This is a genomic window from Vibrio sp. VB16 (assembly GCF_015594925.2).
Lineage (GTDB): Bacteria > Pseudomonadota > Gammaproteobacteria > Enterobacterales > Vibrionaceae > Vibrio.
In genome coordinates this window covers 57,672-115,342 of record NZ_CP087590.1, presented here as the reverse complement: position 1 = coordinate 115,342, position 57,671 = coordinate 57,672, and the positions used below count along the sequence as shown (strand labels likewise).

Below are 57,671 nucleotides of genomic sequence, written 5' to 3'. Positions count from 1 at the left end.
AAGCCATTTGATATCGATGAAGCTCTCACCTTAGTTGAAAGAGCGATTATCCATAGCCACGAACAGAAAAAAGAGACCGCGACCGTGGATACGTTTGCTAGCGAAACACCAGAAATTATTGGTGAAGCACCAGCAATGCAAGAAGTATTCAGAGCAATTGGTCGATTGTCCCGCTCTTCTATTTCAGTACTTATTAATGGCGAGTCTGGCACAGGTAAAGAGCTTGTTGCCCACGCGCTCCATCGACACAGCCCAAGAGCAACAAAACCTTTTATTGCGCTCAACATGGCAGCGATACCTAAAGACCTAATTGAGTCAGAACTTTTTGGTCATGAAAAAGGGGCCTTCACCGGTGCAAATAGTGTCCGTCAAGGCAGGTTTGAGCAAGCAAATGGTGGCACATTATTTCTGGATGAAATAGGCGATATGCCGCTTGATATTCAAACACGTTTACTGCGTGTTTTGGCGGATGGACAGTTCTATAGAGTCGGTGGTCACCAAGCTATTAAGGTGGATGTTAGAATTGTTGCTGCAACACACCAAAACCTTGAACAGTTAGTTCATGAAGGTGGCTTTAGGGAAGATCTATTTCACAGACTCAATGTTATTCGCGTGCATATCCCGGCACTAAGAGATAGAAAACAAGATATAGAAAAACTCACTCTGCATTTCTTAGCAAGCGCTGCAGACGAACTTGGCGTGGAAATGAAGTCTCTACATTCAGGCACCGTCGATGCTCTTAAGCGCCTAGCTTGGCCGGGAAATGTTCGTCAATTAGAGAACATCTGCCGCTGGTTAACCGTTATGGCAAGTGGTAGTGAAGTATTACCTTCAGATTTACCGACAGAGCTACTTGAAGAAAAAACCGTGACAAATACCGGGGGAACAGGAAGTTGGCAAACCCAACTAGAACACTGGGCTCAAACCGCGTTAAACTCTGGTGAAACAGAATTACTTGCCTACGCACTACCTGAGTTTGAGCGTATCTTGTTAAAAACGGCACTGAGTCATACCAATGGACATAAGCAGGAAGCCGCAAAAGTACTTGGTTGGGGCCGAAATACGCTCACTCGTAAACTGAAAGAGCTGGATATCAACTAAGAAATAACATGAGCTGGAAATTTAACTGGTATTAGAAAAACCTTTACGAAAATCGACCTATTCTCACAAAAAACAGCAAGATCCCCACGAAAGTGGGGATCTTGCTGAATGATTTGAGTACTAACCGAACAGTATTCCAGCGAAAGCGGGAATTTGACGGATAGCCATTGCTATATAACTCGTGAGAATTGCTGCTGTCTTGCTCTATCTCGCAAGTACTTATCAAAACACATACAAATATTGCGAATAAGCAAACGACCTCGCGCGGTAACACGAATATCCGTTTCAGTCACTTCAACCAACTCATCATCAACAAACGTTTGTAGAAGCTTTAGATCTTCAGAAAAATAATCGTTAAATGTCAGGTCAAACATTGATTCGATTTGTGTCTTATCTAATTTGAAATTACAAATAAGCGCTTTAATCACCTCACGACGAATCAAGTCATCAGAATCTAAAGAAACACCTTTCCATAGTGCGTGGCGCATCTCATCAACTTGAGCGTAGTACTTCTTAAGTTCTTTCTGGTTTTGCGCGTAGGTATCGCCAATCATTGAAATAGCGGAAACACCAAAGCCAAGTAAATCGCACTCACCTTGCGTAGTGTAACCTTGGAAATTACGGTGCAATATTTCTTCACGCTGAGCAACGGCTAGCTCATCGTCAGGCAATGCAAAGTGATCCATACCGATAAACTGATAACCCGCACCAGTCAGCGTAGAGATAGTATCCTGAAGGATATCCATCTTAACCTCTGCTAATGGCAACAGATCTTCATTTATCTTACGCTGAGCAGCAAATAAATTTGGCATATGCGCGTAGTTAAATACCGACAAACGACCAGGTTTCATCTCTAACACTTGTTTTAAAGTGACAGCAAACGACTCTTTTGTTTGCAATGGTAACCCGTATATCAGATCCAAGTTGGTTGAACGAAATCCAAGCTTTTTAGCGCGTGCGACCATGGCGAAAATGAACGCTTCATCTTGTTCACGATTCACCACTTTTTGAACTTCTTTATTGAAATCTTGCACACCGATACTTAAACGATTAAAACCTTCGCCACGCAGGTGATCAAGCATATCCAGTTCAATTTCGCGAGGATCAACCTCAATGCTAATCTCAGCATCAGGGTCAAAATTAAACTCACCTCGAACAATAGCCATCAAACGGCTCATCTGCTCTTTACTTAAGAACGTCGGCGTTCCACCACCAAAGTGCAGTTGAGTCACTCTACGCTCGTTTAACAGGAACGCCCTTTGACGAATTTCATGTTCTATCGCGTCTAGATACTCGTCTGCCTTGTGAGAATGCCGAGTAATCACTTTATTACAGCCACAGTAGTAACAAAGCTTGTGACAGAACGGTATATGAATATAAAGTGATAAGGGCCGTTCAGGATACTGACGGCATGCCATATCAAATTCCGCAATGGTAAAAGCTTCATGAAATTCTAAGGCTGTTGGATAGGAGGTATATCTTGGTCCCGAATAGTTATACTTATCTAATATCGCTTGATCCCAAACTATTTGTTCACTAGACATAATATTGCGTTCCATTAAATTTTGTTTTCATACTTTGACCACGTATTCTGCCATATCACTACAACAGACAGAGATAAACGGGAGTAATTTGCCGAAGAAATGTTCAGAACTGATAACAGGATCACTCACTCTTTCTAGTTAGAGAAGAAAGAGTGAGCAAAAATCTATCTATTCGCGGTCACGGTGTCTGTAGGAGAGGCACTTAGAGGTTGTATTTGAATCTGCAGTTTTTGAAGATCTTTTATTATGTCATCCGCTAATCGAACTTCCGCTTTTTGTCGTTCTAGCGTCTGTTTCATCCGATCTTGTTTGACTAACTCTTGTCTCTTATCACCCCTAGCCATATCTTTGACAATCTCATATAACTCAAAAAGTGCTGGGTATTCTTTTTCAATATCAATTCGGGCTTCACCTTGAATGTAATCAAGAATACAAACCACACGAATACTAACTTCAGACAGATCACATTGACCTTGAATACCAGCCATACAAAGGGTATTTACACTATCAAAAATATTTGTATTCCGCTTAGCGATGGCGATATTCATTACTTCTTTTTCTAGCTGTTTTTGCTTCTTAACCTGTAACCACAGGTAAATGGCATAGGACGCTAAACCGAGAATAATTAGCCCACCAATAATAAGTACTATGGTTACGCTCACCATCTCTTATCCTTTAAAGTCATTTAAGTTTAGACCTTCAAACTGAGATAAAAGTTCTTCGTCCGAACTTGCACTCTTTTTCTTCTTTGTTAAAACCGGCTCGATAACAATTTCTTCATCTTCGTCTTCCAGCTCCTCTTCAGGCTCCATAAGACCAAGTTGATTCATCAATATTTCAATCCGATCTAACTTTTCATCTACATAACTTTGCAAACCAGTGCCGAGATTCTCACCATTCTCAATTCTGTCTAACAGAACATTAAGTTGGGCGTCATTTTCTAGCGTTTCAAGTTCTTTCGCCGCAGATAAACGACGTTCTTGCTTGTTCAGTTTTTTCTTTGAATCCACAATCAATGGGATTTTCTTTTTACTACCTAAACGTGGATCTCGCTGTTGCGCAGCCGTTCTCTGTTTTTTTTCTGCAGCATCGGTGTTACGAGTTCCAGTTTTTAGTCCTTTACGTTTTTTAATACGCTTACGCAAACGCCCTTCCACATCCGCTTCGCTACGATTTCGCGTTACGATTACTTCTACTTCACCTGAAGAACCAGGTTGTCTTGATCTTTTATTTCTACTCATTACTGGAGTTTCCTCAGTAAAATTACATCATTACCAACAAATTCAAGTTGGAGCTTATCCCGCTCGGCCAAGTACTGAAAAGTTTTTCGGCTATAAAAACAAACGTGAGTAAGATCATTTTTATAATGCCATTTCGAAAACGCTTCTACGTCTATTACTAGTTTGGTCATAACACCAATCCAGCCACTTGGTTTAACTAAATTCAACCATTTATACCACACATCTTTAGGGCAATAGAGGTGCTCTATTACCTCTGTGGCAGTGATGAAGTCATACGTTTTATCTAATACCTTATTATCAGGATAGTAGTAGATATCGTATAGCGTCATATTGTGTCCCGATTCTTGCAACATCATCGATAAAGCCGGTCCCGGACCACAACCAAAATCTAGCCCTGTAGAGTTCGGACTAATTTTTTCCATTAGAGGATCTGACAATCGCGACAAAAAACGTCTATAACCTTCATCAGAAGGGTCATTTTCATGCAGATCATACATCGCTTTTTCGGATTCAGTATCTAGTCGTTGCACCGTCGGAACAAACACAAGATGACATCGGATACATTGAAAGTAATCCCTTTTCTTGTCTTTGTAATAGTGCTGAGAGTGTTCATCTTCACACAAAGGACACGGCTGCATAGGTACATCCTCATATTGGGATGCGAAACATACCAGAATTGGAAGGAATAGTGGAGCTTATTTCACCAGAAAAATAGCGCTTATACCATTCACATTTATGTTTGTTCAATAGAACCCATATCATCTGACCGCTATTTGGTGAGATTGATATAACTTGTACGCAAAATAGGTATAAAAAATCCCTCAGCAATACAAAGTTTGCTAAGGGATTAAATTCAATATGTTTACTTGCTAGTGGCTAAATGTGAATTTAATGCAAACCACCAACATATTTTGAAAGCGTATCTATCTCTTTATCAGTCAGCTTCATTGCAATATCGCGCATCATCTCATTGAGATCATTTTTACGCTCACCTGCTCTAAACTTGGTTAACTGAATTTTGATGTAATCGGCATGTTGACCTGAAATTTTCGGGAATCCAGACAACGCGGTACCATTACCTCTTGGACCATGACACGCGACACAAGCGGTTAAACCACGCTCAGCATTACCCGCAAGATAAAGCGCCTTGCCTTGCTCAACGACATCTTCGGGCGTTGAGTTATCAGAGATAGGTAGAGATGAGTAATATGCGGCTAAATCTTGTCTATCTTGATCAGATAATGACATAGCCATTGGACTCATTACTGGGTCATACCTACCTTTCTCTCCAGAAGTTTCTATACCGAGTTTGAGCTCAGCAAGCTGCTTCTCTATATAGCCTGCATGCTGACCCGCTATTTTGGGGTATTGCGTGATTAGACTATTTCCATCAGCAGAGTGACAAGCAACACAGGTTGCAGATTTAGCTTTACCAGCTTCGACATTACCTTGGGCCCAAACAGTGAAGCTGGCAAACAGCCCCAAGATTAGTGCTAATTTATTCATGACATTCCATTATTATTATGAGGCTCTGCTTTTTTTTCATACTTACACAACTGAATAAAAAGACAGACCTAGGCTTCCAGTACCACGTTTTTTTGGGTACGACGTGGTACAATATTCGACTTTATTACCCTTTAGCGGTTATTTTACACAATTTAACAAAAAAGCAATCAACTGACTACATAAAGTCAGATGGAGTTAACATTGAGCGCAAAAATTCACTATCAAAACACGCATTTTATCACTAGTGCACCCGATATTCGCCACTTACCAGAAGACGAAGGTATCGAAATTGCGTTTGCTGGACGATCAAATGCAGGTAAATCTAGCGCACTTAACCGCTTGACGAACCAGCGTAGTTTAGCAAAGACCAGTAAAACACCGGGTCGTACGCAGCTAATTAACCTATTTAAGGTTCAAGAACACTGTCATATCGTCGATCTACCTGGATACGGGTTTGCACAAGTTCCTATCGAACTAAAGAAGAAGTGGCAAAAATCTTTAGGTGAATATCTACAAAAACGAGAATGCTTAAAAGGTCTTGTCGTATTAATGGATATTCGTCATCCGATGAAAGATCTCGATCAACAGCTTATATATTGGGCTGTAGAGTGCAATATTCCTGTACAAGTTTTGCTAACTAAAGCGGATAAATTGAAAAGTGGTGCACGTAAAGCACAACTAAATAAGATCAAAAAGGACGCATTAGAATTTGATGGCAATGTCGCCGTTGATCTATTTTCATCATTGAAGGGAATTGGTGTTGACCAGCTACGTGCTAAACTCGACACATGGTTTGCCCCTGCGATTTTAGCGCTGGAGGAACTAGCAGCAGATACTTCCGTTTCAGAAGAGGCTTCTAGCGAGGAAGATACTGCAAGTTCGGAAGACAACACAGAATAGAAGATCATAAAAAACCCCACCGAAAATAGGTGGGGATAACAGTAGAGAATTCGTATCTCATTCCCTTCATTACGATGGCCTACCTGTCTTCAACTTACCTAACGTCAAAAACCACATTTTCATCAGACACCAAACATCGCACTCAGTTACTTATTAACATTTCTGTAACTTAATTTCATCCAAACACATCACGTTTAAAATTTGCCTTCAAAGCGTCCCTAGAGATTTGAACTATTTTTTGGGCATACGAACTCAGATTTTGGCCGCTCAACAGACACTTATTATTTTGCTCTCAATAAAAATTCACAACGAAATATAAGTAAAAGTGCAGTCATACATTCAAACTAATGATGGAAATAAAAAATCTATTAAAACAATGAATTAATAGGGATTTTACTGTGACGATAATATTTTCTTTGCCACAATAAAAAACGCCCCAGTCAAATACTGACTGGGGCGGCTGAATTAGCCTAATCCAATAACGTGAAACAAAAGGTCTGAAAGATAGAACATCTTACCTCTGTACCCTACGAGAGTTACTGTACAACAAACGATCATATTTGAAAATAGTTTTTGTAATTTATTTTCATCATTTTTCATCAAAAATACATAAGTGATTGAGATCACACTACTTTATTTTGAATAAAAAAAAGCCAGCTAATGTGCGCTGGCTCATGTATTTTGGTCTTATTTAGTTAAAAAGTGTCTAGTGAGCCTGATCCCAGTTATCACCATGACCCGCATCAGCTACTAAGGGGACATCTATTTCTGCCGCCGACTCCATCAAATTCTGTATTTTTATTTCAATTTCGGCTAATACGCTCTCTTTCACTTCAAATACCAGTTCATCGTGTACCTGCATAAGCAAACGCACTCTTCCATCACCCTCTGACTGAACCCAATTATCGACCAACAACATCGCTTTTTTAATAATATCAGCAGCGGTACCTTGCATCGGGGCATTGATAGCCGCTCGTTCCGCCGCTTTTCTACGTATACCATTACGAGATTTAATTTCTGGAAGGTACAGTTTTCGACCGAAGATTGTCTCTACGTAGCCTTGAACCGATGCTTGTGAACGTGTGTCTTCCATATATTGCAAAACACCTGGGTAGCGTTCGAAATACGTATTCATATAGTCTTGAGCTTCGTGTCTAGGTATACCAAGTTGCTTAGCCAGACCAAAAGCGCTCATGCCGTATATTAATCCAAAATTAATGGCTTTAGCACGTCGGCGTTGTTCGCTACTCACATCTTCAATGTTAACTCCCATCACTTCCGCTGCCGTTGCTGCATGAATATCTTTCCCATTTTTGAAGGCATCTAATAAGGCTTTATCACCAGAAAGATGAGCCATAATACGGAGTTCTATTTGGGAGTAATCGACTGCCAATATTTTCCACCCATGTGGCGCAACAAATGCCTGGCGTATACGACGACCTTCTTCATTTCGAATTGGGATATTTTGCAAATTTGGATCGGTTGATGAAAGACGCCCAGTTGCTGTCACAGCCTGATGATAAGAGGTATGCACTCGGCCTGTTTCAGCATTAATCATTTTAGGCAACTTATCAGTATAAGTTGATTTCAGCTTAGCGAGTCCACGATACTCTAAGATTCGTTTGGGTAATGGGTAATCAAGAGCCAGCTCTTGAAGAACCTCTTCATTTGTTGAAGGCGCACCCGACGGCGTTTTCTTTACGACTGGAAGCCCCATCTTCTCAAATAAGATCGCTTGCAACTGCTTAGGTGAGCTTAAGTTAAACTCCTGACCTGCGATTTCATACGTCTCTTTTTCTAATTCATCTAAACGAACAGCAATTTCCTGAGACTGTGCGGATAACAACATATCATCAATAAAAACTCCGGTTCTTTCTATGCGGGATAGCACAGGCACAAGCGGTATCTCTATTTCTTCATACACCGATTTAAGCTTTTCATCTTTCTCAATTTCAGCGTATATACGATTATGCAGACGCAATGTCACGTCTGCATCTTCTGCTGCATATGGTGAAGCCTGATCTATATCTATTTGGTTGAACGTAAGTTGTTTTTTCCCTTTACCGGCTATCGCCTCAAACGAGATACAACTGTGCTGCAGAAATCGAAGTGCCAAACTGTCCATATCATGCCTGCCACCAACGCTGTTATAAACGTAAGAAGCTAGCATTGTGTCATGTTTAATACCCTTCATTTTAATATCATACCGAGCCAAAACACTGGCATCATATTTTAGGTTTTGACCGACCTTTTTACGGCTACCATCTTCTAATATTGGTTTGAGTTGTGACAGCACCCATTCCCTATCTAACTGCTCTGGCGCGTCCATGTAGTCATGAGTAAGAGGTACATACGCAGCAATGCCTTCTTCAACGGCAAATGAAAGCCCAACAAGATTAGCAACCATATAGTCTAAGCTGTCGGTTTCCGTATCGAATGCAAAAAGATCACACTCTTTCAGTTTCTCTAGCCATTGGTTAAAACTCTCTGCGCTTAAAATCGTTTCATACTGGCTTCTGTCTATCTTTACCGCACTGTTATCTAGAGTTGAAGTGGTATTACTGCCTGTCGATGCCCCTGCAGCACGACCAGACTTATCGTCAGCCTCAACTACGCCAGTTCCACCATCTAATAACTCATTCAACCATGCCTTGAATACAAGTTTGCCATAAAGTTCTATCAACTCATCACGATTTGGTTCTTGTTTTAGTAAAGAGTCATGTGTCTCTTCTAACTCAACATCTAACTTAATAGTGGCGAGTTCATAAGACATATATGCATTTTCTTTGTTATCGATAAGCTTTTTAGCCATGTTTTTAGAACCACGGAAGCCCAGTGCCGCAATACCATCTAAATTATTGTATATCTCATCGACACTACCGATTCCTTGTAAAAGTGCCGTTGCCGTTTTATCACCTACACCGGGAACGCCTGGAATGTTATCAACCTTATCCCCCATTAGCGCAAGATAATCGATAATTAATTCAGGAGGGATACCAAATTTCTCGATGACACCTTCCCTGTCCATCACAACATTAGTCATGGTGTTAATCAGGGTTACATTTTCGTCAACAAGCTGTGCCATATCTTTATCGCCAGTACTAATAAGTACTGGCATACCCGCTGCAGATGCCTGAGAAGACAACGTACCTATTACATCATCAGCTTCCACTCCGGGAATAGATATTAACGGTAATCCCATTGCTCTTATTACGTTATAAAGAGGCTCTATCTGACAGCGTAATTCGTCCGGCATAGAAGGTCGATTAGCTTTGTATTCTGGATACAGATCATCTCGAAACGTTTTTCCTTTGGCATCGAATATGACGACTATTTTTTCAGTAGAAAATTGACGCATCATACTTCGCAGCATGTTAACTACACCATAAACGGCATTAGTTGGAATATCTCCATTACTCATAGAATCGGGGTATGCGTGAAATGCACGGTAAAGATAAGAAGAGCCATCGATAAGTATCAGTGGGTTTTCAGGAATGCTTGCCATGAGATTGTAATCCAGAACAGGGAAAAGTTATTCACTTAGAATGCCATGAAAGGCCATTATTATCCATTCAGATAACGAGACCTATGCGGCTGTTATTTGTAAGAACATATCAAGTTTTCTGTGGATAAGTCTGTTTGTACTTTCTGATCGCCTAAAAAAAACCCACGAAGATTTATTATTTTATTTATATAAAAACCTTAAATATCAATAAATTAAAGAGCAACCACTTGAGAAGTTAAAGATCACAAAATGATCCTTAATTGTGGAAAAGTTCTCGATAGGACAAAAGATAATTATTTTCAACTAGCGGTATTGTACAAAGATGGGATTCGGTATGACTTAAAAAAAAGAAAGCGACATCAAGAGATGTCGCTTAGCATAACTAGTACAAGCAGAATCGGATCCTGCTTTTCCTAATAGCCTAATACACTGGAAGCAATGTGAGCAATGTCGTGTCAATAAGAGATAAAATTCAACTACTTTGGTAAACAGTGAATCATCTCCTGAAGACATGGTAATAATAACCATTCTCATTCGCATTGCAAGGGTTATTTGAAAAAACTTTCTATAGATAGGCGCTAAATCCAGTTAGTCAGGCATTAAAACAAAAAAAACGGCGTCATTTGACTCCGTTTTTAGTTTTTAAGCGATTAAGTAGAGGTTACTCGCTGATGCTTTCTTTCGCTTTGGCATTATCTTCCGCAAGCCAAAGTGCTACGTCTTTGGCAAAATAGGTCAAAATACCATCCGCTCCTGCGCGCTTAAAGCACAGCAATGACTCCATTACGGTCTCTTTCTCTTTTAGCCAGCCATTTTGAATAGCCGCTTTATGCATTGCATATTCGCCAGATACTTGATAGGCGAATGTAGGGACTTGCAGTTCAGACTTCACTCGTCGAACAATATCTAAATAAGGCATACCGGGTTTAACCATCACCATATCCGCACCTTCATTGATATCCATTGCAACTTCATGCAATGCTTCATCACTGTTCGCAGGATCCATCTGATAATTTTTCTTATTACCACCTTTCAGATTTGACGCTGATCCGACGGCATCTCTAAATGGGCCGTAATAGTTCGACGCGTACTTAGCAGAATAAGCCATTATTTGAGTGTGAATATATCCAGCCTCTTCCAAAGCTTCTCGGATACGACCAATTCGCCCATCCATCATATCTGAAGGTGCAACAACGTCAGCACCGGCTTCTGCATGAGAAAGCGCCTGCTTGATTAAAACTTCTGTTGTTTCTTCATTCATGACATAACCGGTTTCATCGATGATGCCATCTTGTCCGTGTGTCGTGAATGGATCCAAAGCAACATCGGTAATTACACCTATTTCCGGCACGTGTTCTTTTATCGCTCTCACTGCTCGTTGTGCTAATCCTTCCGAGTTATACGCTTCTTGTGCGCATAAACTTTTGACGTCTTGATTAACCACTGGAAATAATGCGATAGCAGGCACGCCCAATTTAGCAAGTAACTGAGCTTCCTCTAACATCAAGTCAATTGATAAACGCTCTACGCCTGGCATCGAATCAACGGCTTCGCGTCGATTTTTACCCATTAAAATAAACATAGGGTAGATAAGATCACTCGCACTTATCTGATTTTCGGCCATTAAACGGCGACTAAAATCATGCTTACGCATACGACGCATACGTCGTACTGGAAATTCACCTTTAATAGAAACAGACACTTAGCTCTCCTAGACAATAATTCGTTTTTATCAATCAATGTACAGTTTGTATTATATCATTGTCGATATTGGATAGGAGCTTAATCCGGTAGAAATTCTCTCTAGAGCACAAATTCAATATATACTGAGAAGAATTTACTCAATCACTTAAACTCGGAATAATAGAGATACGATCATGATAGACACCCATGCCCACATATACGCTTCCGAATTTGACAACGACCGTGAAGAAGTCATTCATAGGGCGTTAAGCCAGGGGGTAGATACTATTTTATTGCCTAATATTGACCTAGACTCAATCAAGCCCATGCTGGCCACTGAGGCGCAATATGCTGATATTTGTCGCTCAATGATGGGGTTACATCCATGTTATGTAAATGGAGAGGTAAAACAAACCCTAGCAACGATTCACTCTTGGTTTGAAAAGCACACTTTTATTGCGGTTGGTGAGATAGGAATTGACCTCTATTGGGATAAAACCTACAAAGCCGAACAAGAATACGCTTTTATTACCCAACTAAACTGGGCAAAAGAGATGTCGTTACCTGTTGTCATCCATACTAGAGATTCAATTGATGAAACACTTCATTTATTGCGAAGCGAGCAGGATGGCTCGTTATCCGGTGTATTTCATTGCTTTGGTGGCAGCATTGATGAAGCAAAGGCAATTAACGAACTCGGATTTCATCTTGGATTAGGCGGGGTATCAACATTCAAGAATGGTGGTATGGACAAAGTAATTCCAAGCTTAGACCTAGACTACGTCATTTTAGAAACCGACTGTCCGTATCTTGCACCAGTGCCACATCGGGGTAAACGCAACGAACCTTCATATACCGCGTTAGTCGCGAAACGAGTTGCTGAACTAAGGGCATTGGATATTGCAGAAGTAGACCGTTTAACCACGGAGAATGCTAAGCGACTATTTAACTTGAATCTTGAATCTTGAAAAGACAATAGTAAAAAAGCGAGTAGAACATCACTCGCTTTCAGTATATTAAGCCTCTGTTTCCTCTTCACTACTCTCATCGTCGTCTTTTTTTATGTAGAAACGAGCGAAAAACAACCCCACTTCAAACAATATACACATTGGAATCGCGAGCAGTGTCTGTGAAATCATATCGGGTGGCGTTAACATCATCCCGAATACAAAAGCGGCAACAACAATATACGGACGTTTCTCCGCAAGGCTCTTTGGATTTGTGGCCCCAGTCCAACATAGCAATATAATTGCAACAGGTACTTCAAATGCGATACCAAATGCAAAAAACAGAGCAAGAACAAAATCTAAATAACTCGAGATATCAGTAGCGAACTCTACACTGCCTAACGAAATAGCAGTAAAAAAACTGAAAACAAGTGGAAAAACAACATAATAGGCGAATGCAACACCACAATAAAAAAGCAGCGAACTTGAAAACATAAGCGGCATAACTAACTTACGTTCATGTTTGTACAGGCCCGGAGCAACAAATCCCCATACCTGATGCAAAATATATGGTACAGCAACAAATATAGACGCTATCAGCGTTAATTTAAGTGGCGTAAAAAAGGGAGAAGCGACGTCTGTTGCTATCATCGTAGCCCCTTCAGGCAGACGATCAACTAATGGAGACGAAACAAACACATAAATGTCACTGGCAAAATAAATTAAACCAACAAATATAAAGAGTACAGCCAATAGTGCTCTTAAAAGGCGATTTCTCAGCTCTAGTAGATGGCTAATCAAAGGTTGGGTTTGCTCGGCTGATGCCATATTTAACCTCTAAATGGAAAAACAGAAAGAGCTGCACTTGCGGCAGCTCTATCAAAATGAAGCCAAATCAACCTGGCTTTTTTTCTTCAGGTACATCAACTTTCACGGCCTTCACCTTATCAGGTTGAGCGGGATCCGTTGATTTAGACTCTGTAGCATAAGGTCTTTGAACATCTGCCGCCGCTTTTTTCAGTTCTTCAACTGATGCTTTTAGATCAGGGGCGAGATCTTCCATCCCCATTTTCTCGGCTTTTTTAAGGTTATCTTGTAATTCTTGAATTTTCAGCTCGTGGGTAAGTTCATCTTTTACCCCATTTGCCATTGCCTTTGCGCTGTTGATGAATTTTGAAACACTGCGTATCGCAACTGGTAAACGCTCTGGACCAAGGACTACTAAACCTACGACAGATATTAATACCAGTTCCCAAAAACCGATATCAAACACTAATTAGACCTTCTCTTTGTCTTTTTTAACTTCTTCAGTAGAAGCCTGTTCTGACTTCTGCTCTAAATTTTGCTGTTCGAAGTCTGCGTCTTTGGCTTCTTTTTTCGCCGCGTCTTCGTCACTCATGGCATTTTTAAATCCTTTTACTGCAGAGCCCAAATCACCACCCATGTTGCGTAGCTTTTTAGTTCCAAATAGTAAAACAACGATAACTGCTATGATAAGCAACTGCCAAATACTAATACCGCCCATTTTCCAATACCTCGGGTTATACAATAAGACTATAAATAAGTGTGCTAGTTTACTTGTTATTTACCGCGTACACGTAAATTAAGCAAGCAAAATGTGACCTCAACAACACCACTACCTACACATGGGTAGATTAAGAATTGATATATTCCTTAATGTTAACGATTAAAAAGGAATGTAAACGTTTATTAACAATATACATCTCCTTTTCAGCGACGATTTTTATTCTACTTGCTGTGTATACGCCAGCTTACTAACCAACACAAAACACCAGTGACAGCGGAAGCAATAGCAATATCTTGATACGGACTTAGCAATAGAATCGCTGAACAAACAACCAATGTCGCGCCAACACCAAAGGTTAATATCCCTTTTGCATGTTGTTGCTTCGTCGCTCGATAGCCAGTATAAAGCTGCTCCATTTTGTGATTCATTGCCTTACCCTGCTTAAGGCTGTCGTAAAGCAATTCAGGAAGTTCAGGTAATCGCTCCGCCCAAAACGGCGCTTTTTCTTTGATCGCATTAACGACCGCTTGGGGTCCAACCTGATTGGCCATCCACTTTTCTAAAAATGGTTTAGCGGTATCCCACAAATCTAACTGTGGATAGAGCTGCCGACCCAAACCTTCAACATAGAGTAACGTTTTTTGTAACAGGATCAACTGCGGTTGTACTTCCATATTAAAACGGCGAGCGGTGTTGAATAGATTTAATAACACATGACCAAAAGATATTTCACACAGCGGCTTAGCAAAAATAGGTTCGCACACAATGCGAATAGCAAATTCAAACTCTTGTAAATTGGTATCTGGTGGTACCCAACCGGAATCGACATGCAGCTCCGCGACTTTACGGTAATCGCGATTAAAAAAGGCAAGAAAATTTTCGGCAAGATAACGTTTATCTTCTGTGTTTAACGTACCTACGATCCCGCAATCAAGGCCAATCCATTGTGGATTCTCAGCATGCTCAGGATTCACAAACACATTACCGGGGTGCATATCTGCATGAAAAAAGCTGTCACGAAAAACTTGAGTAAAGAAAACGCTAACACCGCGTTCCGCGAGCAACTTCATATTAGTGCCGTTCGCTTCTAACCCTTCAATATCAGAAACTTGAATACCGTAAATACGTTCAGATACCATTAAAGCTTCACTACTGAAATCCGTCATAACCTCAGGAACATAGAGCTCTTCGCTCCCTTCAAAATTCCGTCTCAGCTGTATTGCGTTAGCGGCTTCTCGACGAAGGTCTAATTCATCAATTAGCGTTTTTTCATACTCTCGCACCACTTCTACCGGCTTTAAACGCTTAGCTTCAGCTGTCGCTTTAGCGACGATTTTCGCCATTCGATACATCAATTTAATATCCGCATCAATCGCTGGACGAATATCTGGGCGGATGATTTTGAGTACGATTTCTCTACCGCTATCTTTTAACTTTGCAGTATGGACTTGAGCAATTGATGCGGAGGCTAGCGGCTCAATATCAAAGTCAGTAAACCAATTTTCTAGTTTTCCTCCTAGCGCTTTTTCCATTTGGTCTTTTGCTTCCTGGCCATCAAATGGCGCTACGCGATCCTGCAAAAGTGCAAGTTGATCAGCTAAATGAGGAGGAAAAAGATCTCGACGAGTCGACATCATCTGACCAAACTTAATCCAAACTGGCCCCAATTCTTGGAGCGCTAAACGTAGCCTAACGCCAAGCGCTTTGTCTTGATGCTTATTCTTGATCCAAAAAAGCGCTTTACGGGCAAGCAAGGGGGTTTTAGTCAGTTCATGTTCAGGAATTAACTCATCCAAGCCATACTCTAACTGAACTTTAGTGATGCGGTACAGGCGTTGTAACTCTGCTGGTCTCATGCTTTCTCCAACAATTGAGTAAAGCGTTTATCTAGTTTGGCAGCACTGCTCTCAACGTCTGAAACTTGATTACAAAAGTTGGCAATTTCCAGTGGACTCGGTGCGACTTTCCACTCTTCTGTCAGTATTTGTGCCACATGATTATGATGCTTATTTACTTGCTTCTTAACCCAAACATTCGTGTCTTTGACACCTTGTACAACGGTATGAGCGACGATATCTCCCGTCACTCTGGACATCCATTCTTCAAGATCTGGTTTGCAATCATTCATTAATTGAGAGAATTGTTGAGCTAATTTCAAGTCACCTTCAAGCTCGATTTTTTCTTGCTTGATCAAGCGAGTGATATTGTTTTGGTCTTTAAGCTGTGTAAGCACGGCTAAGTGAAGAGAAAGAGAGCAATCTGGCGAACCTTCATAATGTGTTAACACATCAACTTGCTGACTAAAAACGAAAGTAAGTGTTTTCTTTAATTCAATAAGATGAACTTGCAACACCTTTCCTTTAAGACGATTTAAACGTCGCCCATGTTCAGGGTTATCTTTAATCAGAGTATTAATCGTGGTCTCTATTGCTGCCGTAGCAATTTGATCCGTCAAACCTAGCTCAAGCATTAGTTACCTCAATCTCAGAATTTGTAGCCGCGATGCAAAGCAACAATACCGCCCGTTAGATTGTAATAGCGGGTTTGCTCGAAACCAGCATCATCCATCATACCTTTGAGTGTTTCTTGATCAGGATGCATACGAATAGACTCAGCCAGATATCGATAGCTTTCTGAATCATTCGCTATCAACTGTCCCATTTTAGGTAACAAGTGGAATGAGTAAGCATCATAAATCTTAGATAATGGTTTTAATACTGGCTTAGAAAACTCAAGCACGAGTAATCGTCCACCCGGCTTAAGTACACGGAACATCGAACGTAATGCTTTATCTTTGTCTGTTACGTTTCTCAAGCAAAAGCTAATTGTAATGCAATCAAAATAGTCATCAGGAAAAGGCAGATCTTCAGCGTTTGCTTGTACATAATGTACGTTACCGACGACACCAACATCACGGAGTTTGTCACGACCTACATTCAGCATTGAGTTATTTATGTCCGCAAGAATGACATGACCTTGTTCACCAACAATGCGAGAAAATTTTGCTGTCAGATCACCGGTACCACCACCAAGGTCTAGAATTTTTTGACCTGGTCTTGCTCCACTACAATCAATAGTAAAACGTTTCCAGATACGGTGAACACCGCCTGACATTAAATCGTTCATAATGTCGTATTTCGTTGCTACAGAGTGGAATACTTCCGCTACTTTGGCGACTTTCTCATCTTTGGCTATCGTTTTAAAACCAAAGTGTGTCGTCTCATCTGATGGTATCGCTGAGTTTTCATTTAGGCTTATATCGGTCATTGTGTTCCTCTTCTGCAATACCTTAACAACAGCTTTGTTGCTTTAAAATATTCAATACATTCAGTCTTAATTAGAAATATATACGTACATTAAATCGATTCTAACTCCGCAAGTAAGCAATATGAATATGGTGTGTGTCTTTCACATACCAGCAGGAATTGCGGACCGTCAGTTTACTTTATCCTCTGCCTGATGTCTTTCTTTTGCCGATGCTTCCGTTAGGCAATTTTGTTCTAGCTCAATTATACTTGTCGGTATTGAGCGTTTAACTTCCACACCTAACTCTTTAAAGCTTTCTGCCTGCCGGATTACATTTCCTCGACCCGTAGCCAGTTTATTCATTGCACCTTGGTAATTCTGATTCGCTTTGTCTAATGACTGCCCTACCGATTCCATATCGGTGACGAAAAGTCTTAACTTGTCATAAAGTTTACTTGCTCTATCCGCGATCACTTTTGCATTTTGATTCTGCCTTTCATTACGCCAAAGGTTGTCAATCGTTCTTAACGCCACCAACAAGGTTGTGGGACTGACTAAAATGATATTATTTTCCATCGCATCTTTTACTAGGCTTGGGTCAGCCTCAATCGCGACCTGAAAAGCAGGTTCCACCGGAATAAACATTAAGACATAATCAAGGCTCTGTATGCCTTTTAGGTGTTGGTAATCTTTAAGGCTTAAACCTTTGATATGTGCGCGTAACGCGGACAAATGATCGCTTATCGCCTGTTGTTTATCTGCATCTGATTCAGAGTTGAAATACCTTTCATAAGCAACCAAAGCCATTTTTGAGTCAACAATTACCTGCTTTTCATGAGGAAGGTACACAATTACATCCGGTTGATAGCGCCTACCCGCGTCATCTTGAAGACTGACTTGTGTTTGGTATTCATGTCCTTCCCGCAAGCCAGACTCGGCTAACACTCGAGCCAAAACCACCTCGCCCCAATTACCTTGCTGTTTATTGTCGCCTTTCAAGGCCTGGGTTAAATTGACGGCTTCTTTCGTCATTTGCTCATTGAGTTTTTGTAAGCTTTTAATTTCATGAACAAGCGTGTGCCGCTCTTTGGCTTCCATACCATAGCTGTCTGTTACCTGCTTTTTAAAACCTTCTAACTGTTCTTTCAACGGTGTGAGCAGCCCTTCAAGACTTTGCTTATTTTGCTGATCAACTTTCGCCGTCTTGGCATCAAAAAGGTTATTAGCGAGCTGTTCAAACTCTTGCTTTAGACGCAGCTCTGCCTTCTCCAATAATTCGACCTTTTCATGAACGGCCTTACTTTCTTCTTGGTGCCTTGCTTGCTGCTCTCTTAATTCCGCTTTTCTTTGTGATATCTCTTCTCTGGCAAGCTCAAGTAGTTGAGAAAACCTCAAACGTTCTTTTTTTACAGAGTCAAAGTGACGTAAATTCTCCATGGCCGCCATTAGCTGACCATGAGTTTGTGTTAATTCATGCGCCGCTTTATCCCTATCGATATCCAGCTGTTCTAATTCTGTTTGAGTTCGTTGAATGCTCTGTTCAAGTTGCTCGTTTTTAGAACGAAGCAAGTTTTGGTCGGCTTCCGCTTGTTGTTTTAGCAACTGAATCTGAAATTGATACTTCTGTTTTATCCACCAACCGACAATAAATGCCGAAAAAACACCACTAACGAGAATAGTAATGACGAGTTCTTGATTTTCTATAATCCACTGCATAATGTCAGTCTTGATCCTTTGAATGCTGGACAAATGGTAAGTGTGTACTGGATAAATGTCCAGTCATTCGGTACCGGTTGAATGTAATGCTTCTTGAACGTAAAGGCCATTGGAAACTCGGGCAATTCATTTGTTGAATCTAGGAAAGGTTTGTTGACGTTGACTTCCGTCGTTTGGCAATTAATTACGCAAAGATTCAACCTCCAAGAAATGCTACTATTCCAGTCCATTTGAACAAAACAAAAATTTACATGATAAATGAACGTCGCGCTTTAGGGTTTGGTATTGCTGCTGTCATGCTTTGGTCAACAGTTGCTACCGCTTTTAAAATAACCCTGCAAGAATTTACACCTATTCAAATGTTGACTGTGGCGAGCTTTGTTTCTGCGGTAACCTTATTCTCACTCTGTTATTTCCAAGGAAAAGTGAATCAGATATTCACTACCTTCTTCTCCAACCCACTCTATTTCGTCATCCTTGGGCTCATCAATCCATTGGCGTATTACTTAATACTCTTTAAGGCCTATGAGTTACTACCGGCCTCACAAGCGCAACCACTAAACTACAGTTGGGCGATTACATTAACGTTGATGGCTGCTGTTTTTCTCGGTCAAAAAATAAAAAAACAAGATTGGATTGCGTGCGCGTTTGGTTATTTCGGTGTTGTAATTATTGCTACAAAGGGAGATTTACTGGCTCTTGATTTTGATAGCCCACTCGGTGTTGGCTTGGCATTATTATCAACGCTACTTTGGTCCGGCTACTGGATTCTCAATGCTAAAAACAAAGCCGATCCAGTCATTGGTGTCTTCTTAGGTTTTGTTGTTGCCTTGCCTTTTGCTGTTGCTCTTTGTTTTTATGAACAATCCTCATGGGATATGAGTATAAAAGGATGGCTAGCCGTTACTTATGTCGGACTATTTGAAATGGGAATTACCTTTGTTCTCTGGATCTCTGCACTAAAATCGACCGAGAATACGGCGAGGATCAGTAACCTAATTTTTATCTCTCCGTTTGTTTCATTGCTCTTACTTGCCTATATCATCGGCGAAGAAATACATTTATCAACCTTGGTGGGGCTAGTTATGATCGTCATCGGATTACTTGTGCAGCAATTAAAGAGTAGGCATTAATTTACACTCTGACATTTAGCCATCATGTATAACATCCCGTTGCCAATAACAAAGGATAGTGATGAGAACGGGATGTAGAGAGGAGAGTATATGAACCGACTCGTCCCTCTCCATTTAAATGACCTTTCATTCTTCGGCTATAGATCTAAGCAAACATCTTATAAGCTAGCTCAAAGCCTTTACCACGAACACCATCGATCGTCGCAATAACGTCTTTGTCCAACTTCAATGCAATAGCACTCGGGTGAGATGAGATAAAGGTCAGCTTATCATCTTCTTTAATCAGTGAGTCCCAAACATTGTGAAGATCACTGGCTAAACGAATCGTATAAGCGAGTGTTGGTGAAAGCTTTGCTTTTTCTGGATTAGGCAAAAAGAAAATAGCCTCAACCATTTGAGGAGGAAAGTTCCAAGCGTGAGCAAGTCTAGCCCCTAAGTAAGGCACGGTTGTATTCAACAACTCCTCTTGAACTCGATATGGGTCTTCTCCTTTCGCGATCCTATCGACCATTATTTGAGCTTCATCAGGCAGATTTGCATGAATCATCAACTCACCGATATTATGCAGAGTACCCGTCGTAAAAACCTCGTTTTTATCCAATCCCGCAATAACGCCAATCTTGCTGGCTATCATGGATATCTCAAAATTTTTCGACCAATAATCTTTCAAACTGATGGTTTTAATCACTGGGAAAGCCATTGATAAAACAGAAGAACGAACAAGGGTGCGAACGTTGTCTTCACCAAGCCTCACAATGGCTTCGTTAAGCGATGAGATCTCTCTTCGCCCGCCAAACTGTGCAGAATTGGCCATCCTCAACATGCTTGTACTGAGTAGTTGGTCCATAGACAATTTTATTGCAAGTTCATCAAAATCGAATTCGTCCTGATTGACGATATTAAGCGCATCTTGCAAAACTTGCTTAATTCTAGGTAGCGCTTCGACCTTTGATAATCGCTCTTCTATTCCCATGAATTTATATCCTATGTTCAATTCCTACACTAAATATAAGATAGATCGAATTTTTGAGCTAGAGTTTCGATACCGTATAGAGAGCTGTATACAAAGAAAATACATAACCTTACAAAATTTTCACTCATACGAATAAATTTGATTTGTTACTTGATTACCTTTGTACCCGTAATTGCGCCATTAACTTGACCGCAATCACGCTTTCGACCATAATGTGACTCAAATCACATTTATTTGGCAGATATACATGAATACGACAATCTTAACAAACCATACAATGACAGCAACAAACTCACTTAACCGCCTAATATCATCGGCAGCAAATGAAGTCTTGTTCTTTACTAAAATGTCCGTTGTATTAGCGGTAACTACTTTGTTATTAGCGTCAGCTTGGGTCTGATCATTTTGCGGTTTAAAGCAATCGCAAACGGATTATTGTAAATAATCACCCCCTATCACATCACTATGTCTGATTCTTTAGGTTTTCTCTAAACAACCCAATCATAATCACATAGCTTATTGCGGGTATCCAATAACTGGCACTCAAACCATACTTATCTATACCGATGGCCTGTATCAAAGGCAAAATAGCACCGCCCATTGTGCACATAATAAGTATCGCTGCACCTTGAGAGTTATAGCTTCCTGACGCGCGAAGTGCTTGTGCATATATAATGGGATAAAGAACGGAATTAAACAGCCCCACCGTTATCATCAAATACCCCACAAATACACTTGTTACCTGTGTCGCTATCAAACAAACAACAATCGCCAGAAGACACATAATAGTGAATAAACGAAAGCTATGAGCTCGATGTCCGTATTTTGCAAAAAGAAATCGTCCAAAAAACATCCATGCCCAATAAAGCGCAATAAACTGCGTCGCTCGCACTAACCCTAACCCACCAAATTGTTCATCTGCTAAATAAGTAATGGTAAAAGTACCAAAACACACTTCCATCCCAACATATAGCAGAAGTACGGCCGCTATTTTCAGAAAACGTGGTCGCTTTAATAAAATAAATAACCCACTGAAAAATCCAACCCTAGCACTCGGTTTAATATCGGGTAACTCAATCACTCTAAAACAGATTATCAATCCTAAAAAATAGACGGCGATGACTAAAAACAATATGGAAATTTGTTGCCCGGTATTCACAAGCCCTAAGGTACTTGCAATAAGGATAATTGAACTCAACACAACCGGACCTAAAACGGTTCCAATAGAATTGGACGCTGTTGCAATACTTTGCCGACGCATACTTTGATCTGGTGTAGAAAGCAACGATACATAGGGAGAGCTCACCACTTGGATAGAAGATATTCCAGACGCCATAAGTAAAATGCCGAGCAACGTCAACGTCAACGTTTCTGTTTGGACAAAATAGGCCATCGCTAAGCAACCGAGAAAGCACCAATATAGGCAATACTTTAACGTTCTTTTATAGCCTATTTTTTCCATCAAAAATGAAATGGGTAATGAAGTCACTATCCGTGTAATAAAAAATGACATGAGAAAAAGCATTACCGTCTGATAATCCAGATTAAACAATTGTTTATAATGAGGAATCAAAGAATTACTGGCTACAGTAATAAAACCCCATATAAAAAAAACAGATGATAATAGCGTTAGGGCTGAATCTCGATTTTTGAACCTTATCAATCTAGAACCTCACATTCAGGTCAAAAAAAAGCAGAAGGCACTTCATATGCTTCTGCTTTTTGGTGTTAAATCTTTGCTTAATCACGAATAAAGTTAATGTGATGCACTTTGATATCGTATTTTTCAATAATAACTTTGGTTGCATGCATGCTGGCTAACCTTGCATCAGAATTCAATGCAGATTCCATTACCGATTGATCTTCATAGCTGTGTTGCATCATCATCAATAAGTTTTTCTGACTTTCTGCTTCTATCATTTCAGGCTTATTAACCACAACACCTTGGTTATTAGGAAATGTCCGAATAATTGGCACCACTTCTTTTTCCATGTATTGATAAAAATCTTGTTTTTGTGCTTCAGTTAATTCCGCTTCAAAAAATGCCGTTCTTACAATGGCCATGTTATGACTCTCTTAAGGTTGCGTTTCAAATTGATTACAGACTGCGTTTTTCTGCTTTAAAGTGTTTCATACCCCTCGTACCTAACGTTATATCGTTGTTGGCGGCGATAGCGACCCAGCGATATCATTGCCTAGACTCACGAGTCTTCGCCCAGTTGTCGCCTCACTACAACGCCAATGACTTGGGTATGTCTTTTTGTCATTTAGAGCTCGAAGCCAACACTATTCGCAATAGTTTGGATTTTATTCTTCGCTTCTTTAATCTCATCTAACCAGTTGTCGTTTTGAGCCCACATCTCGATCACCAGCGGTGCACTGTAGTCAATGTCCACCAACGTTTTAAATATCGAATGAAAATCAACCTGCCCTTCGCCTATGACAAGATCTCTGAACTGGCCCTTACATGTTTCTGATACACGCAACGTGTCTTTCAAATGGATTTGTACAATATGATCTCGACTCAACTTCAGCTCAGTACACACATCATAATTCCAACCAGTAATGTTACCCACATCAGGATATGCCATGAAATAAGGTGACGGAATTTCACGCTTCAATACTTCAAACTTGCTCAAAGAATTTAGATACGGTGTATCCATAATCTCTACGCCCAACATAATGCCTGCACGTTCGGCCATCTTCGCAGCTTGCTTCATACCATCAACAAATCGAGCGTGTGTTTTTTCAGATTGAGGTTCGTAATAGACATCATAACCGGCCATTTGAATACAACGGATGCCGAGTTTATAAGAAAGAGAAATTGCCTTTTGCATGATAACTAAAGACTTTTCTCTAACCTCTTCGTCCATTGAGCCGAATGGAAATTTTCGATGAGCACTCAAACACATAGATTGCAACGGCATACTATGCTTCTCACACAAACGGCGCAGGTCATAGATTTCATCATCTGACCAATCCAATCGAGCTTGACGCTCATCCGTCTCATCTACAGAAATTTCTACAAAATCGAAGCCCGCGTTTTTCGCGTGCTGCAATCTTTCTTCCCAGGTCAATGACGTTGGCATCGCTTTTTCATAGATACCTAATCTAAATTTGTTTTTGGAATCAAACATTCTCTATCCTTAAAAGAGTTGCTGCTCGATACGCTTGGTGATGCTCTGAATTTTCTCTGCCAACAATTCATATCCAACTTGCTTCATTTTTGGCGTTAAAGAAGAGACACTAACCGCGTATACCGGAGCCTTATTTTTATCAAAGACAGGAACCGCTACACATGAAATTCCTGCTTCATTTTCTTCATCATCTAATGCATATCCACGTTCTCTAATTTCATCTAGAACGTCTAAGAATTGCTTTTTATCTAAAATTGTATTTTCTGTCAGTGGCTTCATCGTGCTGACGTTTCTCTGCCAGTAGGCTTCTCTAGCAAGATCAGAGCAGAATGCTAAATAGCATTTACCCGCTGCTGAACAATACATTGGTGAATGTAATCCAACATAAGTACGGGTTCTAAACGAAGCATCAGCAGGCTCAAATTTATCCTTGAAGATAATATTGTCAGAATCAAACGATAAGAAATTAACCGTTTCATTTACATCATCCAACAATTCACCTAGATAAGGTTTTACTGCGCCAGTCACATCCGAATTTATTGCCGTATGTCCTAAATGGACAAGCTTCATCGTCAATCGATATTCTTTACCCGAGTTCAACTGAGCTACATACCCAGAAGCTTCAAATGTCGCCAAAATTCGATGGGTAGACGATTTATTAAAACCTGTTCCTTCTGAGATTTTTTGTAATGAAATACCGTTTGGGAAACCGCCTAAAAATTCTAAAACCGTTAGTGCTTTGGATAAGGATTTAATTTGTTCACTCATATTTTTTACCAGTGTTTTTCAATTTCATTATGAAAATACTCTGCTATTTTTTTCCCGTTTTCACCCGCTAGAGCTCTACCAGCTATAAATGACTTGGCGGACAAATCTTTAAATAAATGCAGATCTTCTGGCACAATACCACCAGTGATAGAGAGTTCAATGCCTATATCAGACAATTCTTGCATCTTATTCAGATCTTCATTGGTCCAATTCACCCCTGCGAGTTCAGCATCTCGTGAGCGATGATAGATGGCCTGCGTTATCCCCATAGCAACCCAACTTTTGGCATCTTCTATGGTCCAGTGGCCATAGAGTTCAATCTGAACTTCACCATCAAACTCATCGGTTATTTTTTTTGCCGCGCGGATAGTTTCAATATGCGCTGCGGCACTAACTGTAACCCAATTAGCACCCGCTTCCATTGCTAACCGAGACAATATCGCGCTTGCATCGGTTATCTTCATATCACAGACGATAATATGATTAGGGTATTTCTCTCTTATAATTCGAACGCTATCTACACCATGAGCAAAGGCTAAAATGGTTCCGATTTCAATCACATCCAGCTTATCCGCCACCAACTCAACAGAGGCAAGTGCTGTTTCAATGTCAGTGGCATCGAGTGCCATCTGCAATAATGGTTTAGACATTCATTTCTTCCTCAAATTGCTTAAATAGTTGAACCAAGCGCTGATAATTTTTGTATTTATTTTGATAACTTTCGTAGTTATCTTTATTAGGGTAAACACGAGAAGATGCGACCGCTAACGTTTGCCCACACTCATCCACAGAATCAAACTCACCAGCACCTACCATGGCAACCATCGCCGCACCAAGTGAACCCGTTTCATCTACATCTGATATCTCTACTGTCATTCCGGTTAGGTCCGCTAACATTTGCATCCAAACAGGACTTGATGCTGGTCCACCGGTTACTTTCAATATTTCCGCTTTTGGAAAGCGTATTCGCATGCGCTCTAAATGAATGTTATGACAGAACAATATTCCTTCCCAAATAGCTTGTATCAAGTGGCCTTTGGTGTGGTGGGACTGCAAACCATAGAAGCCAGATTTAAGCCCTAACCCTTGATTTGAACCATATAAAAATGGGACAAAGTAAATACTGCTATCAGCCGGCTGTAACCCTTCTACCAGAGATTGATTCTCAACATGATTTAGTTGACCATCTTCGCCTAGATAATCGGCAAACCATTCATAGTTACCAGCAGAAGTTGGACTTGCTTCATGAATAATGTATTCACCGTCTACTGCATAATGACCATAAACAAAATTGTGTTCTTCTTTGGTGACTTCTTTGGTAATCCCAGAGGTCACTGACCACGTACCCATGACATAATTAAGCGTATCGACTGAAGAGTTAATACCGGAACAAATTGCCGTTGAAACCACATCAAATAGCCCGCCAAATACTGCTGTACCTGTCGCTAATCCGGTTTCATCCGCTACTTTCTTGGTCACCATACCTGCTTGTTGTTGAGGATTAACGATGGGAGGAAGCGCTTCCCAAACTTCCTCAATACCGAATTTCTTGAGCAGTTCTCGGTCGTAGCAACCTTTGACAGAATTGAAAAAATTACTTTCTGACATATTGGTGATCTCTGCACCAATTTCGCCCGTAAGCCGGTAACGTAGGTAGTCATGCGCCATCATAATTGAACCAATGTTCGCATAACGCTCCGCGTCGTTTTCTTTAATCCAACGGATAATAGAGACAGGGTGTCCTGTCCATAATGTCTGCAATGTAATGGGGTAGGTTTCTTGAGCTAAACCTTGTTCCAACCATTGTTTAACAATAGGCAGAGAACGAGAATCCGATGACATAATGCCATAACCTAAATTGTCTCCAGACTTATCAAGTAAATACGCACCTTTCCCTTGCGCCGAAATACTAATACCCTTGATCAAACTTACGTCAACGTGAGTGCTTGCAAGAAGTTGCTTTATAACTGATACCGCGTTTTCCCATAGTGCATCAAGATCTCTCTCAACCCAGCCTTGTCGATCATTAATCACCTTGGCTGACACTCTTGCTAATCCATGTTGTACACCTTTAGCGTCAAATAATGCCGCCTTCATAAAGGTGCCGCCAGAGTCTATTCCTATATAAAAATTCATTCACAAGCTCCCAATAGATCATTATGTATTTTAACGACGAGTTTTCGAACGGGTTGCGAGTTTCCATCATGGATGTTGGTGATATGAACGATATTGGGAGTAAACAGATAGAAACTGCCCGGTAATGCTTCGATATAATTGAGTTTTATATTTTCAAATTGATAAAATTGGAGATCGCGGTCTTTATTATATTCTTCTGCATTGACATGATGACCAGTATCTAATGACCATGCCATCGTTTCAGACCCCTGCAATACAATCTGAAGGTCAGAGTGATACTTGTGAACCTCTGGCATAAAACAAGAAATGGGTTCTTTTTCATACTCAAGAACCACAAACCACGCTTGTTTAGGGCCATAGTTTGGCAATTCATGACGCCCTAATTCTAATGAAGATTGGTCAAGACTATTTAAATATTGAAGAATATCTTGCACCGCCAAAGGGTAAGTATTGGTAAGTAAGTTTTTTTGTGTATTTCCAACTAACATAATTATTCTCTACAAAAATAGGCTTTCTAAAAGTGTTGATAATCCCAACTCATCATCATGGGACTTTTCAGTCACTAACGTCGCAGAAGCTTTTACTGTTTGGTCGGCATTCTGCATCGCGATACCAAGCCCCACTAACTTTAGCATTGAGATATCGTTATGATTGTCTCCTACCGCTACGCACTCATCTAAAGACACGCCAAGCTGTTTCACATAACCAGACAAAGCGTTACCTTTGCTGTTACCAGCCGCGGAAAAATCAACTCGGTCAACCCAAGAGCGCTCTCCATTAAAATTTGTTTTTACAAATTCGATATTCGAAAAACCCTCAATATCACCCCCCTCGACAACAAATTTCCAAACGAAATCTGTTGCGTCTAACTCATCGAAAAAATTGTCTACTCGACGAATGTTTGGTTGAGAACCTTCAGGGAAAGACTGCGCCCATTGCGATAACGTTTCCATATAAGCAATGGGTCTTTTATTTGAATACAACATCGCATCTCGCACATACATCACCATTTTCAAATCATGTTTATCTGATATTGAGATGAAGTCAGTTGCGATATTTTTGTCTATTGCGTTTTCACTGATTACGCTGTCAGTCGCGTAATCAAACATATAGGTACCGTTACAACAAATTATCGGCGTACGCAGACCCAGCTCTTTATAATAAGGCTGAGCGGCAACATGATGTCGTCCAGTCACAATAATAACGGGGACTGTCTGAGCGATACTTTTGATTGTCTCGACTAATACAGGACTGATTCTGTGTTGCGAGTTGAGTACTGTCCCGTCGAGATCCAATGCCAATAATTTGTGCATATTTCTACACCCTATTTCTGACCATAATACGAATTTTTTCCGTGCTTACGGTTATAGTGCTTATCCAACAATTCAGGATTGATTTTTATATCCACATTCAGTGCACGAGTAGCGGTTGCCATTGCTGCCACTTCTTCCATTACCACGGCATTATGCACCGCATCAAAACCATCTTTCCCCCATGTAAATGGAGCATGGCCTGCGATTATCGCACCCGGCATCGCTTTTGAATCAATGTTGCGCTTCTGAAATTCTTCTACTATTACTAAACCCGTGTTTTTTTCATAATCAATATGGATTTCTTCACTCGTAAGTTGACGAGTACAGGGAACGTCACCGTAAAAGTAGTCTGCGTGAGTCGTACCTAATGCGGGTATATCCAAACCTGCTTGCGCCCAAACTGTCGCATTGCGCGAATGGGTGTGTACAATTCCACCAATGGACGGAAATGCTTTATACAGCTCAATGTGCGTCGCCGTATCACTCGATGGATTAAGTTTCCCTTCAACACGATTTCCATCTAAGTCAACAATCACAATGTCGTCAACCGTCATGACATCATATTCAACACCAGATGGCTTAATAGCAATAACACCCTTGTCTCTATCAATTTCAGATACATTACCCCAAGTGAAAGTAACAAGGCCATATTTGGGCAGTTGAAGGTTTGCCGCTAATACACGCTCTTTTAATTGTTGGTACATAATATTTTTACCGAATTTTTGAGTGAAATGGAGGCGTTAATAAAGGTTAGGAAAAGACATATTGCCTCGCTTTTCAGCCAGGCAACATGTCAATTTAGCGACAGCTTATTTTGCTGCTGCTGCTATTTTCTTAACCATTTCATCACCGTTTACTTCAATGAATGCTTTCCATACAGGCGCGATAGCCTTTTGGAATGCAGCACCATCTACATCACGGTTAACTTCCATGCCGCCAGCTTCAAGCTCAGCAATCATCTTGTCTTCTTTTTCGATGCTAAGTTGACGTTGCATCGCAACTGCTTCCGCTGCTACATCAGTAATAATGCTTTGCTCATCAGCACTTAACTTATCGAATTTTTTAAGATTCATAGTAAGAACAAGAGGTGAGTAAGCATGCTGAGTTAAGCTCAAGTACTTTTGTACTTCGTAGAACTTAAATGACAAAGTCACGCCAATTGGGTGGTCTTGAGAATCAACAACGCCCGTTTCCAATGCTGTATATAGTTCAGCAATAGGAAGTTGTAACGGGTTAGCACCTAACTCTTTAAACATATCATTCAGTGCTTTTGAACCATTGACTCGCATTTGCAGGCCTTCAACATCTGCAGGAACGCGGATTGGCTTGTCGTTGTTCGTCATGTTGCGGTAACCGTTTTCTGGGTAACCAAGTCCTTTCAGGCCAAATTTCTCCATTTTTTGTAGAATTTCTTGTCCTGGAGCACCATCAAGTACTTTGTAAGCCGTTTCACGATTTGGGAACATAAAAGGTAATGTGAATGCGGATGATTCTGGTAATAGCCCAGAATAGTTATTAAGACCAACCATCGCGATATCTAGGATGCCAGAACGTGAACCGTCAATCATCTGCTTGTCGTTGCCAAGCTGACCCTGTGGGTAGATGTTGATTTTAATTTCGCCATTTGAACGAGCTTCAACTTCTTTCTTAAAGAACAAAGACATGTCTTGTTGAAGATCTGATTCAGGAGCCGCGTGCACTAACTTTAATGTTGTTTGTGCCATAGCTGTTGAGCTAAATGCGACCGCCGATGCAATTCCTACGACTTTAAATAATGACTTCATTTTTCTCTCCTTAGAGGGTTAACCAATGACAAAAGACATTGGCACAGTAATAATGCTTGGGAATATTACAAACAGTGTTAAAAGCATCATATATGCAGCAATAAACGGTAAAACACCTTTTACTGCTGTAGACATAGGTACACGAGCGACGCCGCATACCACGTTAAGAACAGTGCCTACTGGAGGCGTAATTAAACCAATCGAACAATTGATAACAAACATCAGACCGAAATACGTTGGGTCGATACCTGCCATTTTGACAATCGGCATTAACAGCGGAACTAAGATTAAGATTGTTGGACTCAAATCCATAACCATGCCGACGCATAACACCAATAACATGATGACGGCCATCAACAAGCGTGGACTGTCAACCAGTGGCCCTAACATCTCGGCTAATTGCTGAGGAAGTTGAGCAACCGTAATCAACCAAGCCGCCACCATTGCACAACCAACGAGGAACATAACCATCGCGGTAGAGCGGCCAGCATTCAATAAGATTTTGTAGAAACTTTTTAATGTAAGCTCACGATAAATAAACGTAGATATAACGATAGCGTATACCGCCGCAACAACCGCAGCTTCCGTCGGCGTAAAGATGCCAAGACGAATACCGAAAATGATGATAACGGGTAAAAACAATGCCCAAATGCCATCTTTAAGCGCAGCACGTTTCTCTGCCTTCGTTGCACGTTCTGAGACTTCCAAATTCTCTTTACGAACGGTCATTCTCCATACGAACATCAACGTCATGCCCATTAGCAAGCCAGGAACAATCCCGCCAAGGAACAAGTTTTTGATAGAGATACCACCCGCGACACCAACCAAAATCAATGGAATTGAAGGTGGAATAACCGGAGCGATAATACCGCCGGATGCCAGCAGACCCATTGACGATGCTTCTGGGTATTTAGCCGCCTTCATCATTGGATAAAGAATACTAACTAACGCCGCAGCATCTGCAACGGCAGACCCAGACAATCCAGCCAAGAGTACCGATGTCAATATGGCAACATATCCAAGGCCGCCTTGACGGTGCCCAACATAGGTTGTGGCTAAGCGAACGATACGGGTAGACAGTCCACCAGATGACATCACCTCACCAGCAATCAGGAAGAATGGAATGGCCAAGAGCGTAAAGCTGTCCACACCATTGATTAAAGATTGCGCAAGAATATCGGCACTAAAGAAATCCATATGCAGCATCAAAGCCATTGAAGACAACAGCAGCGCAAATGCCACAGGTAGCCCTAACAGGATTGAAATAATTAATACCGATAAGAATATCGCGAGAGTCATTACTGTTTCTCCATGTCTACGTTATCTAGTAGCCAATTTGGGTTAATAATACGAACCACCGCAATCACTCCCATCAATAGCCCCGACACGACACCAGCCATATAAAATAATGATGACGGAAGACCCGTTAATGGTGAAATATCAGACCAGTTCGACATCATTTGTCGATAAGAACCGATGTAGAGCATGCCGACCGATACGGTAATAATTACCCAACATATACGTCTTAAAAATGGGACGGCTCTAGGAAGTAATTTTTCAGAAAACTCAGCAACAGCTAAGTGATCCCCTCGGCGCAACACGACTGCAGCACCAAGCATTACTACCCAAACCAACCCTAATCGAGAGAGTTCGACAGAAGGACGTAGACCAGAAGAAAATCCATAGCGCAATACCACATTAACAAACACAAGTACGACCATGAATGCCAAAATGACAGCCATCAAAATATCGATGCTTTTCCAGATCCACATAAATACTTTTAGCATATTATTTTGCATAAAGTTCTCCTACTTCGCTTAAATTACAATGACGTAATTTGATTCCAAATCTCATCATGTATTTCTATGCCACCCGCTTGTTCATGCTTATCAATGAAACTTTGAATCTCAGAACCAGCAATCATTACTGAACCTGTTTCTGCAGGCTCAGAAGCTAATACATAATCTCTAATACGTTTCATCTCTTGAGCATATTGGCCTTTGTCCATGGTTCTACTCAGGTCGATAGCGATCAAAAATTGAGAAACACCAAATTCTCCGCCCATATCTTCCGTTAAAGCCGGAACCGAGTTACCGCCAGTAATCGCCGTCAACATCATATCCAGTACGATTGCCATAGACGATCCTTTCCAGAATCCCATTGGTAGCAAACGCTTATTTTCCCACAAAACATGAGGATCGGTTGTCAATTCACCATTGTCGTCAAAACCGCCAACTACTGGTAACTGCTTGTCTGCTAATACATAATTTTGCAGCTGACCATACGAATACTGACTCATTGAGCAATCCACAAGAACAGGTGGATCACCGGCGATAGCCATAATTAATGGGTTTGAACCTACGCGGTGGTCTTTACCACCCCATGCTGGCATTACTGCTATTGAGTTGGTTGAAGCAATACCTGCAAAACCTTCGCGAGCCATTTTTAGAACATATGCACCACCACGCATCCAATGGTTAGAATTACGCATTCCGACCATACCAATACCGAATTCACGTGCAAGTTCCATCGCTCTTTCTGAACAAATAAGGCCGTTTAAAACACCCGGTCCGAAATTACAGTCCCACTGCTCTAAAGCACCCATACTGTTCACACACTCAGGTACTTCATTTAATTTAATTTGGCCTTTATCTACCTGATCTATAAATACAGGGAAACGGTTAATACCGTGAGAGTAAGTACCTTCGTTTGCCATCTCGACAAAACCTGCAGCAAGCTTTGTTGCCATTTCAGGCTTCATATCGCGAGCTAATAAAATTCTTTCATATTCTTCTTGAAGCTTCTCAGTTGTTACCAATGGCATAATTTTTACTCCGATAAATTCCGTAATGCGGAATATATAATGGTTCAGATTCCGAATTTTGTCACTATTGTCAGTGGAATTTTATGACGAATGACACACTGTAAAATCTAAGTTACTGATTTTTAAACAAACAAACAGAAAAGCCAAAGAATGAGATCTAAGTTCGATATTTAAATGTAAGGTTAAGTTGATTTGATGATTATTAGACGAGGATCACTGAATAATTCATTTGTTAACAAACTGTAAAATTATTTTCTTGTCAGTATATTCACGATAACCGTTTGGCTAAAAATACTTAAATGAGAGAGCATGATTGACGAGAGTCGTTAGGTAGATAGAAAAGAGAAATGGTTTCTTTTCAGAAATATTAGGTGGCAAAATGACGCATAAAAAATGTACACTTCCCGCCATCGCACACGTATTAAAATTATTTATATGAATTTAGACAAATATAAATGCATTATCTTTGACTTAGATGGAACCTTAATTAACTCAATGATAGCGCACGCTGCTGCTTGGGAAAAAACGTGTACAACGTTTGATATCCCTTATGAGAAAGAGTGGTTAAATCAACTCGGGGGGATGCCAACCAGAAAAGTAACGATTGAAATTATTAATCGTTACAATTTGGAACTAAACGCAGATTTGATCACCCAGGATAAAATTTCCAACTTCGAATCTATTGCGTTTAAAGGCGATACTATTCCCGGGATTTATCAAATACTAAAAGATAATCACCTCACGAAAAAAATTGGAATAGGCACAGGCGCACAACGCAAACATGCCCAAGAAATCTTGGATACGACGGATATTCTAACCATGGTAGAAGTATTAGTTACCTCTGATGAAGTGGTTAACCACAAACCCTCTCCTGACACTTTTCTCTCCGTCGCTCAACAACTCAACACACCTGCAAATCAGTGTGTTGTCTTTGAAGATACAAAGATAGGCAAACAAGCTGCGATTGCCGCAGGAATGGACTGTTATTTAGTTAATAATGGAAAGATTCTAGAGTTTTTCCCAGCTATATAATTAATATTTATCTTATATAAAAGGTTTACTATGCACTGCTCTGACATACATTCATTAGACAACAATAGCCTCATTCATCAATTTATTTCTCGTGCATTAAAGCTCGAACTATCAAGCCTAGAACTCGGTGTGACCAAAATCGATGAGGACCGTTTTTTTGTTGTTAAGGTACAAGATAACGATAGGGCACTAGAAGATTCACAGATCGAAATACATCGATCATATATCGATGTACATTTGGTACTCGCAGGACAAGAAACGCTTACCTATGCAATAAAGCCAGCTACGAGTGCTTTTATGGACGGGAAAGAGTTTGACAATGACGTGGAATTTGTCGAAAGCGTAAATAACGAACAGTCCGTAACACTTAATGAAGGGGAGTTTGTCGTTTTTTATCCAGGAGAATGGCACCGCCCAATGGTGTCTAAGTCAGGGGGACAACCTATACATAAAGTCGTGATAAAAATAGATTCGTCTCTGTATAACAGCAAATAGTAACCCTCAAATTAGAGCGAAGACGCGCTTATATATTAGCCTGTCTTCGTCTGTAAAGTCCGACAATGCTGTTGTGTCACGAGCAGTATTAGACTTTTCATTTCACAATAAGCACCACTAAGGTATAAAAGCATGAAGTAAGCACCTAACACTCGGTACTTACCCCAAGTTCCATGCTTCGAGCTTAATCGACTACCAACCTATAGTCTCTTTTTCTTCGTTCTGACTACGGTTTAATCAATCAACATTTATGTTAAGCAATTTACTGCTTCTCGTTCTACGGGTAAGCAATCTTTATAACGCTTCATAAACTCTTGTACGCCCTCGAACTCATCTTCGTCTATATCAATTATGAATTCGTCATTGCTTAAAAATACTTTGTTCGTTAAAAACGATTCAAGATTTTTCTCTTCATCAATTAGGAAGGATGCGAGTAAAGCAATACCCCAAGCGCCTCCATCTGAAGCATTTTCTACTGTTGCTACAGGTACATTTAGCGCTGTAGCCATTAATTGCTGAACCACCCCTTTCGTCTTAAATAAACCGCCATGAGCTAAAATTTTGTTTAGCTTTACTCCTTCCTCTTCAACTAAAATATCAATGCCTATCTTCATAGCACCAAGCGCAGATAATAGATTTGCCCGCATGAAGTTGGCTAAAGTAAATTTACTATCCGAGGGATTTAGGAAAAGCGGGCAACCTTTTTCGAAATGGGTCATATGTTCGCCAGAGAGATAGCCATACACCATTAAACCACCACAGTCATCATCACCTTTGAGTGATTCCCTAAACAACGTGTCATATAGTTCATCCGCGGAAACATTAGTACCTAGGCTGCTCGCGACTTCTTCGAATAATTTCATCCAAGAATCAAGGTTTGATGAGCAATTATTGGAGTGAGCCATTGCAACTAATTTACCATCAGGTGTCGTGACCAAATCGAGCTCTGGGTGTACTTTTTTAAGTTTCTTATCAAGAACAACCATAGCGAATATTGACGTACCTGCTGAGATATTCCCAGTACGCATTGCAATAGTATTCGTTGCTATCATACCGGTACCCGCATCACCTTCTGGTGGGCACATTGGACAGTTATGTTTTAATTGACCCGTTGGATCTAGTAGCAATGCTCCAACTTTTGTTAGAGAACCAGCGTCTTGTCCAGCGACAAGCACTTCTGGCAGGATTTGCTCAATGTTCCAAGGTAGCGCTTCATCTTTTACAATATCATTGAATCGCCTCATCATCTCCGAATCAAATTTCGCCTTATCAACATCGATAGGAAACATACCAGACGCATCCCCAATCCCTAAGATTTTGCGTCCTGTTAATTTTCTATGTACATAACCCGATAATGTCGTCATGTAATCGATATCAGAAACATGTTCTTGATTCTCTAATAAGGATTGGTATAGATGCGCAATACTCCATCGCTGAGGGATAGGATGCTCAAGCACAGACATTAATCTCTCTGACGCCTCTAACGTATTATTATTTCTCCATGTTCGAAATGGTGTTAACAGATTATCTGAACGGTCGAAAACTAGATAACCATGCATCATCGCACTGATACCCAACCCCGCTAACTTACTTAGTTTAACGTCATATCGTTGATAAACATTATCATACAAATTTTTATAGCACGATTGAATCCCCTTCCACACATCGTCTAAATTGTAGGTCCAGTTTCCATCTATCAGATTATTTTCCCATAGGTAACTTCCATCGGCTATAGGTTGCTGATTATCGCCAATGAGTACGGCCTTTATACGAGTTGAGCCAAGTTCGATCCCAAGAATGCCTTTTCCTTCTGAAATAAATAATTTAGTCGTTACTTCTGTCATAAAAATGTCCTCTAATACCCTTCATTGCAGAGAAAAACCGAATATATATACAAATCTAACTAATTTATTGGCTCAGTTAATTGGATTGCCCATAATAGGCATCTGCACCATGTTTTCTTAAATAATGCTTATCCAACAAAGTTTTATTCATACTAGGTTGTCGGTTGTTAAGAGATAATGTACATAATGCCATCGCCGCCACTTCTTCAAGAACAACAGCATTATGTACTGCGTCTTCAGGGTCTTTCCCCCACGTAAACGGACCATGAGATGCCACAATACACCCAGGCATTTCTAGCGCAGACAGAGATCGCTTTTCTAATGTCTCAATAATTACTTTTCCAGTATTACTTTCGTATGCATCTACAATTTCTTCATCTGTCATTGGTCTTGTACAAGGTATATCACCATAGAAATAGTCAGCGTGAGTCGTTCCCAGTGCAGGAATATCGGCACAAGCTTGCGCCCAAATAGTGGCATTTCGTGAGTGAGTATGAACAACACCACCAATATCCGAAAATTCCCGATATAAGGCTAGATGAGTCGCTGTGTCCGAAGATGGATTTAGGTTGCCCATTATCACCTCCCCAGACAGGTTCACAATGACCATGTCGCTTGGTGTCATTTTTTCGTAGCTGACACCCGACGGTTTTATAACAACTAAACCTGATTTGCGATCAATACCTGATACATTACCCCATGTAAAGGTAACCAAATCATGGCTTGGTAATAACATGTTGGTATCAAATATTTTTTCTTTGAGTTTTTCTAACATGACCAGATTCCTAGTTAACGAGAATTTCAGCTAATGATTTGTTGATGGAGTTAAAACGTTCAAGTTTGATACGTAAGTTGTCATGACTGATTAAGTCAGGTTCAAATCTTTTAACTACCGGTGCTGTCGCTCGCATGGCTTCTGAAAAATCTTTATAAACACCAGCCCCAACAGCTGCACATAGTGCCGCAGCTCTACAACCAGACTGCTGGGTACTTACCACCTCAACAGGCAATCCTGATGCATCTGTAAATAACTTCATCCACGGTTCAGACTTGGTTGGCCCTCCCGTAAACCGAATCGTTTTAACATCTTTGTTGAGCTGTATTATTTTATCCTGATGATTTAGATGCGCAAAAACCACACCTTCATAAATCGCTCTTATTATGTCTTTTTTTGTATGATGCCCTTTAAGGCCAATCAAAGAACCAGGCATGCCTAATTTGTAGTTGGAACCGTAAAGATATGGGAAGAAAAATAGGTCATCTGTATGATCTGCTTTTGACGCTACCCATTGGTTAAATTCATGCCAATCGGTACCAGGAAAAAACTGGTCTTTGAACCATGCCAAATTTGATGCTGAAGTAGGTGAACCTTCATGAACAAAATATTTACCAGGAATACAATAGTTCCCCCAAATATATGGATGCTCATGGGTCGAAATTTCATTAGTTATAGCCGTCGTAATTGACCATGTACCTGCGACTGCACTAATCGTACTTTCATCTTCTATACACGAAGCTAACGAAGCGGCAACGACATCAAACAGACCGCCATATACAGGCGTGCCAACTTTTAGACCCGTTCGCTTTGCTGCTGTCTGAGTAATTGTTCCTGCTAATTCTACAGATCCAATCGTCGGGGCAGTCTTATCTATACATTCACCGACACCAAAATCCGCCAAAAGTGTGGGGTCATAACATCCTTTGCGTACGTTGTACATATTACTGCCAGAAATATTGGTAATTTCTGCATTCACTTCTCCGGTCAAACAAAACCGAATATAGTCATGTACCATAAGAATACTATCTACACTTTCATAGTTTTGCGGCTCATTTTCTTTTAGCCATGCCATCAACGTAACCGGATGTGCTGTCCATAGCTGCTGTAGACCACGTTCATATGCCTTTTTAACGAGTCCATCTTGCTGCCAACGTAAAACTAAAGATTCAGCTCGAGTATCTGAAGATATAATGCCTCTTCGAACAGGGTTCCCTTGCTTGTCGATGGCATACAACCCTTTACCATGAGATGAAAATGAAATGCCTTCGATTGGTTTATTCGAAGAAAACCGACTGCAACTAGATATTAATTCACAAACCGTTGTCCACAGTTCATTCATGTCTCGTTCAGTAACTCCTGGAGCATCTCTGAGTACTTCAGAATTTTTTTCTGCGATATGGATCTCTCGACCTTTTTCATCGTATAGGCCGGCTTTAGTCACTGTTCCGCCAATATCGACACCAATAAAATAGCTCATTAATAATCTCCCTAAACCGACCCAGAATGGGGCGGTTTCTAATCAATGGAGTAAAAAGTAGGTTAAAGCGTTGGGGTTACTGATTGGTTATTTCTTACGCTTGCTCGTCCCGATATAGATTGCAACAAGAATAATGACGCCTTTAATCACGTTTTGAACATAAGGGGATACACCACCCAAATTCAGACCATTATTCAGAACACCCAGAAGCATTGCACCGATAAGTGTACCTATGATTGCCCCTTTCCCTCCGCTCATCGCGGTACCACCAATAACTACCGCTGCGATAGCGTCTAACTCAAAGCCAACACCCGCATTTGGTTGTCCGCTCATTAGGCGAGAGGTTAATATAATTCCAGCGATCGAAGCAGTGAGTCCACTAATGGTGTAAACAGTCAAAATGACTAACGGAACTCTTACGCCGCTAAGACGAGATGCTTCTTCATTACCACCGATAGCATATACGTAACGGCCAAAAGGAGTATGGTTCAAAATGACATATGCAATCGCATAAACAACGAGCATCACTAAAATAGGTGTTTGTAGTCCAAAAACATCTCCACGCCCCCAAAAAGAGAAGCTCTGTGGCAAACCAGAAACCGGGTATCCTCCGGTGTAAATTAGACCGATACCACGAGCAATACCTAACGAAGCCAATGTCACGATAAATGCAGGCATTTTTGCGTAAGCAATCATGAAGCCGTTAGCGGCGCCGAACAAGACACCAATTAACATCCCAGCGGGAATTGCCATTGCAGGATCAAAACCAGCAGCCATCATTCCTGCAGCCGCTGTACCGGATAGTGCCATTACTGGGCCAACTGACAAATCGATACCACCTAAAAGGATGGCGCAAGTCATACCGACTGCCAAAATTGCATTTATGGATACTTGTCGAGCTACATTACTAAGGTTATTAGAAGTCAAAAAGTTATCGTTAAATATAACCATAATAGTGAATACAGCTAAGAAACCTACTAATGGATAAAAAACTGGGTGATGACTCCACTTTGTCAATTTCTTTTTGAAAAGCGATAGTTTGTTATCTGGTGCTGTGTCTGTATTTGTGATTGTATTCATGTCGCTTGTCCTGTTGCGTGTAACATAATAGTATTTGATTCGATTTCACTACCTTCAAGCGAAGCAACAATCGCGCCTTGATTGAAGACCAAAACTCGGTCACAAACACCTATAATTTCTGGCAATTCTGAGGAAATCATAATGATAGAAATACCTTGCTCAGTTAATTTCTTCATTAGCTCGTAAATCTCAAACTTTGCGCCAACGTCTATTCCACGTGTTGGTTCATCAAAAATAAGAATCTTACATGTATTATTCAGCCAACGAGCTATAACCACCTTTTGTTGGTTACCACCACTAAGGTTTGTCACAATGGTTTCTTCGTGTGGTGCTTTTATTCGAACCTTTTCAATCAAATCACACGCAACTTTACGTTCTTTGTTTCTATCAACGAGTATTCCAGCATACATTTCATTCTCATGGTTATTGAGTAGAATATTATCCATAATGCTGAAAGGTAGAATCAAGCCCTCAGTTTTCCTACTTTCGGGTAGTAAACCTATTCCGACCTTTAGTGCTGCTGCCGGAGTATTTAGCGTTAGTTGTTGTCCATTGAGCTTAATCTTTTTCTTAACTGGAGCATCAGCGCCGATTAGGGATCTAACCAATTCACTTCTACCAGAGCCAACAAGACCTGAAAAACCTAAAATTTCACCCTCATGCAATTGAAAACCATTTACTGGAGCATCTTTGTCGATCTGTATTTCTGGAACATCAAGCACAATATTTGAATGATTTATATGACTTATTTTTTCTGGGAATGCGTTGTCTAGCTTACGGCCAACCATCATCTCAACCAATTTGTCTACATCGGTATCTTTTACCGGGGTTGTCGCTATATATTCTCCATCCCGCAGTACTGAAATAGTGTCACAAATTTCAAAAATCTCTTCTAAGTGATGTGAAATAAAAAACATGCCAACACCCCGCTTTTTCAGGTCACTCATAATAGTGAACAGGTGTGTTGCTTCAGTTGGTGTTAATGTCGCTGTTGGTTCATCAAGAACCAATATTTTTGCATTTAAAGATAACGCTTTCGCTATCTCAACAAATTGTTGTTCGGCCACACTAAGTTGGTCTATAGGTATACTTAAATCAATATCAATTTTTAACGTCTCGAAAATAGTTTTTGCTTCCGCATTCATTACGTTTCGATTCAAAAGCCCAAAACGATTGGTTAATTCACGATTCAAAAATATATTATCTACAGCGTTGAGGTAGGGAATCAAAGAGAACTCTTGAAAAATGATACCTATTCCGGCATCTATGGCGTCGTTATATGTAGGGAAATTGCGTTCTATCCCATCAATGACAATTTTCCCTTCATCATTAGAATAGATTCCACAGAGTACTTTCATTAACGTTGACTTGCCCGCACCGTTTTCGCCTAAAACAGCGTGTATCTCACCTTTATTTAGAGATATGTTTATATTACTTAGAGCTTTAACTCCGGGGAAATTTTTGCTTATTTCTCGTAGTTCAAGTAATGAACTCATTGGGCACTTCTCCACTATATAAATGTTGCTCTCCATATAGAGAGCAAAATTACATTCTTACCAACTAAAGCCTTCTGCATTACTTCTTTGTATTAATTTCACGTCAACAGGTACTACTTTAGGAACCTCTGCACCCCAATGTTTTGCTAGACCAATGCCTAAACCAAGACGAATTTGGTCACGAGGGAACTGAGCCGAAGTAGCAATAAATGGGGAGTTTGGCTTTAAGATAGCTTCGATTGCTTCTGGAGCACCATCAACTGAAACTAATTTAACATCGGTACCAGATGCTTCGATAGCAGCTAAAGACCCCATCGCGCCTACATCGTTCACACTGAATATACCACTTAGATTAGGGTGAGCCTGGAGCATGTTTTCTGTTACATTCAAAGCTTTAGAACGCTCTTGATGACCGTTTTGTTTGTCAACTATTTCAATCCCTGGGAATTTAACCATTGCAGCTTCAAAACCACGTACTCTTTCAAGAATTGGCACGACGGGAATTCCATCAAGAATGGCCACTGAACCTTTACCACCAAGATTCTCTCCTAAGTACATACCTGCTTTATAACCAGCATCGTAATTTTTTGAACCAACGAATGAATCTAGCGGCCCCTCCGCTTGTGCATCTATTGCAATGACTACTACGCCTGCTTCCTTTGCAGACATTACGGCAGATTGAACACCAACGGAATCAGTTGGATTAAGCAGCAATATATCAATATCTTTTTGGAGCATATCTTCAACATCACTAATTTGCTTTGAAACATCGTGACGTGCATCTGTAATAATTAGATTGGCTCCAATATCGGCAGCAGCGGCTTCAAGAGATTGCTTCATTACAACAAAATATTCATTGTTCATCTCTTGGAATGACATTCCGATATTCAAAGTGTCTTTTGCTTGGGCTGTGAAGCTAGATCCCATGCAAAGAGCTGAAGCAATGGCAATACCTATAGAAAATTTCTTTTTAAGAGACATGCATTATTCCTTGTTATTGTTTGATTAAATGTTAACGTCATCATTATTTTATAAATGATTGCTTATTTAACTATTTTAGTTTTAATTAAAAATCATCAAACGACTCAATGACAACGTCAACATATAGTATATATGTATTGAATTCTTGGTCATAATATGAAAAGTGTGAGCTAAGTTGTGCTTGCAATTTGTACAATGTGCTGTAGCTCATAAAATACTGTAACCTCTCTATTGAGTCGACCAAATTTACTAGAACCATTTCTTTGGCAATTATCCAGGTAGAGAACTATTGCGCATATCCACAAACTCGAAGGCGAACATAACGCAATGAAAAATAAGAGAAATGTAACGATAGTTGATATAGCCAACATGGCTAATGTAACTAATATCACCGTATCAAGAGCATTTAATAAACCAGAACAGGTTAAACCTGAAACTCGAGAAAAAATATTGAGTATCGCCAAGCAGCTCAATTATGTACCAAATGCTTTTGCCAGAAACTTAAAAAACAATCAAAGCAAAATTATCGGAGTGGTTACTAATAGTACGTTTAATCCTGTCTATTCAATCATTCTCAAGAAATTGAGTCTAATGGCTGATAAGAAAGGCTATACGGTTATGATTTTCGAAACTAATGGATCAGAAGAAGTAGAAAGTCGCGCCATAAACACACTTTTCAGCCATAAAGCGAGTGCTATTCTTTTGTCTGTTGTGCTCGATAAGGAAGGATATACTCCTGAATACCTTGAACTTGCCAATACTTATCAAATCCCAATAGTCCTATTCGATAGAGATATTCCAGGTTCAAACTTACCAGGCGTGTTTTTGAATAATATTGAGATTGGCGTTAGATCTGGGAAATTTCTAGCCAAAAAAAATCATTCAAGCTTCCTAATCATTGGTGGACCAAACGAATCAGAGATAACTCAAGACAGAATAAGTGGTTTACTTGGTGGACTTAGGATAGAGAACGAACACATCAGTATAATAAATAGTGATTACTCTTACGACGAGGCTTATCCAACAATATACAAAGCAATACAATCACTTACGAACATGCCTGATTGTATTGTGGGAATCAACGGAATGATCAGTATGGCAATATTGAAATCATTACAAGAACTAGGCAAAAAAGAGGTTTTTGTATTTTCCATAGATGACATGCCATATGCTGACGTATATGGCACTAAAATACCATGCATATCTAATCACCCACTCGACTGGGCGGAAGCTGTGGGAAAACTAATATTTGATACTATCAACGGAACAGTTTCAACTCGACGAGTTTATATCGATAGCACATTAAAAGAGTATGATTAATTTATGAGGACTGATGTTTTATTCTATGTAGATCCATTTTTTAACCCAGTCCATTTATAAAATCATCTTAAACGTAATGCCTATTTGTTAAGCAGATCACGGATACATAAAAATATCACAAATTATGTTGACGTTAACATTGCAAGGTTGTCTATTGATATAAGATGACTAAATCACATTGGAGTACACACTACACTCGTATTTCTCAATTATTGCGTGATTTATTTGTATAGGAAAATAAATATCAACTTTAAATGACAACGTTAACATACAAGGTCTAAATATGAAAAACTCAATACCTGAAGTGATGACTGCAATTATCAACCATGGCCCTACTGATTATCGTCTTGAATCAACACTCATACCAAGACCTCAGAAAGGGGAGTTGCTAATAAAAGTGGGGGCATGTGGCATTTGTGCTAGTGATGTCAAGTGCCACTCTGGCGCTGAGATGTTTTGGGGGGACAACCCTTGGGTGAAAACACCCGTTGTACCTGGTCATGAGTTTTTCGGTACTGTGATCGAAATGGGTGAAGGAGCTGGCGAAGCGTTTGATGTTGTAATCGGAGACAGAGTTATCGCCGAACAAATACTTCCTTGTGGAAAATGTCGTTTCTGTAAATCAGGTCAGTACTGGATGTGTGAGCCGCATGATATGTATGGCTTTCAAAGTAAAATCGCTGATGGTGGTATGGCTGAGTACATGCTATTCAAGAAGAATTCCAGAGTTCATAAGATCCCCAATTCCATTAGTCTTGCTGAAGCGGCAATAATAGAGCCGATGGCATGCTCTATTCATACTGTTAATAGAGCGGAAATTGGCTTTAATGACGTAGTTGTCATTGCTGGTGCTGGCCCATTAGGACTTGGTATGGTTCAAGCTGCAAAACTAAAAACACCTAAGACACTGATAGTTATAGATACTTTAGATGATAGATTGGCGCTATCAAAATCTTATGGTGCAGATTTAGTTATTAATCCCATGAAAGAAGATGCGGTAGCGAAAGTAAAATCGCTTACTGAAGGTTATGGTTGTGATATATACATTGAAGCGACGGGCGTCCCTGCCGGGGTAACCCAAGGCCTAGATATGATTAGAAAGTTAGGTCGTTTCGTTGAATTTAGTGTGTTTGGTAAAGAAACCACGGCAGATTGGTCTATCATCGGTGATAGAAAAGAATTAGATATTCGTGGTGCTCATTTGGGCCCGAACTGTTACGAAACTGTCATCAACCTTTTCCAAAGAGGCCTCATTACAGCTGACGGTATTGTTACTCACGAGTACTCAATAACTGATTGGGAAAAAGCATTTGAAGTAGCGTCTAGTCCGGAATCCGTCAAGGTATTACTCATCCCTTAACCTTTGAAGTGAATACGCATGCGGAGCTAGATAACTCTAGCTCCTATTCATCAATATGAATGCTAAAATATCATTTTCGGAGACTTTGTTATTGATGATATTGATGGTTTTTCAAACTCTAAAAACATTATCGCGATGCCTGTAATTCGCGACTACGGTACAACCTAATAATAGTAATGCACAATACCATCGCATTAAAAATATCATTCAATAACCCACCATATGAACCCACAATAAATGCATTTATCATCCACAAAAGGGTGCAGAACAAGAATGCAATCCTCATTCGCATACCTTCTGCGCAAAACAACGCATAACAACTGAGCGAGGAAGCGACGGCGGGGAGTATGTCCCTAGGTTCTGTGTAGAAATAAACACTCATAGATATTTGAATCACAAGGAATATAAAAAATAATTTTACTCCTTTAAACTTCAAGGACACGAACGCTCGAATAGAGTTCACAAACAGATTTAACCCTGCAACAAATGCCCCCATCAAAGTGTAATGCACAGAAAAAGTAAGACATGATAAGCATATTAATGCTCGCATTCGATTGTCGCTTACCGTTGATACAGCGAAGAGGTTAATACCAAATGCTAAAAAGCCGAGTGCTTGGATACTGTATTCATTCAACATATAGCGAAATCCATCCGTCGTTTCGTAAAAGTGAGACCAAGAAGGTAAGTCCACGAGATAAGTATAAAAATGATCATTCATTACGTATAATGATAAAAATTCCCCTTTTAAGTCCTTAGAAGAATGGATATAGATCAACTTCACGCTTTTTGTCAGCTAGCCCACGATAGAAACTATCGTGTCGCATCAGAACACCTTTGTGTTACGCAATCTGCGCTAACAAAAAAAATAAAGAGATTGGAAAAACAATTAAAAGTTGTACTGTTCGAGCGAGGTCGTCACGGTGCAGAACTAACACAAGTCGGGCAAATATTGTTACCTGAGGCTTGGCGAATGATTAGAAATTTCGAATCGTTTCAAACGCTATCTAATTTCGTCGCGGAAGGAACTTATGGGCATTTAGACATCGCTTTTGGTATTTCCACCTACCATGAAGCGCCAAGGTATATCGCCATGTTTAAACAACTGTGCCCTGATGTGCATGTAACGCTCAACGATATGCCCTCACACAACCAAATCGATGAATTATTGTCAGGTAATATACAACTTGGCTTTGATAGACTTCCTATAGAATCGCCACTGGCTTCATTCCCTTTATTTTCTGATCAATTAGCTATTGCAGTAAATTGTAGTGACATTATTGACGAACAAAATTTATGGTCTTCGCTCCAACAATTGAATTATCTGGGCCTAAGCCGCAGCAAAAATCCGACAATAAACAGACAAATTGACACGTACTTTCTTGAGGTACAACAAAAGCCACATCTAGTGCAAGAAACCGATCATATTCTTACCCTGCTTGCTCTGGTTTCAGCCCGCCTCGGATACGCTATTGTTCCGGCAAGTGCTGCACGTATTAGTCAGGCACAAATCCGATTTATTCCTTTATCTGGGTTAAATGTGAAATGGGATGTAGGGCTATTGTGGGACATCGAAAGACCAAATCCTATTAGGGACAAGTTCATCCAAGAAGTTAAAAACAATACAAGTGCATTGGTATTAGGCGGAGTAGACATTAGAGAATAAAAAGCCAAGCTGAACGCTTGGCTTTTTTGACTTTTTAGTTCGCGATATAATCTTAGATTAAGCGCGAATAATCATTTGTTCACGCTCTGGCCCCACTGATACCATATTAACAGGCACCTCCATGAGTTCCTCTATGCGAGTAACGTAATCTTGCGCAGCTTGAGGTAAACTTTCAAAAGTACGACAACCGGTAATATCTTCGCTCCATCCGGCCATATTCTCATATACAGGTGTTAAAGCCGCAGTTTGTGGCCATATTGGGTTCTCGGTATGTTCACCAGCATAAGCAACACATATTTTGAGATCCTTCATACCTGAAAGGCAATCAATTTTGGTTAATGCCACTTCTGTCGCAGCTTGTAATTCGACACCGTTGCGGGTTGCCACAGCATCAAAATAGCCCATATCACGTGGACGACCAGTCACTGCTCCGTACTCATTAGCGCTTTCGCGGAAGTTGTCTTGTTCATCCATCGCCGTGACTAAAGTGCCCGTTCCCACGGATGAGCTAAAGGATTTAGCGACAGCAATAACGCGCTCAGGGTGAAGGGCAGGTAAACCACTGCCAATACCTGCGTAGGCTGCGGTTACATTAGATGACGTCGTCCAAGGGTATTCGCCATAAACTAAATCACGACCGGCTCCCAATTGAGCTTCAAACAGCAGATTCGCATCTTTCTTTTGAAGCGCCTTAAGAGGCTGAGTAACATTACAAATAAATGGACGCCAAACTTTGGTTACTTCTAGCAACCACGTCGTCATTTCTGCTGCGGTTTGAGTAAAATCACAGTCCGGATAGAGCGCTCTAAGTTGGGGCATTTTCCAGTCGAGCATAAATTGAATGCGCTGCTCTAATACTTCAGGTTGGTTTAGCCAACCAACCAAAATACCTTTTTTCATAACGCGATCGCCGTAAGCAGGCGCAATACCTTGTCGAGTAGAGCCATAAGCTGCATCGCCCAAACGTTGCTCCTCTAAGGTATCCTCGAGAGCATGCAGGGGTAAACATAATGTTGCACGATCAGAGATACAAAGTTTTACATCAACACCTTTTGCTTTTACTTCTGCAATTTCTTCACTAAGAGCGCTAGGGCTTATCACCATACCTGGACCAAGAACGGCAATACAATCAGGATTAAATATACCACTTGGTAATTGGTGTAGTTTAAACGTACCGAAGTCATTTACTACAGTGTGACCCGCATTATTCCCACCTTGAAAACGAATGCTTGCAGAAGCATCAGAGGCTAAAAAATCGACGATTCGGCCCTTGCCTTCATCACCCCAATTGGCACCAACAACAACAACAGATGGCATAGTATTTCTCCTAATTGATTGAGAGACTATGCTATTCCTGTCGATACGATAAGAGAAATAAATTATAATTATTATCTTGATAAGAATTCCATATAACTTACCATTAAGATCGCGAAGGTTAGGGAAACGAAGATGCTGGATATCCATTGGTTAAAAACGTTTGTCACATTAGCTGAGTATAAACACTTTGGTAAGGCCGCAATTGCACTTCATATGACACAGCCCAATGTCAGTTTGCACCTAAAGCAACTTGAACAAACTACCTGTGTGAAGCTGATTGAGAGAAGCCCATTTCGCCTGACTCAAGCTGGAATGCGATTGTTAGAGAGCAGTCAAAGAACCTTACTAGAATTACAGATCTGCCAAGCTGATCTTAATGCCCTTAATGAGTTCAACCGAGGTACATTAACCATTGCTGCCAGTGATATTATCTCTCGATTATTACTAATTGAACCATTTCAACTGTTTAAGGCTCAGTTCCCAGGCATTGACTTTACTGTATTTAATACCACGTCGTCGCAAGCCTCGGAATTAGTGAAAAATGCAGTCGCGGATATTGGTTTTGTGATTTCTCAAAAAGAAAGCCAACCATTGCATTTTACTGAGCTGCAACAGATAAAATGGTGTGCTCTGGGCGATGGCTTTGAGCTTTGGATGCGAGATAAGAATCAGGAAGAGTCAAAGCAACAAGATATAAAACAACAGGAAGAACTTACCCTAATATTACTCGGTCATGATACGCGTACTCGGGACTTAATTGACGAAGCCTTGCCTAAACTGAACCTTCCTAGTTATCGAGTGATGGAAGTAGGCAGTGTTGATGCGCAAATAGATTGGGCGGAGGCTGGGTTTGGTGTGGCCATTATTCCGGAGTTTGCTATATCGACAAAGGCAAATCTGATGTCTAAGGTGACGTCCTTACCAAATTTTCCCACCACCAGCCTTGGATATGTCGTGAGACAAAATCAAATATTATCTAAAGCGATTAAACAGTTACTTCATTGGGTTAATGATGAAATCCTTAATTCACAACGGAGATAAACGAGTTTTATCGGTTGATTACCCGTATTTTTGTACATTCATAAACAATACGGGTCAAAAGGTCGCCTTCGATGCATTACACCCACTGCCCTGCAACAAACCCACTGCTCCACGCGAATTGAAAATTATAGCCTCCCAACCAGCCGGACACATCAAGCACTTCGCCAATAAAGTAAAGACCTTGGGTCTCTTTTGTTTGCATCGTTTTGGATGAAATATGGTCAGTATCTACACCACCAAGGGTTACTTCGGCTGTTCTATAACCTTCAGTACCGTTTGGTTTTATCTGCCAATTCTCTAACGCCAGTACGGTGTTTTGTAATTCTTTGTCGTTTATCTGTTTTAACGGTTTATCTACTAACTCTTTTCTTTCAATTAAGGTTTCGACGAGACGTTTTGGCAGAGCCTTCGCCAGGGTGTTTTTTAGGCTTTGATTTGGGTGTTTCTCTTTAGATATAGATAAAAGCGCCTCAACATCCGTTTCAGGGATGAGGTTAATCGTTATTTCTTGCCCAGCTTTCCAATAGGACGAAACCTGCAACACCGCAGGACCAGACAAGCCTCTATGTGTAAACAAAAGCGCCTCTTTAAACGCCGTTCCATCCGTCGTGGTTATTTCTGCGGGGATAGCAATACCCGATAGATCAGCAAGGTCTTCTTTATCTTCTTTGTGTAACGTAAATGGAACTAAACCCGCCGTGGTCTGTATAACGGAGAGGCCAAACTGCTCTGCAATTTTGTAACCAAATGGCGTCGCCCCCAATTTAGGCATTGAAAGCCCTCCGGTTGCAACCACCAATGACTCACACTCGATCTGTTCCGTATTAGCATACAGAGAAAAGCCATTCTCTATTTTTTCGATAGAGTGGGTATCCACTTGATATCGATAATTAACCGAGACTTCTTTGCACTCATCTAACAACATGGTCACTATCTGCTTGGCAGAATCCACACAAAAAAGTTGCCCATGTTCGCGCTCTTCAAACTCGATGCCATGTTTAGAGACTAAGGAGATAAAATCCCAGTTAGTGTATTGCGATAGTGATGACTTAACAAAATGAGGGTTTTTACATACAAAGTGATTTGAAGACACATCATAATTGGTAAAATTACACTTACCGCCACCAGAAATGAGGATTTTACGACCCGGCTTTTTGGCATGGTCAAGCACCAGTACTTTTCGCCCTCGTTTTCCTGCTTCAATTGCGCACATAAGTCCGGCTGCGCCGGCTCCAACGATGACCACATCTACCTTAGTTACCACGCCCTAACCTTTTTAAAAATAAAAAGGATGCACGACATCGTACATCCTCAAATTGAGAAACATTTTAGCTGTTCTTTGCGATCTTGCAAACCTATAAGCGTTTAACCAGTGAAGCCTTCGCCTCGATTACCCGCTTATTCTTACCGATCAAACCAAGAACGATGCAAACAAAGTGACCGCAATCAAAACAACAAATAGAATAAACAGCTCTCTCACTTTTGTGCACTTACTCATAAAGACAGGGTCGTGATGATTCACGAACTCCTTATCTTTAAGGTAATGAAAAAGACGAACCTGTTTCATTACATTACCATGAGTTGTAAAGAAACCACCGCCATCTACTTGTTGATAAAGTAACGGATGCGCCTCTCGCATGACATAGATTAACGACCGCAATGCAGTCAAATAGCGCGCTAAGTTTATGCTCACAATAAGCATAAGAGTGAATATTATAGTGTCTCCACTGATCATCTTTTCCTCCCTACACCTCCTAAGAAGCCGAAAGAAAAAGATGATCTAGTCTATCTTTTCTTTTGCAGCAAATTACTCCGCTGCACCGGCTTCCATAACGGAAGATGAACCTTCTTTTGCCATTGCAGCTAGGTCTTTATCAATGAAGAACAAAGCCTTACCATCTTCGCCAACAAGCTCTAGCTTATCCAAAATCCCTTTAAACAGTTTCTCTTCTTCATGCTGTTCAGCAACGTACCACTGTAAGAAATTAAACGTTGAGTAATCTTGTGCGATAAATGCACCATGAGCCAACTTATTGATTCTTTCTGTAATCATCTGCTCATGTTCATAGGTTTCGCGAAAGACCTCTCCAAGACTTTTGAAATCATATTTAGGCGCTTCAATCGTCCCTAAAATCGGCATCGCTCCCGTTTCGCTAACATAGGTAAATAAGCGCTGCATATGTTCCATTTCTTCTACTGCATGACGCCTTAGAAATACTGCTGCACCTTCAAAACCTTTATCTTCACACCAAGCACTCATTTGTAAGTATAGATTGGATGAGAAAAATTCTAGGTTAATTTGCTCATTTAATTGTTCGATCATTGTTTGAGATAGCATGAAGACTCCCTTTTAGGTTCATTTATATCGCTTTAAAACTTTAGTATTACAACAAAGTTTTCTCAGAATCAGTTTAGGTTACCCTTAACTATACCATGAAGCAAAATACCTTACGGGGTAAGGCGAATAAAACAGATAAGGATATGAGATCACAACGACAAATTTTTTTGAAATTAGATGCTAGGCTTAAAAGGTAAGTCCTTTAAATGGAGATAGCACTATGAGCTATAAGCATATTTTGGTCGCTATTGACCTTAGCAAAGAAAGCCATATTCTGATTGAAAAAGCCGTCGCATTAGCCCAACCGTTAGGCGCAGAAGTCTCATTTATTCATATTGATGTGAATTATGCCGAAATATACACTGGTCTCATTGATATAAATTTGTCTGAAACACAAAATCACGCCATGGAAGAATCGTTAGCGCAGCTTAAATTACTTGCAGAACAAGCTAAAATGCCGATTAAACATACTTTAGTCGGAAGTGGCGATTTGGGGTATGAACTAAAGGAAACGATTGATAAAAAGGACGTCGATTTAGTCATTTGCGGGCATCACCAAGATTTTTGGAGTGTCATACTATCCTCAACTAAGCAGCTACTAAATAGCGTTCCGGTTGATATGTTGGTTGTTCCTTTACATGACGATTAATTAATTTAGCCATTAAATTGGGGTACACTGCAGGTTCAAACATTCATTCGGTAAAATAAGACATGTTGTACCTTTCTGCAGTGACCCTATTATGGGCTTTTTCATTTAGTTTGATTGGCGTTTATCTTGCTGGCCAAGTTGACTCTTGGTTCTCTGTATTGATGCGCGTTGTTCTGGCTGCTTTGGTTTTTCTTCCTTTTTTAAAATTTCGAAATATTCCAAAATCACTCATCCTTAAACTCATGACAGTAGGTGGTATACAACTAGGACTAATGTACTGTTTTTACTATCAGTCTTTCTTACTACTCTCTGTCCCTGAAGTATTGCTTTTTACTGTCTTTACGCCCATTTATGTCACGCTGGTTTATGACTTACTAAAAGGCCGTTTCTCACCTTGGTATCTGATTACGGCAATCATCGCGGTTGCAGGTGCCGTGGTCATTAAATTCTCTGGAGTTAACGATAATTTTTTACAGGGGTTCTTCGTCGTTCAAGGGGCAAACCTATGCTTTGCTATTGGTCAGGTAGGCTATAAGGTGATAATGGAAAAAGAAGAAGTAACGCTCCCCCAACACACTGTATTCGGTTATTTTTATTTAGGGGCTGTCTGTGTGGCTGTTATCGCTTTTGCTCTATTTGGCAACACAGAAAGGCTGCCAACGACCATGACGCAATGGGGTATCCTGACCTATCTAGGTTTAATCGCTTCTGGATTAGGTTATTTTTTATGGAACAAAGGCGCATGCATGGTCAACGCAGGTGCGCTTGCGGTCATGAATAATGTTTTGGTGCCCGCTGGCTTGGTGGTAAACATATTGATTTGGAATCGTGACGCAGACATGCTTAGACTCGCGCTAGGTGGCGCTATCATCTTATTTTCTCTTCTGATAAACGAGACCATCATTAAGCGAAAAGTGGCTTTTTCTTATGATTAATAATCGCTTCAAGATGATATAAATTGACCTAAACGACATGAAACGATGTCGGCCTTAATAAACAAGGTCGACACGTCTTATCTAATCAGTAAAAAGAAGGTTTAGTGAAGGGCGGACTTAAGATTCATTTCATTGTGAAAAGTATTAAATTTTGCAAACTGTTCTTCAATTTTTTTCTGTTTTCTTAATAGCTTATTCTGTTTATCCAAAATACTCGCCATTTTCTTAACGTATTTCTTCTGCTTTTTGGCCTGTTTTTTCGCCTTTTTGACTTCTTTTTTTGTCACTTCGCTAAGCATATCAATAGGGATGGGGAGTGCAGGGATTGGCAAAGTATCCGCTAATACGACACATTGCTGCTTCTCTTCCGTACTTTTGGACAAGCAAGCTTGAGGAGGAATAGCGGTCGGTTTACAAAGCTGAGAACTGTCTTGAGAAGAACGAGCACAAGAACGACAAAGATATTTAGCATCACTGACAAGAGAATAAATCTCACCTAACCCTTCAGATATTTCTCTGCGATTCAACTTGCATAAACGCTTTGTCATTTAACGACTCCAACTAACACAAAAGGGTCACCCTCCTTTTTGAGAATGATTATTACTTAGATATAGTCTCATTTGATTCTTGATGCAATAAAAAATTTACTCCAATGAATTATGTCATTGATTCTTTTACATATACATCGAAACGATTTTTTTTGGTTTTAATTGCCATACTTGGTTTTTGTTGATTTAGCCAGTCGGCATAATCAGGCCTTTTCACTATAACGCGTTTTTTAGCAAGCTTCATAGCGGGCTCAAATAAACCATCTGCATCTAGATCGGCCCCGACGAGCGATTGGAATACACGCATCTCTTTTTTAACTAATGCCGACTTTTTTCCTTCAGGGTGAGGATACATAGGATCAAGATAGACAACATCTGGTCGCAGGAAATTTCGATCATTAGATATTATCTCCAATGCATCATGACTAGATGCATGCAATAGCGACATTCTTTCTGAAACCCATACGCCTATTTCTGGATCTTGTTTTGCTCTCTCTAGGCCATCATCCAGCAGAGCGGCGACGACTGGGTTTCGCTCTATCATCTGCACTTTACAGCCAAGAGATGCAAGTACAAACGCATCTCTACCTAGCCCTGCAGTTGCGTCCAGCACACTTGGTATCACACCTTTATTAAGCCCTGCAGCCTTTGCAATAGACTGAGCTTTACCGCCACCAAATTTTCTCCGGTGTCCAACGGGACCGCCCACCAGATCGACGTAGATCGCACCTAATTTTGGCTCATCTATTTTTCTGAGCTCTAGTCTTTCCGAGCTTAAAACCAACGCGAAGCGACTCTGTTCATCGTGTTGCAATGACCACGTTTGAGCAATACGTTCAAGCCGATTGGTATCTATGTTTTCTTCACAGATCAGTTGCAGGCGCAAAAAGCACTCCATATAGGGATAGGTTTAGTGGCGGTATTTTACTGAATCTGTTGCAGTTCGGCTACCAATTCGGCTAATGGTTTAGGTTTACTAACGATATAGCCCTGCGCATAGTCTACGCCTAACTCAAGAAGCCGATCAATAATCGCTGTATTTTCTACAAATTCAGCGACCGTTTTCTTACCCATTTGTTTCGCTAAATCATTGATAGCACGGACCATAATAAAATCAGTCTCATTCGTATCCATATCACGAACAAATAAACCATCTATCTTAACGATATCCACTGGTAATTTTTTTAGGTAGCCAAAGGATGACAAACCAGAACCAAAATCATCCAGTGCAATCAAACAGCCTCGTTGTTTGATCTGAGTAAACAAATCAATGGCGCGATCCATATTCCCCATTGCGGCTGTTTCTGTAATTTCGAGACAAAGTTTGTTGCTAGGTACCGAACTATGTTCAATCGTTTCCAGCAAGAAATGTACAAATTCTCTATTCCCTATCGACTGCCCCGATAAATTAATAGAGCAAAGCCCTAACTGATCATAGTCGGCTATGTTGGACTCTAACCACGCTAGGGTTTGGGTCACTACGGCTTTATCAATAAGGTGTGCCACATTGTATTTCTCTGAGGCGGGCATGAAGATTCCTGGGGAAATATACTCCCCATTAGCACTTTTTATTCGAACCAATATTTCAAAGTGCATCTTCAGGGCATCACTTGATTCTTCAAGCTGCAGAATTGTCTGTGCAAATAGTTCCAATCGATTATTCGCCAACGCCTCATGAACCAGATTAACGCACTCCATCTCAAGTTGACGTCGACGCAACTCTTCATCATCTTGAAGATAAAGATGAAATCTATTCCGACCTTCATCTTTAGCTGCATGACACGCCGTATCCGCTTGAGCGTGAACCATTTGAGGGGAATCGGCAGTATGATCGATCAATCGAATTCCAATAGAACACGTAATATTGAGTGATATGTCGTCCCACTGGAATGTATTGATGCTGAGTTCATTGATAATCGCTTTGGCAATATTCTGAGCATCAGTTTGCGTGCAGTCTCTTAATAGCACTGCAAATTCATCACCACCCATTCTAGACAATATAGAGTTATATGGTAAAACAGACTCAACCACCATTGCAGAGAACTTGATCGCAGCATCACCTGCTTCATGTCCAGCGGTATCATTAAGCACCTTCAATTGATCAAGGTCTAAATAGAGCATTGCGTGTGTACGTAAGTGGTCACTTACTTCTTTCAAAGACTTTTCTAGTTCTAATTCAAAATGATTTCTGTTGAACGTTTCGGTGAGCAAGTCATAGCGAGCTTGATACTCCAATTGCTCGGTTAAAATATGAATCTCGGTAATATCCTCGCCTACCATCAACAACTTACCAAAGTGATCGAGTGGACGAATATTTTCTCTAATCCATAATACCGAGCCATCTTTATGTCGATATCGAGCTTCTCTTCGCCACACGCCATTAATTTCATGTTCTCGATTAAGCAGCAGTTGTTTCGCTGGTAATGTGCCTTCATCTGCATAAAAATCCTTCAAACGATGGCCTAATATTTCTAGCTCTTTATAGCCTAATAACTCTTGTGCAAATTTATTAAGTGCCTGAATTCGGTAGTTTTCATCTAGTGTCAACATCATGACTGGTTGTTGTTCATAGTAGATCCGCATGGTGGACTCACGCTCAATCAATTTCTGCTGAGCCAATTTCCCCATAGTGATGTCGTTTGCTTCAAATAGGTATTGTGATTCGACACCAGACTCCTCTGGCAACTGATTAAGAACGACATCGAGTAAAATACATCCTGAGCCCTTACAAAGCGCTTCAATCTCGAATCGAGTTGAATTCAGTTCCGAGTTAGATTCAAAGAACTGGCCAAGCTTCTTAGCGCCTTTATCTTCCCACCCATTGAAAAGCCATATCGGTTTATCAATAGGTAATCCTTGATCAAAAACTAATTCATGAAATTTATTATTACTGGTCAGAACTCTGCCGTATTTATCAAGGATAGCGATATATTGATGGCTTTGTTCTATAACTGACTCGAGTAAATACTGGCTCTCACGCGCCTTGGATTCACTGTTACTTAAACGGCGAAGATAATACAGGAGCGCCATTATGACGGCAGCCATCAACAAAAAGATGGTGATAACAACCTGAACCCACTGGTAGTCGTCTTCAGGCTCGTTAATCAAATTCGCAGCCGTGTTCTCTTGGCTTATATTAAGCCCCCATTTTTGAATTGCGTCGTAATCGAGTTCAATGGTCGGTGTCGCCAGCCTGACCGATGGAATATTGCCTGGCATGTTAGCTAACATGTCGACGAGTAATAGCCCCGCAGATCTCCCCTGAGAGTTACCGTTATGAAGAACACCGCCAACGGTCCCGTAACCGAATATCGAATCATGAAATACATAAACTGGAACAGCTGAAAACTCATCAATCTTTTCACGAATTTCCTGATCGTTATGAATGTTCAACCCATCGTTAAAAAAGCCCCAATAAAGAATCGCGCTATTTTTAGGGGCTTTAGTTAAAAAAGCTTTCAAGGACTCGTAGTCTGCTGGAACATAATGTTCGACCAATTCTCTATGACTAGGGGACTCGTCTAGGTATTGATTGACTGTATCTCGAACCCCCTCTCCTGTAACCGAGAGACCGGTGATGACATAAATTTTATTTACGTTAGGTTGCAACCTTTTTATTAATTCAACATTGCCTTGTATTTCTACCCGAGAGACCACGCCAGTCGCATTTAAATTGGAATGTAAATTCGCCTTATAACCATTAATACCGCTAAAAATTATTGGGGTATCACCTAACATATGACCAAGGCTATTTATCAAATTCAATGCATAATTATCAACAACGATAACCGCTTTGAACTCCTCATTTTGAAGCTTAACGGTATACAGTTGAGCAAGTTGATCTAAATATTTTTTTGATTGGTGTCTTTTTGTGTCTAGATAAACAACCCGATTAGGGATTTTATTTTTGGTAAGGATGTATTCTAGGCCATCTTGAAAATCGTCAGACCATAAAAAACCTTGATGATAAGAGTGTATAACAAGGACATCTTTCTCTTTAGCGTTAGCTGAAACGCTGAAAATCAAGATCAGTAGTATAAGAATTCTCACTGCAACTTTTGTCCTTCACACACGCGATAATTTAAATAAAAATCAAAACAATAGTAACACTCAATTGAATAAAATATACTCTTGTTACCCACATTCTTAGACTGGTTGCCTACTTCAATGCACACTAACACTCGCCTCGATGACTTAGACCGAGCTATCTTAAAAATATTATTAGAAGATGCACGGCGACCATATGCTGAAATGGCAAAGAAGTTTGATGTAAGCCCTGCAACGATTCATGTACGAATAGAGAAGATGAAGGCTGCAGAAATTATTGAAGGG

Annotated in this window: 56 protein-coding genes (2 of these 56 cut by a window edge); 13 read left to right on the top strand and 43 right to left on the bottom strand. The window is 40.4% G+C overall.

The annotated features are described in order from the left end of the window. Positions 1-1,101, top strand: the 3' portion of a protein-coding gene (gene glnG / locus IUZ65_RS00525) for a nitrogen regulation protein NR(I) (protein WP_195704837.1). 309 nt of this gene lie to the left of the window's left edge; only the last 1,101 of its 1,410 coding nucleotides appear in the window; the start codon falls outside the window, past its left edge; it ends in the stop codon at positions 1,099-1,101. Positions 1,102-1,271: 170 nt separating this feature from the next. Here the strand turns inward: glnG and hemN are convergent, their stop codons facing one another. The 5 genes from hemN to IUZ65_RS00500 all read right to left on the bottom strand — a co-directional run bounded on the left by hemN (position 1,272) and on the right by IUZ65_RS00500 (position 5,392). Beyond that, the gene (gene hemN / locus IUZ65_RS00520; RefSeq protein ID WP_443083721.1) at positions 1,272-2,645 is read right to left on the bottom strand and encodes an oxygen-independent coproporphyrinogen III oxidase; all 1,374 of its coding nucleotides are present in this window, start codon (positions 2,643-2,645) and stop codon (positions 1,272-1,274) included. 164 nt (positions 2,646-2,809) lie between these two features. Continuing rightward, positions 2,810-3,307 carry a DUF2489 domain-containing protein gene (locus tag IUZ65_RS00515; protein WP_195705154.1) on the bottom strand — a complete coding sequence of 166 codons (498 nt, stop codon included), beginning with the start codon at positions 3,305-3,307 and terminating at the stop codon, positions 2,810-2,812. 6 nt (positions 3,308-3,313) lie between these two features. After that, on the bottom strand, positions 3,314-3,886 hold the full coding sequence (yihI, locus tag IUZ65_RS00510; protein ID WP_195704835.1) for a Der GTPase-activating protein YihI: 573 nt from the start codon (positions 3,884-3,886) through the stop codon (positions 3,314-3,316). After that, positions 3,886-4,524: a class I SAM-dependent methyltransferase gene (locus IUZ65_RS00505; RefSeq protein WP_195704834.1), complete on the bottom strand. Its 639-nt coding sequence runs from the start codon at positions 4,522-4,524 to the stop codon at positions 3,886-3,888. Before IUZ65_RS00505 ends, yihI begins: the two co-directional genes overlap by 1 nt. Before the next feature lie 250 nt (positions 4,525-4,774). Then, the gene (locus tag IUZ65_RS00500; RefSeq protein WP_195704833.1) at positions 4,775-5,392 is read right to left on the bottom strand and encodes a c-type cytochrome; all 618 of its coding nucleotides are present in this window, start codon (positions 5,390-5,392) and stop codon (positions 4,775-4,777) included. Between the two features lie 189 nt (positions 5,393-5,581). On the opposite strand from IUZ65_RS00500, the gene yihA reads away from it, so the two are divergent. Beyond that, positions 5,582-6,292 (top strand): ribosome biogenesis GTP-binding protein YihA/YsxC, encoded by a 711-nt coding sequence (gene yihA / locus IUZ65_RS00495; RefSeq protein ID WP_195704832.1) that lies wholly within the window; start codon positions 5,582-5,584, stop codon positions 6,290-6,292. A 465-nt stretch (positions 6,293-6,757) separates the two neighbouring features. On the opposite strand, the gene IUZ65_RS23475 is transcribed toward yihA, so the two are convergent. The 3 genes from IUZ65_RS23475 to hemB form a co-directional block, all read right to left on the bottom strand. Beyond that, positions 6,758-6,805, bottom strand: coding sequence for a hypothetical protein (locus IUZ65_RS23475; protein WP_438356636.1), 48 nt, complete (start codon positions 6,803-6,805; stop codon positions 6,758-6,760). A gap of 193 nt (positions 6,806-6,998) precedes the next feature. Then, positions 6,999-9,797 (bottom strand): DNA polymerase I, encoded by a 2,799-nt coding sequence (polA, locus tag IUZ65_RS00490; RefSeq protein WP_195704831.1) that lies wholly within the window; start codon positions 9,795-9,797, stop codon positions 6,999-7,001. A 661-nt stretch (positions 9,798-10,458) separates the two neighbouring features. Then, a complete protein-coding gene (gene hemB / locus IUZ65_RS00485) occupies positions 10,459-11,499 on the bottom strand; it encodes a porphobilinogen synthase (protein ID WP_195704830.1) in 1,041 nt (346 codons plus the stop codon). A 175-nt stretch (positions 11,500-11,674) separates the two neighbouring features. On the opposite strand from hemB, the gene IUZ65_RS00480 reads away from it, so the two are divergent. Further along, on the top strand, positions 11,675-12,448 hold the full coding sequence (locus IUZ65_RS00480) for a TatD family hydrolase (protein ID WP_195704829.1): 774 nt from the start codon (positions 11,675-11,677) through the stop codon (positions 12,446-12,448). Positions 12,449-12,496: 48 nt separating this feature from the next. Here the strand turns inward: IUZ65_RS00480 and tatC are convergent, their stop codons facing one another. The 7 genes from tatC to rmuC form a co-directional block, all read right to left on the bottom strand. After that, positions 12,497-13,255, bottom strand: coding sequence for a twin-arginine translocase subunit TatC (tatC, locus tag IUZ65_RS00475; protein WP_195704828.1), 759 nt, complete (start codon positions 13,253-13,255; stop codon positions 12,497-12,499). Between the two features lie 67 nt (positions 13,256-13,322). Beyond that, positions 13,323-13,700 carry a Sec-independent protein translocase protein TatB gene (gene tatB / locus IUZ65_RS00470; protein ID WP_195704827.1) on the bottom strand — a complete coding sequence of 126 codons (378 nt, stop codon included), beginning with the start codon at positions 13,698-13,700 and terminating at the stop codon, positions 13,323-13,325. Positions 13,701-13,703: 3 nt separating this feature from the next. Further along, positions 13,704-13,952 (bottom strand): Sec-independent protein translocase subunit TatA, encoded by a 249-nt coding sequence (gene tatA / locus IUZ65_RS00465; RefSeq protein ID WP_195704826.1) that lies wholly within the window; start codon positions 13,950-13,952, stop codon positions 13,704-13,706. 224 nt (positions 13,953-14,176) lie between these two features. Further along, positions 14,177-15,811, bottom strand: coding sequence for a ubiquinone biosynthesis regulatory protein kinase UbiB (ubiB, locus tag IUZ65_RS00460; protein ID WP_195704825.1), 1,635 nt, complete (start codon positions 15,809-15,811; stop codon positions 14,177-14,179). After that, positions 15,808-16,425 carry a ubiquinone biosynthesis accessory factor UbiJ gene (locus tag IUZ65_RS00455; protein WP_195704824.1) on the bottom strand — a complete coding sequence of 206 codons (618 nt, stop codon included), beginning with the start codon at positions 16,423-16,425 and terminating at the stop codon, positions 15,808-15,810. Before IUZ65_RS00455 ends, ubiB begins: the two co-directional genes overlap by 4 nt. Before the next feature lie 14 nt (positions 16,426-16,439). Then, the gene (gene ubiE / locus IUZ65_RS00450; protein WP_195704823.1) at positions 16,440-17,222 is read right to left on the bottom strand and encodes a bifunctional demethylmenaquinone methyltransferase/2-methoxy-6-polyprenyl-1,4-benzoquinol methylase UbiE; all 783 of its coding nucleotides are present in this window, start codon (positions 17,220-17,222) and stop codon (positions 16,440-16,442) included. A 168-nt stretch (positions 17,223-17,390) separates the two neighbouring features. Next, on the bottom strand, positions 17,391-18,917 hold the full coding sequence (gene rmuC, locus IUZ65_RS00445) for a DNA recombination protein RmuC (protein ID WP_195704822.1): 1,527 nt from the start codon (positions 18,915-18,917) through the stop codon (positions 17,391-17,393). A gap of 254 nt (positions 18,918-19,171) precedes the next feature. On the opposite strand from rmuC, the gene IUZ65_RS00440 reads away from it, so the two are divergent. Next, entirely contained in the window at positions 19,172-20,050 is an 879-nt protein-coding gene (locus tag IUZ65_RS00440; RefSeq protein ID WP_195705153.1) for a DMT family transporter, read from the top strand. Positions 20,051-20,195: 145 nt separating this feature from the next. Here the strand turns inward: IUZ65_RS00440 and IUZ65_RS00435 are convergent, their stop codons facing one another. The 14 genes from IUZ65_RS00435 to yiaK form a co-directional block, all read right to left on the bottom strand. Continuing rightward, on the bottom strand, positions 20,196-21,023 hold the full coding sequence (locus IUZ65_RS00435; RefSeq protein ID WP_195704821.1) for an HDOD domain-containing protein: 828 nt from the start codon (positions 21,021-21,023) through the stop codon (positions 20,196-20,198). Between the two features lie 463 nt (positions 21,024-21,486). Then, entirely contained in the window at positions 21,487-22,686 is a 1,200-nt protein-coding gene (locus tag IUZ65_RS00430; protein ID WP_195704820.1) for an MFS transporter, read from the bottom strand. A gap of 77 nt (positions 22,687-22,763) precedes the next feature. Beyond that, positions 22,764-23,087, bottom strand: coding sequence for a hypothetical protein (locus IUZ65_RS00425; RefSeq protein ID WP_195704819.1), 324 nt, complete (start codon positions 23,085-23,087; stop codon positions 22,764-22,766). Positions 23,088-23,290: 203 nt separating this feature from the next. Then, positions 23,291-24,160, bottom strand: coding sequence for an L-ribulose-5-phosphate 3-epimerase (locus IUZ65_RS00420; RefSeq protein ID WP_195704818.1), 870 nt, complete (start codon positions 24,158-24,160; stop codon positions 23,291-23,293). Positions 24,161-24,169: 9 nt separating this feature from the next. Continuing rightward, positions 24,170-24,928: an IclR family transcriptional regulator gene (locus IUZ65_RS00415; protein ID WP_195704817.1), complete on the bottom strand. Its 759-nt coding sequence runs from the start codon at positions 24,926-24,928 to the stop codon at positions 24,170-24,172. Positions 24,929-24,933: 5 nt separating this feature from the next. Continuing rightward, complete coding sequence (locus IUZ65_RS00410; protein ID WP_195704816.1) at positions 24,934-25,578, bottom strand: 3-keto-L-gulonate-6-phosphate decarboxylase UlaD; 645 nt, start codon at positions 25,576-25,578, stop codon at positions 24,934-24,936. Next, entirely contained in the window at positions 25,571-27,064 is a 1,494-nt protein-coding gene (locus IUZ65_RS00405) for an FGGY-family carbohydrate kinase (protein ID WP_195704815.1), read from the bottom strand. Before IUZ65_RS00405 ends, IUZ65_RS00410 begins: the two co-directional genes overlap by 8 nt. Further along, positions 27,061-27,552, bottom strand: coding sequence for a YhcH/YjgK/YiaL family protein (locus IUZ65_RS00400; RefSeq protein WP_195704814.1), 492 nt, complete (start codon positions 27,550-27,552; stop codon positions 27,061-27,063). Before IUZ65_RS00400 ends, IUZ65_RS00405 begins: the two co-directional genes overlap by 4 nt. A gap of 9 nt (positions 27,553-27,561) precedes the next feature. Further along, the gene (locus IUZ65_RS00395) at positions 27,562-28,377 is read right to left on the bottom strand and encodes a Cof-type HAD-IIB family hydrolase (protein ID WP_195704813.1); all 816 of its coding nucleotides are present in this window, start codon (positions 28,375-28,377) and stop codon (positions 27,562-27,564) included. Between the two features lie 11 nt (positions 28,378-28,388). Then, positions 28,389-29,081, bottom strand: coding sequence for an L-ribulose-5-phosphate 4-epimerase (locus IUZ65_RS00390; protein ID WP_195704812.1), 693 nt, complete (start codon positions 29,079-29,081; stop codon positions 28,389-28,391). A 105-nt stretch (positions 29,082-29,186) separates the two neighbouring features. Continuing rightward, positions 29,187-30,161: a TRAP transporter substrate-binding protein gene (locus tag IUZ65_RS00385; protein ID WP_195704811.1), complete on the bottom strand. Its 975-nt coding sequence runs from the start codon at positions 30,159-30,161 to the stop codon at positions 29,187-29,189. A gap of 18 nt (positions 30,162-30,179) precedes the next feature. After that, entirely contained in the window at positions 30,180-31,460 is a 1,281-nt protein-coding gene (locus tag IUZ65_RS00380; RefSeq protein WP_195704810.1) for a TRAP transporter large permease subunit, read from the bottom strand. After that, a complete protein-coding gene (locus IUZ65_RS00375; RefSeq protein ID WP_229638079.1) occupies positions 31,460-31,960 on the bottom strand; it encodes a TRAP transporter small permease in 501 nt (166 codons plus the stop codon). The genes IUZ65_RS00380 and IUZ65_RS00375 overlap by 1 nt, the downstream gene beginning before the upstream one ends. A gap of 23 nt (positions 31,961-31,983) precedes the next feature. Next, positions 31,984-32,985, bottom strand: a complete 1,002-nt coding sequence (yiaK, locus tag IUZ65_RS00370; protein WP_195704809.1) for a 3-dehydro-L-gulonate 2-dehydrogenase — start codon at positions 32,983-32,985, stop codon at positions 31,984-31,986. A gap of 435 nt (positions 32,986-33,420) precedes the next feature. Here yiaK and IUZ65_RS00365 point away from each other — a divergent pair, with 435 nt between their 5' ends. Beyond that, positions 33,421-34,017, top strand: coding sequence for a beta-phosphoglucomutase family hydrolase (locus IUZ65_RS00365; protein WP_195704808.1), 597 nt, complete (start codon positions 33,421-33,423; stop codon positions 34,015-34,017). A 30-nt stretch (positions 34,018-34,047) separates the two neighbouring features. Continuing rightward, positions 34,048-34,512: a YhcH/YjgK/YiaL family protein gene (locus IUZ65_RS00360; RefSeq protein ID WP_195704807.1), complete on the top strand. Its 465-nt coding sequence runs from the start codon at positions 34,048-34,050 to the stop codon at positions 34,510-34,512. A gap of 248 nt (positions 34,513-34,760) precedes the next feature. Here the strand turns inward: IUZ65_RS00360 and IUZ65_RS00355 are convergent, their stop codons facing one another. The 6 genes from IUZ65_RS00355 to IUZ65_RS00330 all read right to left on the bottom strand — a co-directional run bounded on the left by IUZ65_RS00355 (position 34,761) and on the right by IUZ65_RS00330 (position 42,168). Next, positions 34,761-36,356, bottom strand: a complete 1,596-nt coding sequence (locus IUZ65_RS00355) for a xylulokinase (protein ID WP_195704806.1) — start codon at positions 36,354-36,356, stop codon at positions 34,761-34,763. A 76-nt stretch (positions 36,357-36,432) separates the two neighbouring features. Further along, on the bottom strand, positions 36,433-37,131 hold the full coding sequence (locus IUZ65_RS00350) for an L-ribulose-5-phosphate 4-epimerase (protein ID WP_195704805.1): 699 nt from the start codon (positions 37,129-37,131) through the stop codon (positions 36,433-36,435). Positions 37,132-37,141: 10 nt separating this feature from the next. After that, on the bottom strand, positions 37,142-38,611 hold the full coding sequence (locus tag IUZ65_RS00345; RefSeq protein ID WP_195704804.1) for an FGGY-family carbohydrate kinase: 1,470 nt from the start codon (positions 38,609-38,611) through the stop codon (positions 37,142-37,144). A gap of 87 nt (positions 38,612-38,698) precedes the next feature. Beyond that, entirely contained in the window at positions 38,699-39,691 is a 993-nt protein-coding gene (locus IUZ65_RS00340; protein ID WP_195704803.1) for an ABC transporter permease, read from the bottom strand. After that, positions 39,688-41,187 carry a sugar ABC transporter ATP-binding protein gene (locus tag IUZ65_RS00335; RefSeq protein WP_195704802.1) on the bottom strand — a complete coding sequence of 500 codons (1,500 nt, stop codon included), beginning with the start codon at positions 41,185-41,187 and terminating at the stop codon, positions 39,688-39,690. The genes IUZ65_RS00340 and IUZ65_RS00335 overlap by 4 nt, the downstream gene beginning before the upstream one ends. Positions 41,188-41,244: 57 nt before the next feature. Further along, entirely contained in the window at positions 41,245-42,168 is a 924-nt protein-coding gene (locus tag IUZ65_RS00330; protein ID WP_195704801.1) for an ABC transporter substrate-binding protein, read from the bottom strand. Between the two features lie 327 nt (positions 42,169-42,495). Here IUZ65_RS00330 and IUZ65_RS00325 point away from each other — a divergent pair, with 327 nt between their 5' ends. Continuing rightward, on the top strand, positions 42,496-43,488 hold the full coding sequence (locus IUZ65_RS00325) for a LacI family DNA-binding transcriptional regulator (protein WP_195704800.1): 993 nt from the start codon (positions 42,496-42,498) through the stop codon (positions 43,486-43,488). Positions 43,489-43,771: 283 nt separating this feature from the next. Beyond that, positions 43,772-44,848 carry an alcohol dehydrogenase catalytic domain-containing protein gene (locus tag IUZ65_RS00320; RefSeq protein ID WP_195704799.1) on the top strand — a complete coding sequence of 359 codons (1,077 nt, stop codon included), beginning with the start codon at positions 43,772-43,774 and terminating at the stop codon, positions 44,846-44,848. Positions 44,849-44,975: 127 nt separating this feature from the next. Here the strand turns inward: IUZ65_RS00320 and IUZ65_RS00315 are convergent, their stop codons facing one another. Beyond that, positions 44,976-45,485 carry a YgjV family protein gene (locus IUZ65_RS00315; RefSeq protein ID WP_229638077.1) on the bottom strand — a complete coding sequence of 170 codons (510 nt, stop codon included), beginning with the start codon at positions 45,483-45,485 and terminating at the stop codon, positions 44,976-44,978. A 123-nt stretch (positions 45,486-45,608) separates the two neighbouring features. On the opposite strand from IUZ65_RS00315, the gene IUZ65_RS00310 reads away from it, so the two are divergent. Next, positions 45,609-46,511 (top strand): LysR family transcriptional regulator, encoded by a 903-nt coding sequence (locus IUZ65_RS00310; RefSeq protein ID WP_195704798.1) that lies wholly within the window; start codon positions 45,609-45,611, stop codon positions 46,509-46,511. 57 nt (positions 46,512-46,568) lie between these two features. On the opposite strand, the gene IUZ65_RS00305 is transcribed toward IUZ65_RS00310, so the two are convergent. After that, on the bottom strand, positions 46,569-47,828 hold the full coding sequence (locus IUZ65_RS00305) for an adenylosuccinate synthase (RefSeq protein ID WP_195704797.1): 1,260 nt from the start codon (positions 47,826-47,828) through the stop codon (positions 46,569-46,571). 132 nt (positions 47,829-47,960) lie between these two features. On the opposite strand from IUZ65_RS00305, the gene IUZ65_RS00300 reads away from it, so the two are divergent. Then, the gene (locus IUZ65_RS00300) at positions 47,961-48,869 is read left to right on the top strand and encodes a LysR family transcriptional regulator (RefSeq protein ID WP_195704796.1); all 909 of its coding nucleotides are present in this window, start codon (positions 47,961-47,963) and stop codon (positions 48,867-48,869) included. Positions 48,870-48,945: 76 nt separating this feature from the next. On the opposite strand, the gene IUZ65_RS00295 is transcribed toward IUZ65_RS00300, so the two are convergent. From IUZ65_RS00295 to ftnA, 3 genes are all read right to left on the bottom strand, one after another. Beyond that, on the bottom strand, positions 48,946-50,133 hold the full coding sequence (locus IUZ65_RS00295) for an NAD(P)/FAD-dependent oxidoreductase (protein WP_195704795.1): 1,188 nt from the start codon (positions 50,131-50,133) through the stop codon (positions 48,946-48,948). A 147-nt stretch (positions 50,134-50,280) separates the two neighbouring features. Beyond that, positions 50,281-50,604, bottom strand: coding sequence for a universal stress protein UspB (uspB, locus tag IUZ65_RS00290; RefSeq protein WP_195704794.1), 324 nt, complete (start codon positions 50,602-50,604; stop codon positions 50,281-50,283). A 72-nt stretch (positions 50,605-50,676) separates the two neighbouring features. Beyond that, on the bottom strand, positions 50,677-51,207 hold the full coding sequence (ftnA, locus tag IUZ65_RS00285) for a non-heme ferritin (RefSeq protein ID WP_195704793.1): 531 nt from the start codon (positions 51,205-51,207) through the stop codon (positions 50,677-50,679). 220 nt (positions 51,208-51,427) lie between these two features. Here ftnA and IUZ65_RS00280 point away from each other — a divergent pair, with 220 nt between their 5' ends. Then, on the top strand, positions 51,428-51,856 hold the full coding sequence (locus tag IUZ65_RS00280; RefSeq protein WP_195704792.1) for a universal stress protein: 429 nt from the start codon (positions 51,428-51,430) through the stop codon (positions 51,854-51,856). Positions 51,857-51,918: 62 nt separating this feature from the next. Next, a complete protein-coding gene (locus IUZ65_RS00275) occupies positions 51,919-52,791 on the top strand; it encodes a carboxylate/amino acid/amine transporter (RefSeq protein WP_195704791.1) in 873 nt (290 codons plus the stop codon). Positions 52,792-52,892: 101 nt separating this feature from the next. On the opposite strand, the gene IUZ65_RS00270 is transcribed toward IUZ65_RS00275, so the two are convergent. The 3 genes from IUZ65_RS00270 to IUZ65_RS00260 form a co-directional block, all read right to left on the bottom strand. Next, on the bottom strand, positions 52,893-53,339 hold the full coding sequence (locus IUZ65_RS00270) for a hypothetical protein (RefSeq protein ID WP_195704790.1): 447 nt from the start codon (positions 53,337-53,339) through the stop codon (positions 52,893-52,895). A 109-nt stretch (positions 53,340-53,448) separates the two neighbouring features. Continuing rightward, positions 53,449-54,225, bottom strand: coding sequence for a class I SAM-dependent methyltransferase (locus IUZ65_RS00265; protein ID WP_195704789.1), 777 nt, complete (start codon positions 54,223-54,225; stop codon positions 53,449-53,451). 38 nt (positions 54,226-54,263) lie between these two features. Then, on the bottom strand, positions 54,264-57,365 hold the full coding sequence (locus IUZ65_RS00260; RefSeq protein WP_229638204.1) for an ABC transporter substrate binding protein: 3,102 nt from the start codon (positions 57,363-57,365) through the stop codon (positions 54,264-54,266). Positions 57,366-57,506: 141 nt separating this feature from the next. Here IUZ65_RS00260 and asnC point away from each other — a divergent pair, with 141 nt between their 5' ends. Continuing rightward, positions 57,507-57,671, top strand: the beginning of a protein-coding gene (gene asnC, locus IUZ65_RS00255; protein WP_195704787.1) for a transcriptional regulator AsnC. The gene runs 297 nt beyond the window's last position; 165 of the gene's 462 nt are visible here — the first part of the coding sequence; its start codon is at positions 57,507-57,509; the stop codon falls past the right edge of the window.

Bases quoted from the DNA above. Each gene is read 5' to 3' on its own strand.
- hemN (WP_443083721.1), bottom strand. From the start codon at position 2,645: ATGTCTAGTGAACAAATAGTTTGGGATCAAGCGATATTAGATAAGTAT.
- yihI (WP_195704835.1), bottom strand. From the start codon at position 3,886: ATGAGTAGAAATAAAAGATCAAGACAACCTGGTTCTTCAGGTGAAGTA.
- IUZ65_RS00505 (WP_195704834.1), bottom strand. From the start codon at position 4,524: ATGCAGCCGTGTCCTTTGTGTGAAGATGAACACTCTCAGCACTATTAC.
- IUZ65_RS00500 (WP_195704833.1), bottom strand. From the start codon at position 5,392: ATGAATAAATTAGCACTAATCTTGGGGCTGTTTGCCAGCTTCACTGTT.
- yihA (WP_195704832.1), top strand. From the start codon at position 5,582: ATGGAGTTAACATTGAGCGCAAAAATTCACTATCAAAACACGCATTTT.
- polA (WP_195704831.1), bottom strand. From the start codon at position 9,797: ATGGCAAGCATTCCTGAAAACCCACTGATACTTATCGATGGCTCTTCT.
- IUZ65_RS00480 (WP_195704829.1), top strand. From the start codon at position 11,675: ATGATAGACACCCATGCCCACATATACGCTTCCGAATTTGACAACGAC.
- tatC (WP_195704828.1), bottom strand. From the start codon at position 13,255: ATGGCATCAGCCGAGCAAACCCAACCTTTGATTAGCCATCTACTAGAG.
- tatA (WP_195704826.1), bottom strand. From the start codon at position 13,952: ATGGGCGGTATTAGTATTTGGCAGTTGCTTATCATAGCAGTTATCGTT.
- ubiB (WP_195704825.1), bottom strand. From the start codon at position 15,811: ATGAGACCAGCAGAGTTACAACGCCTGTACCGCATCACTAAAGTTCAG.
- IUZ65_RS00455 (WP_195704824.1), bottom strand. From the start codon at position 16,425: ATGCTTGAGCTAGGTTTGACGGATCAAATTGCTACGGCAGCAATAGAG.
- ubiE (WP_195704823.1), bottom strand. From the start codon at position 17,222: ATGACCGATATAAGCCTAAATGAAAACTCAGCGATACCATCAGATGAG.
- rmuC (WP_195704822.1), bottom strand. From the start codon at position 18,917: ATGCAGTGGATTATAGAAAATCAAGAACTCGTCATTACTATTCTCGTT.
- IUZ65_RS00435 (WP_195704821.1), bottom strand. From the start codon at position 21,023: ATGGGAATAGAAGAGCGATTATCAAAGGTCGAAGCGCTACCTAGAATT.
- IUZ65_RS00425 (WP_195704819.1), bottom strand. From the start codon at position 23,087: ATGGCCATTGTAAGAACGGCATTTTTTGAAGCGGAATTAACTGAAGCA.
- IUZ65_RS00420 (WP_195704818.1), bottom strand. From the start codon at position 24,160: ATGTTTGATTCCAAAAACAAATTTAGATTAGGTATCTATGAAAAAGCG.
- IUZ65_RS00415 (WP_195704817.1), bottom strand. From the start codon at position 24,928: ATGAGTGAACAAATTAAATCCTTATCCAAAGCACTAACGGTTTTAGAA.
- IUZ65_RS00410 (WP_195704816.1), bottom strand. From the start codon at position 25,578: ATGTCTAAACCATTATTGCAGATGGCACTCGATGCCACTGACATTGAA.
- IUZ65_RS00405 (WP_195704815.1), bottom strand. From the start codon at position 27,064: ATGAATTTTTATATAGGAATAGACTCTGGCGGCACCTTTATGAAGGCG.
- IUZ65_RS00400 (WP_195704814.1), bottom strand. From the start codon at position 27,552: ATGTTAGTTGGAAATACACAAAAAAACTTACTTACCAATACTTACCCT.
- IUZ65_RS00395 (WP_195704813.1), bottom strand. From the start codon at position 28,377: ATGCACAAATTATTGGCATTGGATCTCGACGGGACAGTACTCAACTCG.
- IUZ65_RS00390 (WP_195704812.1), bottom strand. From the start codon at position 29,081: ATGTACCAACAATTAAAAGAGCGTGTATTAGCGGCAAACCTTCAACTG.
- IUZ65_RS00385 (WP_195704811.1), bottom strand. From the start codon at position 30,161: ATGAAGTCATTATTTAAAGTCGTAGGAATTGCATCGGCGGTCGCATTT.
- IUZ65_RS00380 (WP_195704810.1), bottom strand. From the start codon at position 31,460: ATGACTCTCGCGATATTCTTATCGGTATTAATTATTTCAATCCTGTTA.
- IUZ65_RS00375 (WP_229638079.1), bottom strand. From the start codon at position 31,960: ATGCAAAATAATATGCTAAAAGTATTTATGTGGATCTGGAAAAGCATC.
- yiaK (WP_195704809.1), bottom strand. From the start codon at position 32,985: ATGCCATTGGTAACAACTGAGAAGCTTCAAGAAGAATATGAAAGAATT.
- IUZ65_RS00365 (WP_195704808.1), top strand. From the start codon at position 33,421: ATGAATTTAGACAAATATAAATGCATTATCTTTGACTTAGATGGAACC.
- IUZ65_RS00360 (WP_195704807.1), top strand. From the start codon at position 34,048: ATGCACTGCTCTGACATACATTCATTAGACAACAATAGCCTCATTCAT.
- IUZ65_RS00355 (WP_195704806.1), bottom strand. From the start codon at position 36,356: ATGACAGAAGTAACGACTAAATTATTTATTTCAGAAGGAAAAGGCATT.
- IUZ65_RS00350 (WP_195704805.1), bottom strand. From the start codon at position 37,131: ATGTTAGAAAAACTCAAAGAAAAAATATTTGATACCAACATGTTATTA.
- IUZ65_RS00345 (WP_195704804.1), bottom strand. From the start codon at position 38,611: ATGAGCTATTTTATTGGTGTCGATATTGGCGGAACAGTGACTAAAGCC.
- IUZ65_RS00340 (WP_195704803.1), bottom strand. From the start codon at position 39,691: ATGAATACAATCACAAATACAGACACAGCACCAGATAACAAACTATCG.
- IUZ65_RS00335 (WP_195704802.1), bottom strand. From the start codon at position 41,187: ATGAGTTCATTACTTGAACTACGAGAAATAAGCAAAAATTTCCCCGGA.
- IUZ65_RS00330 (WP_195704801.1), bottom strand. From the start codon at position 42,168: ATGTCTCTTAAAAAGAAATTTTCTATAGGTATTGCCATTGCTTCAGCT.
- IUZ65_RS00325 (WP_195704800.1), top strand. From the start codon at position 42,496: ATGAAAAATAAGAGAAATGTAACGATAGTTGATATAGCCAACATGGCT.
- IUZ65_RS00320 (WP_195704799.1), top strand. From the start codon at position 43,772: ATGAAAAACTCAATACCTGAAGTGATGACTGCAATTATCAACCATGGC.
- IUZ65_RS00315 (WP_229638077.1), bottom strand. From the start codon at position 45,485: ATGTTGAATGAATACAGTATCCAAGCACTCGGCTTTTTAGCATTTGGT.
- IUZ65_RS00310 (WP_195704798.1), top strand. From the start codon at position 45,609: ATGGATATAGATCAACTTCACGCTTTTTGTCAGCTAGCCCACGATAGA.
- IUZ65_RS00305 (WP_195704797.1), bottom strand. From the start codon at position 47,828: ATGCCATCTGTTGTTGTTGTTGGTGCCAATTGGGGTGATGAAGGCAAG.
- IUZ65_RS00300 (WP_195704796.1), top strand. From the start codon at position 47,961: ATGCTGGATATCCATTGGTTAAAAACGTTTGTCACATTAGCTGAGTAT.
- uspB (WP_195704794.1), bottom strand. From the start codon at position 50,604: ATGATCAGTGGAGACACTATAATATTCACTCTTATGCTTATTGTGAGC.
- ftnA (WP_195704793.1), bottom strand. From the start codon at position 51,207: ATGCTATCTCAAACAATGATCGAACAATTAAATGAGCAAATTAACCTA.
- IUZ65_RS00280 (WP_195704792.1), top strand. From the start codon at position 51,428: ATGAGCTATAAGCATATTTTGGTCGCTATTGACCTTAGCAAAGAAAGC.
- IUZ65_RS00275 (WP_195704791.1), top strand. From the start codon at position 51,919: ATGTTGTACCTTTCTGCAGTGACCCTATTATGGGCTTTTTCATTTAGT.
- IUZ65_RS00270 (WP_195704790.1), bottom strand. From the start codon at position 53,339: ATGACAAAGCGTTTATGCAAGTTGAATCGCAGAGAAATATCTGAAGGG.